The sequence below is a fragment of the Streptomyces sp. P5F9 genome (genome assembly GCF_057961495.1).
The window spans coordinates 1-55901 of the sequence record NZ_JBXVPZ010000014.1 but is presented as its reverse complement, the minus strand read 5'-3'; the positions used below and the strand labels follow the sequence as shown (position 1 = coordinate 55901).

Sequence of the window (55901 nt, the reverse complement as noted above, 5' to 3'; positions counted from 1 at the left end):
GGAGAGTAGTCGACGCTGTAACCCTTGCCCGGCCGGATCGGCAGGGGGACACCGAGCTGGGTGGTCATACGGGCGGTCCACACCCCGCCGGCCAGCAGCAGGTTGTCGCCCCGGTACTCACCCTTGTCGGTGAGCACGCCGGTCACGGCGTCGCCCTGGCGCAGGAAGCGTTGTACGGGGGTGTGTTCGTGGATCTCGACGCCGAGTTCGCCGCACCGCTTGAGCAGGCCCTGGGTGAGGGAGTCGGGCTCTACCTGGCGGTCGTCCGGGAAGAACAGGCCGTGCTTGATAGGGCTGTTCAGCACCGGTTCTCCTCAAGGCGGCGTCGGCCGACAAGACGGTGGCCGTGCTGTCGACCGCTCAGATCCCCACCGGGCACATGGTTGTCGACACCTCGATCCGCTTCTCCGAGCAGAGCGCCATCCGCAGCGCCGTCGACAGCACGGTGGCCCGCACCGTGTCCCTCGACGCCGACCGCCTGGCCCAGGCGCTCTTCGGAAGCGAGCAGTACGCCAACATGATCCTGGTCGGCGCGGCGTTCCAGCTCGGCCGGCTCCCCATCACCGCGAAGGCACTTGAGCACGCCATCACGCTCAACGGCGCCTCGGCGGCCACCAACATCCAGGCCTTCCGCCGGGGACGCCAGGCCGTGGCAAACCCAGAAACCCTCCAAGCCGTACTCGCGCCAGACGACGCACCGCCCACTGTCACACCGACCCCCTCCGGCGACGTGGCATGCCTGGTGGCCATGGTTCGGGCGGCGGACAGCTCACGGCTCCCCGAACTCGTCGCACGTCGCACCGCTGAACTCGTCGTCTACCAGGATCTGCCGTACGCGCGGGAGTACGTCACCTTCGTGGAGAAGGTGCGCACCGCCGAAGAGGCTACGGTCCCGGGGTCCACCGAGCTGGCCGAGGCGGTGGCGACGTACCTGTACAAGCTGATGGCCTACAAGGACGAATACGAGGTCGCCCGGCTCGTCCTCGACGAGACGTTCGACGCCTCCGTCCGGCACGAGTTCGGCACCGACGCGGCGTACCGGGTCAAACTGCACCCGCCGTTGCTGCGTGCGATGGGACTCAAGCGGAAAATCTCGTTCGGTGCGAAGGCCCGTCCGATGTTCCGCCTGCTGTACGCCGCACGCCACCTCCGCGGCTCTCGCCTGGATGTCTTCGGCTATCACCCGGTGCGCCGCATGGAGCGCGAACTCATCGTGCAGTACCGGCGGGAGATCGAAGAACTGCTGCCCCGGCTCAGCCCGCTCACCCTGACGCCCGCCGCCGAAATAGCCTCGCTCCCAGACTTGGTCAGGGGCTACGAGCAGATCAAGGTGCAGAACGTACACCGCTACCGGGAGGAACTCACGCGGCTGCGCGGCGAGTTCGGCGCGAGTCACCGACTCGGCACGCTCGACAAGACGGCGAGCGGGTCGCCGGAGCGGTGAACCAAGCCGACTTGGTCCAGGGCGGACAGGGCGTGCTCAAGGCTCACCAAGTCGTGGCGGCTGAGCGGACTGCGGTCCACGTGTCGTCCTCGTGGGCGTAGTCCATGGTCATCTGCAGGCGCCAGTTCGCGCGGGTGCCGTACATCGTTGCGTCGGTGATGAAGCGGCCGGAGACGCGGGCTGTGTTGCCCTCGACCTCGACAGCCACGCTCTTTTCCTCGACCCGGTGGTAGAGGAACTGGTCGGCACGCATCTGCGACAGCCACTCGTCCTTGGGCTGCATGTAACCGGTGACGTGGGTGAGGGTGCAGCCGTCGGCGAGCAGGTTGTCCAGGGCGCCGGTATCGCCGTCGAGCATTGCTTGCAGGTAGGCACGGAAGGCCGTGGCGACTTCGTCATGGGTGCTCGGGGGACCTTCATCGGGCGGGACGGGACGAAGACGGTCGCCGACAACCTGGCCGAAGGTCAGCCCGCAGATGTCCTGCTGGGGACCGCCGTGCATCGCCGGCCACAGGAATCCGGACGTCATGGGTAGTGTCCGCGGGTGAGTCGAGCGCCTCTGCCGGGGAGCTCGCTGTCATCGTGCCGGCGGTGCTGCGCTGTGACCAGAAGACCGGAGACCCGGCCGACCGGTGGTAACGGGGCGCATCGGACTATGTGAGCAGGTGGGCGCGGGAGGTCCTCAGCCCGTCGGCCGCCCGTGCCCACGCCTGGCCCCGGCCCGCCCAGCTGTCGCGACGACCGCCCCGCGCGGCCCGGGGCCGGCCGAAGGATTTCCAGGAGACGAACGGCCGAGGCGGATCCCGTGACCGGGGCACGATCCTTGCGGATGGACCGCCTGCTCCAGACCTGATGTCGCGACGTCGGCGTCGGCAGTGTGAAGGGTGTGGCTGCGGGGTGGGAAGTGGCGCTTATGGGGTTGGCGCCAGGGTGCGTGCCAGGTCCCACAGGTCAGGCAGTGCGGCGCTGATGCGTTGCTCGGCCCCGGCCGGTAGCTGCTGCAGAGCCTCCGCGATCGCCTTGCTCAGGCCCTCGTTGACTTCGTTGCCGGCCGTGATCATCTTCCCTGTAGGGTGCAGTTCCACGAACCGTCGGTCGTGTGCGCTGGGGCGGCGGTCGATGAAGCCGTCGCGGGTCAGCTGGGTGACGAGAGTGCTCACGTTGTTGGGCTGCATGCTCAGAGTGGTGGCGATCTCGCGGACGCTGATGCCCGGCCGGCTGTCGATGAGGCGCAGAACCTCCACTTGGGCGAGCGGGCGGGTCGGCTGGCCGGTCGGCGGCGTCTGGCGCTGACGGAGCGCCCGGTGCAGCGTCCACGCAAGGCGGATCAGGTCATCGGGTAGCCGTTCGGGCTCTCGCTCGGTCACGCACTCACTATACCTCTAAAGCTAGAGCTGTATCGCCGGTCGAGCTGCGCGGTCGACTTGACGGAAGGGCGAGAGGGAATAACTCTAGCATTAGAGGTATAGTCCTAGATTTACACACCCTCTCTCTCGCATCTTGGTGTTTCGCCTTCTATGCTGACCGTAAAGCAGGACACGAGTCCTTCTTTTCAGGACTGGAGCCGTCATGAGTCCCTCCAACGCTTCGACCGGCCGACCGGCCGAGCCGAAGATCGAACGCTCTCTCACCCTGCATCTGCGCGGCGACTGGGGCACCGCGAACCTGCACCGGGTCTGCGGATGGATCGCCCAGGAGCTCGCGGACCGCTGCGGGCCCCACACCCGGATCGCCACGTGGAACAGCCGGGGCTTCAGCGACGCGGTACGGGCCGTAGGCCGGGGAGAGGTGCAGGTCGCCCTCACCACACCGACGGCTTTCGCCGCCGCGGCGCTCGACGGCCGTGGCGTCTACGCGGACGAGTTCTTCCCGGAACTGCGCGCTCTCGGGGTGGTGCCGCAGCGGGACCGCCTGGTCGTGGCCGTGCACAAGGACCTCGCCGTCACTACTTTCGCCGAACTGCGTCAGAGCAAGCCCGCCCTGCGGCTCGCCACCTCGGTCCATGACGGCGTCAACCACGTGGGACTGGCCGCCCACGAGCTTCTGACACGTGCGGGCGTCGACGTAGTCGGCTGGGGCGGCGAACTGCTCGAGGACGAGCGGCCGTTCGAGTCGTTGGACCACGCGACGGAGGGACGGGCGAACGCCATCGTCCATGAGGCGATCATGCTGCCCGCGTGGCAGGAGATCGGCCGCCACTTCAACTTCCTCGAAGTCGAGGACGATGTCCTGGACAGCCTCCATGACGACTTCGGCTGGCCGGCGGCAGTCGTCGACGACGAGTACTTCCCCGACCGGACGGCCTTCAAGACCCTCGACTTCTCGGACTTCCTCGTGTGTACCCGCGCCGACCTGGCCGAGGACGTGGCCTACGCCATCGCGTGGGTACTGGGGGAGACGCGGCACCTCATCGAAGGGCAGTACCGGCACCTGGCTCCGGAACGCAGCCCCATCACCTACCCGCTCGACCCCGTCACCATGGGCAGGACCACGATCCCCCTGCACCCCGGCGCCGCCCGCTACTACGACGCCCTGCCCACCGCATGACACCCGCCCAGGCCCGCAGGCTCGCCGTGGAAGCCTCCCATGCCCTGGCCGCGGCTGGCCAGGGCGACATGGTCTGGGGGCACGCCGCCGTGCGCGACCCGGACGGCCGCGGCATCTGGATCAAAGCCCCGAGCTGGGGCCTCGAAGAAGTCCGCGACGACCGGCTGCAACTCGTCTCGTACGAAGCCGAGGTGCTCATCGGCGACGGCACTCCGCACAAGGAGTGCCACATCCACCTGGAGGTGCTGCGCGCTCACCCACAAGCGCACTGCAGCGTGCACACCCACGCGGAGTCGGCCATCGCGTTCGCCGCCCTTGATGTGCCCCTTCTGCCGCTCTCCCACGAGGGCGCCCTGTTCGGGGGTGAGGATGTGCCGAGGTTCAGGGAGACGGGAGGGCTCGTCAGCACTCCCGAGCTGGGGGAGAAGCTCGCCACGGCCCTTGGCGAGGCTCCCGCCGCCCTCATGCCCAAGCACGGGCTCGTGGCCGCCGGATCCACCGCAGCGGCGGCCGTGATGCACGCCGTACTGCTCGACAGTGCCTGCGCCATCCAGCTGCGGGCCCGGGCGGCTGGTCAGGCGGTCGGCCACTCCGACGCCGCGGAGGCCCGCGCCAAACGTGCCCAGTGCTGGCCCGACAGCCAGCTGGAGGCCGGCTACCGCTACCTCGTCCGGAAGGCGGCCACCACGCTCGCCTCGGGCGGCTCGTCTTCTCGCCCAGCCTGACGCCGGGCGCCGCAGCTTCCGCACTTCTCAGAAGGGTGTGACCCCGTCACACCGATTCCCCGATTCACAGCAGAAGGACTTGTGCCATGACCGACCAGCCCAACTCCGCCACCACGGTGACCGACTGGACAACCCTCTCCACCGGGGACGGACCGATGCGCGTCTTCGCCGCGCGGCCCGCACAGCCCGCGAACCGGGCCGTGGTCGTCCTGCAGGAGGCGTTCGGGGTCAATGACCACATCCAGGACATCGCCTGCCGCTACGCCGCTCGTGGCTTCCTCGCCCTGGCTCCGGACCTGTTCCACCGCAACGGTGTCGGCACCCTCGCCTACGAGCAGCACGCCGAGGCCATGCCTCTGATCGGTGCCATCGGACCGGACGCGATCGTCACCGACATCGAAGCCGTCCTGACGCACCTCGCCGAGAAGGAGAACGTGCCCGCCTCCCGTACGGCGATCCACGGGTTCTGCTTCGGAGGCCGCGCCGCCTTCACCGCCGCCACCGGCATCCGCGGCCTCGGCGCCACCGTCGTCTTCTACGGCCCGGGCATCGCAGCCGGCCAGCACGCGGTCCTGAACCGGGCCGCGAACATCGACGCCCCCATGATGCTCCACGTCGGCGCCGAGGACCCCACCATCCCCAGCGACCAGGTAGCGGCCATCGAGGGGGCCCTCACCGCCGCGGGCGTTCACTTCGAGAGCTACATCTACGAAGGTGCCGGGCACGCCTTCGCCTGCGACGCCCGGCCCCACATGTACGTCGAGGACAGCGCGAAGACCGCCTGGCAGCGCACCCATGCCTTCCTCGACGAGTACCTTCCCGCAGCCTCCTGACCACACTCCCACCGACGAAACAAGGACGTTTCATGGGTACCGTCACCGAAGTCATCACGGTCGTCTGTTCCGACCAGCCCTCCCGCACCGTCGAGCGGGACGAGCACCTTCTGCTCTCCCCGCCGCACCCCAATCCCTTCCCGGTGAAACTCTGGCGCGATCACGAGCCCTTGAGCGTGGTGCACTTCCCCCACGCGTACGAATCCGTGCCGTTCGCCCCACCGCGTGGCATCTACGAGAGCGACCAGGTCCGCGTCGAATGGCAGACCATGGACAACCGGCAGCCCTTCTACCACCGCAACTGCGACGTCGACGAGATCTCCTACCAGATCGCCGGCGAGCGCACCCTGATGACAGAACTCGGCACCGTCGAGCACCGGCCCGGGGAGTTCTCCCGGCTGCCCCGCGGTGTCGCCCACGACAACTACGGGCGGCGTGAGAGCCACCTGCTCTTCTACACACCCGCCCCCGTCAGCGAGGAACGCCCGCCGGTCAGGCGGTCCGAAGCAGTGTTCCCGCCCTTCCCCGGCTGGGAACCAGGCAACATCAACGAGGCGGTCACCCAGTGCATGGGCACGCCCGGCCATGACATCACCGTCGCCCCCGTCGACGAACAGCGACTGCTGGAACAGGTACACGCCGAGAAGGAACGCCTCAGCGTCCTCACCGGGACCGACGACGTCGGCATGACCTGGCTGTACCGCTCCGCTGGCTTCCGTCTGGGTTCCGTACGGCTGCGCCCCGAGAGCGAGCGTGTCTACCGGCGCACCCTGGACGCCGACGAGATCCAGTACCAGATCGGCGGCCGCCGCACTCTGGTCAGCCAGCGCGGCATCGTCGACCTGGGGCCGGGCGACTTCGTCCGTATCCCGCTCGGTATCGCGTACACGAGCGTGTGCGCCGAGGCGAGCGAGCACATCACGCTGTTCTCCGACCGCGAGCTCCCGCAGATCGCCGAAACGACCAGGACCGCCGAGCCATACACCCCCGAACGCCTGGCCGCGCTGCAGCACTGAAACGACGTAGGAGCCGCACCACATGAATGCCATGCTCGCCGCGCGCGCCCAGAAGGGCTCCGACGCGCTGCACCTGCACAAGATCGCCATCCCTGAGCCCGGGCCCCAGGACGTCCTGGTGAAAGTGGCCTCCGCCGGCCTCGCGCCCGGGATGATGACCCTGCTCGCCCAGGGCGCCTTCAAGCACCTGCCCAGCACACTCGGGCACGAGGCCGCCGGCACCGTCGCCGCCGTCGGCAGCGAGGTGGAGGGAGTCGGCATCGGCACCCGTGTGCGGGTGCACCCCAACCTCAACTGTCGTACCTGCGGATACTGCCGCTCCGACCGGGACATGATGTGCCCGCAGCAGGCGATGATCGGGCACGCCGCGTTCGGTGACGTTCCCATGCCGCTGTACGACCGCTACCACGACGGCGGCCTGGCCGAGTACATCCGGGTACCGCACTGGCTCGTCGACCCGCTGCCCGACAGCGTGTCCTTCGACGTCGGCGCCAAGGTCCACGACCTCGCCAACGCCGTACGTGCCCTCAAGTGCGCCGATCTGCCGCTGGGCGCCACTCTCGTGGTCACCGCCGCCACCGGCACGATGGGCACCGCCACCGTCAAGCTCGCCCGGCACTTCGGCGTCTCCCGTCTCGTCCTCGTCGGACGCAGCGCCGAGCGGCTGGATGCGGTCCGGCCGCTCGCCGGTGACGTACACACCGACATCGTGGCACTTGAGGAACTGCCGGCGAGCTGGGCGAAGGAAGGCGGCCTCACCCGCGCCCTGCGCGCGCTGGTCCCGCAGGGCGCGGACGCGGTCCTCGATTTCGTACCGGACGGACCGGCCACCTCCCAGGCGCTCGCCGCACTCGCGACCGGCGGAAGCCTCGTGCACATGGGCGCCAACCGCAGTCCGCTGCTGTTCCCCATGAGCGCCGTCATGGTCAACTGCTGGCGCATCGTCGGCACCCGCGCCTGCACCCGCACGGACGCCCGGGAAGCCCTCACCCTGCTGGAGCGGGGCGCGCTGGACGCGGAGGGGCTCATCACCCACCGCTACCCCCTGGCCGCAGCGGACGAAGCCGTCGCCGCGCTGCAGAGCCGGACGGAGCCGATCTGGATGGCGGTGGTCAACCCGTGAATCCGCGCCACCCCGTACTCGTCGTCGGCGGCGGCCCCGTCGGCCTCACCGTCGCCAACCTCCTCGCGGCCCGCGGCGTTCCCCTCATCGTGGTCGAGCGCAACGCCTCCACCAGTGACGAGGCAAAGGCCATCAGCCTGGACGACGAGTCCCTGCGGACCCTCCAGACGGCAGGTCTCGCGGACAGGGTCCTGGAAATCGTCGTGCCCGGTACCGGCACCCGCTACTACGACCGCAAGGGCCGGCCCCTCTTCCACGCCCGCGGCCCGCAGCCCTACCGTCTGGGCTACACGTTCAAGAACCAGTTCGCCCAGCCCGAACTGGAAAAGCTGCTCCTGGACGAGCTGAAGTCCCGCCCCGAGGCGGACATCCGCTTCTCCACCGAACTCATCAGCGCGGAAGAGAACCCCGACGCCGCCGGCGCCACCGCCACTGTCCGCACCCCGGGCCACACCGAAACGGAAACGCTCCAGGTCAGTTGGGTCCTGGCCTGCGACGGCGGACGTTCCACCGCACGCGAACTGCGTGATATCGGGATGACCGGCACCAGCCACCAGGAAGTCTGGCTGGTCGCCGACACCACCGGCGACCCTCACGACGAGCGCTACGGCATGCACCACGGCACTCCCGACCGGCCCACCGTCATCGTCCCCGGCCGCGGCGGCCGCTGCCGCTACGAGTTCCTCCTCCACCCGGGAGAGGGCGAGAAGGGCGTCCGGCCCGACTTCGAAACCCTGCGCCGTCTCGTCGCCCCGTACCGGCCCCTCGCCGAGGACCAGGTGGAGCGCTGCACCGCCTACACCTTCAACGCCGTCGTCGCCGACCGGTGGCGCGACGGACACGTCCTGCTCCTGGGCGACGCCGCGCACATGATGCCGCCCTTCGCCGGCCAGGGACTCAACTCCGGGGTCCGCGACGCCGCGAACCTCGCGTGGAAGATCGACGACGTGTGGCACGGCCGCGCCGGAGAGAGCCTGCTCGACACCTACGAAGCGGAGCGGCGCCACCACGCCACCGCGATGGTCCGCTACTCGGAACGACTCGGTGACGTCGTCATGACCACCGGCCGGTGCCGCGCGCTGGTACGAGACATCACCGCCCGTACCCTCCTGCGCATACCGCCGGGGCGGCGCTACCTCACCCAGATGCGGTTCCGGCCGCAGGCCCGGCACAAGGCCGGCCTGGTCGTCGGTGACCACGCGCTGACGGGCACCCAGCTCCCGCAGCCGCGGGTCCTGGTCCCCCCGAGCCTGCGTCCGCAGCTCCTGGACGAGGTCCTCGGACAGTCCTTCGCCCTGCTGGGTGTCGACGTCCCCGACGCCGCCTGGCAGCACTTCGACAGCGCGAGCTGGCCGGACGACACCCTGGGCATCAAACGGATCGACGTCCTCCTGGGCGACCGGCTCCCGTCGGCGGCCGGCGCACGTGATGCCGTCGCGGACGCGGACGGTCGCCTGGAGGAAGCCCTCGCCCCGGCCCGCAACCGGTTCGTCCTGGTCAAACCCGACCGCTACATCGCCGCCGTCATGGGACCCGACGACATTCCCGCCGTTGCCGAGGCATTGCGCAGGAACACCCAGTGACCTCGATCCCGACGACCACGGCCGCCGTATGGGTCTACGAACACGGCGGCCCTGAGCAACTCGTCCACGAACAGCGGCCCCTGCCCGCCCTGGGCCCCACCGACGTGCTGGTGGCCGTCGACACCGCCGCCGTCTCGGGCTGGGATCTGAAGTACCGCCGCGGACTGCAGTCCGGCACGAAACTCCCGGGCCGCAACCCCTTTCCCATGCCCCAACAACTGGGACGTGAAGCCGCAGGAACGGTCGTCGCCGCTGGGCCCGACACCCGGCTGCTGCACGTGGGCGACCGGGTAGCGGCCGTCGTCCACCCTGAGAACCCCTATGCCCCGGAAACCTACCGGGGCCTGGGGAACCTCTCCACGGGCATCGCCATCCCCGGCCATCAGGGCCTGGGTGCCTACGCCGAGTACGTAGTGCGCGACGAGCGACTCTTCCTGCCGGTGCCCGACCATGTCGACCTGGAACAGGCAGCCATCACCCTGTGGCCCTACGGCACCAGCCACCGCGTCCTGCGTGACCGGCTGCGGGTCACTGCGGGCGACACCCTGCTCGTGACCGGAGCTGCCGGCCCGATGGGCCTGGCCACCATCCAACTCGCCCAGCTCTTCGGCCTGCGTGTCATTGCCACCACCCGACATGCTGAGCGAGCCGACGCTCTGCGTACCGTCTGCGGTGCCGAGGTGATCGTCACCGACGACCTCGACGTCGCTCGGCACGCCGTACGGGACCTCACCCACGGCCAGGGCGTCGACCACGCGGTCGACTACTCCACCCACCGCGACCTCCTGCGCCTGGCCCTGGACGTGCTGCGACTGGGCGGCAGGCTCTGCCCGGCGGCCGGCGAGCAGGACCCGCCAGGCCCGATGCCGTTCACCGTCTTCGACCTCACCCGTCTGGAAGCCGACATCGTCGGCGTCCGCGGAGCACGGCACGAGGACGCTCTGCGCGTGATGGCCCTCCTGGCCGACGGCAGGCTGCACTCACGGATCGCGGCACGCCTCCCGCTGGCCGATGCTGCGAAGGCCCACGAACTGATGGAACGAGGCACCACCGTCGCCGGGCGCATCCTCCTCAAACCCGGGACCTGAAAGCGCGCGGGTGGCCGGGTCCTGCCCTGACCCGGCCACCCGCGTTTCCTCATCGCACGAGAGAAGAAGCTCTTGCCCACTCTCACCACCGTCGCAGTGGCCCGCACCGGCGAGGACACCTTCCACTGGGAACGCGCCGTCCTCGACGACCCCGGCCCCGGCGAAGTCCTCGTCCGCCTCGTCGCAGCCGGCCTGTGCCACACCGACCTGTCCGTCCTGGCCGGACGCCTGCCCACCCCTCTTCCCGCAGTTCTGGGCCACGAGGGAGCAGGAACCGTCGAAGCCGTAGGAGCCGACGTAGCCGGCATCGCCGCCGGAGACCATGTGGTGCTCTCCTTCAACTCCTGCGGCCACTGCGACGCCTGCCGCACCGGCCGTCCCACCACCTGCGAGACGTACTTCCCCCTCAACTTCCGTGCCGCACGTGGTGATGGCACCACACCGATTCACACCGAGGACGGCGCACCGCTCGGCGGCCTGTTCTTCGGACAGTCCTCGCTGGCCCGGCACGCCGTCGTCTCCGCGCAGAGCGTCGTCCGGGTCGACGTCGCGGACGAGGAAGAACTCAGCCTGCTGGCACCCGTCGGCTGCGGGATCCAGACCGGAGCCGGAGCGATCCTGAACCTGCTCAAGCCCCACTACGGTGACAGCGTGGCCGTCTTCGGCGCCGGGGCAGTGGGACTGTCCGCCGTCATGGCGGCCCGCCTCACTCCCGCCCGCACCATCGTGGCCGTGGACGTCGTCCCGTCGCGGCTGGCTCTGGCTACCGAACTCGGCGCCACCCACACCATCGACAGCAGCAAGGAAGATCTCCGGTCCCGTCTCGCCGACCTGGCCGGTCCCGGAGGCCTGACGTACATCGTGGAAACCACCGGCGTCCCCTCGCTGCTGGAGCTCGCCGCCACGGCCATCGCCGCCGACGGAACCGTCGCCGTCATCGGAGCCCCCTCCGCCGGCAGCCGGGCCTCCTTCGACATCAACGCCCTCATCGACGGCCGCACCATCCGCGGGGTCACCGAGGGCGGCAGCGACCGCACCACCTTCATCCCCGCTCTCATCGACCTGGCACGCCAAGGACGCCTGCCCTACGAGAAGTTCGTCCGCTTCTACGCCGAAGACCGGCTCCACCAAGCGGTGACCGAAGCCCGCTCCGGGCACACCATCAAACCGGTGATCTGCTTCGACAACCGGACGGGGGAGGAACGATGAGCCTGCCGCACACCCGCAACCTGATCGACGGCCAGTGGCACGACGGACACGCGACAGGCACCGCCTGCGCACCCGCCACCGGACAGGCCATCGGCACCTTCGCCGATGCCGGAGCCGTCAGCGCCCGCCACGCCATCGACGCGGCCCGCCGCGCCTTCAGCAACACCTCCTGGGCCCACGACCGGCAGCTGAGGGCCCGCGCCCTGTCGGAGCTGGCCGACCGGATGTCCGCCCGGCGCGACGAACTGGTCGATCTGCTCTCCTTTGAGAACGGCAAACGGCGAGCGGATGCGGCCATGGAGATCGACTCCGCCATCCCCAAGCTGCGCTACAACGCCGCCCTCGCCCTGACCGACACCGGCCGCGCCGCGGAAACCAGCCCGCACAGTTACTCGATGACGATCCACCAGCCCGTCGGCGTCGCCGCCGTCATCGTCCCGTGGAACTCTCCCGTCATCCTGGCGGTGCGCTCCTTCGCCCCGGCCCTGGCCGCTGGCTGCACCGTGGCGATGAAGATGCCCGCCCAGACCGCGCTGACCAACGGCCTGCTCTACGAGATCATCGCCGAGACCGGCGCATTGCCGGCCGGTGTCGTCAACGCCTTCACCGAGTCGGGGAACGAGGGCGCGCCCCTTCTCGTCTCCGATCCCGGTACCGACGTCGTCAGCTATACCGGCTCGACCGCCGTCGGCCGTGTCATCATGGCGCAGGCCGCCCGGCACCTGAAGGGCTGCTCGCTCGAACTGGGCGGCAAGTCCCCGATGGTCGTCTTCGACGACGCAGACCTGGACGCGGTCGTTCCCGTGCTCACCGCTGCCATCACCACCTTCTCCGGCCAGTTCTGCATGGCCGGCAGCCGCATCCTCGTCCAGCGGGCGGTGGCCGACGAGCTGCGCGGGCGGCTGATTACCGCTCTGGAGGCGGTCGCGGTCGGCCCGGATGCGGATCCGGGAGCAGGCCTGGGCCCGGTCATCGACCGGGCGCAGGCCCTGCGCATCGACTCCCTGATCGCCGAATCCGCCGACTACGGCCGGGTTCTCGTACGAGGCGGGTTGCTTGACCCCGAGGGTGACGACGCTTACGTGCGGCCGAGTCTGGTGGAGGTGGACGACCTCGCGGCCCCGCTCATCCAGCGGGAGGTGTTCGGGCCGGTCGCCACCTTCGAGGTGTTCGACGACGAGGACGATGCCGTCCACCGGGCGAACGCCACCGAGTACGGCCTCGCCGCCTCGGTCTGGAGCCGGGACGTCGACCGGCCGCTGCGGGTCGGGCGGCGCCTCGACGCCGGAACCGTCTGGATCAACGGCTGGGGCGTGATCCGCGACCAGTTCGAAGAAGGCGGATTCAAGCAGAGCGGCGTCGGCAGGCTCAACGGCCCCCGGGCTCTGGCGGAGTTCCAGGAGATCAAGCATCTGGTTCACACCCCCCGCGTCGGCTGACGAGGGCTACCGTGGTGGGGCACGGGGGCCCTCGCACAGCGGACGTCACCTTCGCGCCGCGGCCGGTGTCACCGGCCGCGGCGCGACTGTCCTGAGGCAGGCCTTTACGTCAGTCGGTCACCGGGGACCGAGGATCGGGGGCAGTGGCCAGGGGCACCCGTGTCCGCTCCGCTGCCCGCGTTCTCGGCAGGGAGGCCACGGCCACCGCTCCGAACACGGCCGGCACGGTGAACGCGTAGAACCCGGCCTTGGGAGAGGCGACCCAGGTGGTGACGGCTGCGAGATAGCTCGGGCCCACGATGGCGCCGAACCGTCCTACCGCGAGGCCGAAGCCCATACCGGTGCCGATCAGCTGGGGCGGATAGCTCGCCGCCATGCAGCCCACCACCAGGCTCTGGGTGCCCAGGGAGCCGACTCCCGCCAGTGCCGAGAGCAGCAGCAGGACAGGACGTGGCTGGGGGGTGCTCAGCGCGAGGAGCGCACACGCGGCCAGGAGGAATCCCCCCAGTGTCACCACGCGGAGATGACCACGGTCGGCGAACAGCGACAGGGCTGTGGTCCCCACGCTCGCGCCCACCGTGAAGGCGGTGGAGAACTCCAGTGCCGAGTTCAGGTCGTACCCCGCCTTCAGCATGACGGAGGGCAGCCAGTTGCTCGTGGAGTAGATCAGGGCGATGGACATGAAGGACGCCACCCACAGCAGCACCGTGACGCGGCGGCGGTCCTTGTCCAGCAGAGCCCGGGAACGGTAGGCCGGGTCCGTGCTCCGCGACGCGTTCGCCGCCGGAGGTTCCTGCTGCGGCAGGAACCGCAGCAGGAACGGGACGAGAAGCAGAGGCAGGACGCCGGGAGCGAACATCCACCGGAAGTCCGTCTCTGGCAGCAGCGCGCGACCGAGATAGGCGGAGACGGCCCCGCCGAGGCCGAGGGCTGCCATAGCGACGGCGATGTACAGCGTCCGGCGCCGCCGCGGAGCGCGGGCGGTGACGAAAGCCCCCACGAGGGGGGCCAGGGCGCCGACCCCGAGGCCAGTGAGGACGCGGGCGCCGATGAACACCGGCAGTCCCGGGGCGAGGGCCGACAGCAGCATCGACACCGAGATCAACGCCAGGGCGGTGACCAGCGGCAGCCGGAGGCCGAACCGGTCGCCTGCACGACCGGCCGCAGCCGATCCCAGAATCATGCCGATGCCGGTGACGCTTCCGAGCATGCCGAGTGTGCCTGCGGTGATCTCACTACCCCAGGCACCGTGCCGCAGGAGTGCGGGTCCGACCGTGCCGAGGGTGAAGAGGTCGTAGCCGTCGATGAAGAGGATGAGGAAGGCCAGCGCCAGCACGCCGAGTGGCTTGGCCGGGAGGGGAGAGCCACCTGGGGAGGAGGGGCCAGGGAAGGCGGAGAGCGAGGACACGTGCGGCTCCTAATGGAGAGGGGCGCCACCGAGGAAGCGTGCACCGGGCCGGGAGTGCTCCGGCGCAGCGTGATCACGACGCCCAGTTGACCTGATTTTCAGGTCTAGTGTCCTGTTAAGCAATACTCGTGCAACGTTCCATGTGCGTGCGGAGCTCGACGTCGTCGGCTCCGCACGGCGGACGAGCCTCAGCCTCGCGTCTCGCGGACGCACACGTTGCGGGTCTCGCCCAGGTCCTCGATGACGGTCCTGAGGGTCTGGCCCTCCTTGAGGTAGACCTTGGGGTCACGCCCGTCGCCGACACCTCCTGGCGTGCCGGACAGGATCACGTCGCCCGGCAGCAGCGTGATGATGTCGCTGATGTACGCGATGATGTCCGCGATCCCGAACAGCAGGTCCGACGTGCGGGAGATCTGCATCACCTCGCCGTCCACCTCGCAGCGGATCTCCAGGTCCGGCTCCTTGCCACCGAACTCGTCCGCGGTGACCAGTTCGGGCCCCAGGGGCGTGGTCGCCTCGAAGGTCTTGCCCGCCAGGAACTCCCGGGTGCGGCGCTGGTACTCGCGAACCGTCACGTCGTTGGCGACGGTGTAGCCGGCCACGTAATCGAGGGCCTCGGTCTTCGGGACATGGTGGGCGGCCCGGCCGATGACGAAGGCCAGTTCCGCCTCCCAGTCCACGGTGTCGCTCACCGTGGGCAGGGTGACCGGGTCGTCGGCGCCGATGAGGGAGCCGTCGTACTTCGCGAACAGCGTGGGGTGGCGCGGGGTGTCCCGTCCCATCTCCTTGATGTGCGTGGCGTAGTTCAGGCCGAGGCAGACGATCTTGTTCGGATGCGGCACCACGGGGGCGAAGACGGCCTCGGCGGCGCTGACGCGCTCGCTTCCGGCAGCGGCGCCCGCCCTGGCCCAGTCGGCGCCCGAGTTCAGCAGGTCCCCCACGTTCGCGTGGGGGAGCAGGACGTAGGAGTCCCCGTCGCGCCGAGCGGCTCGGGTTCCGTCGCTCGTCCGCAAAGTCGCCAGTCGCATATCTGGTGCACCTCTTCCTTCATTGACTGATTCCGAGGTCGATCGTACTCTAGTTGCGAAAAGCAGGACCTATGTCCTGTAAAATGAGACATGAAGGAAGTGGCGGCATGGCTATCACCGGACTCGGCCACACGGGGCTGTGGGTCTACGACCTGCCGAAGATGCGGGATTTCTATGAGCGCGTCATGGGGCTGAGCGTGACGGACGAGGACGAGGGTCTGCAGATCGTCTTCTTCAGCGCGCGGCCCGACGAGGAGCATCACGAGTTCGTACTCCAGTCCGGACGAACCTCTCCCGTCGGCGACAAGCAGCAGCACCAGATCTCCTGGCGTGTGGAGTCGATCGAGGACATCCGCACCTTCCACCGGCGCTTCGAGGAGGAAGGGGTCGAGGTTCAGCAGGAGGTGACGCACGGCAACGCCTTCGGGATCTACTTCTTCGACCCCGAGGGGAACCGCAACGAGGTCTACCTGCGCATCGAACGAGACGTGCGGCAGCCCTTCCGCAAGACCATGGACTTCAGCCTCTCGCCGGAGGAGATCTACGCGGAAGCCGAACGGCTGCTGAGCGACGGCGGCGCCGCGTACCAGCCGGTCCAGTAGATCAGAGCCGACCGCCTCACCTCCCGGCTAGGTTGCCTGCATGCCAGGATCTAGCTCTCGAAAAACAGGAATCGAGCAGGGCGTCGAGGGCGGAACGCGACCGCCGACCGGGCGCTGTACATCCTCCTCATGTTCGACGACGACCGGCTCGCCCTCTCCGCCGCCGACGTGGCGGCCCGTCTCGAAGTGGCCCGGTCGACCGCCTATCGGTACCTGCAGAGCCTGACCGGCAACGGCTTCCTGGAGGAGAGGGACGGCTCCGGATTCCGGCTCGGGCCCCGGGTCGTCGATCTCGCGCGCCTGGCGCGCAAGGGCATGGGGCTGTCGGACCTGGCGCGGCCCATCATGCGCAGGCTGGTGAAGCGCACCGGTATGCCCGCCCTGCTCACCCGCAGAACCGGTGGCACGGTCGTATGCCTGGAACGCGAGGACGCGGGCACCTCGCTGCGCCTTTCCTACGGGCGCGGGGAGATCCTGGCCATCAACGCGGAAGCTTCCGCGCTGGCCCTGCTCGCCTGGGCGCCGGCGGCAGAACTCGACGAACTCCTGGCCGGCCCGCTGCCCCGCTGCACCGACGCCACCCACGCCGATCCCGCGGCGCTGCGTGCCCGCCTCACCGAGATTCGGGAGCAGGGATACGCGGTGGGCCATGGCGAACTCGACCCCGACGTGCTCGGGATCGGGGCTCCGGTGAGGGGGGAGAACGGCAACATTGTCGGTGCACTCAGTGTGGCGGCCTTCTCCCACCGGGTGCCGCAAGGGGAAGTGCCGCACCACATCGAGAGCGTGTGCCAGGCGGCCGAAGACCTCTCGCTCCGAGCGGCGCGCATGGGGATCGGCTGAACGCGAAAAGCTGCACACGGTACCCGTACGATGTCCTGCATGACAGGACGTAAGTCAGAAAAGGCCACTCCGGCGGGCCAGTACCGGGAACGCAACTCGACCGCGGATCGTGCGCTCGACATCCTGGGACTGTTCTCGCAGGACAAGCTGTCCCTCTCCGGCCAGGAAGTGGCGACCGCTCTGGGGACGGCACGCTCGACCGCTTACCGCTACCTCCAGAGCCTGGTCGGCAGCGGTTTTTTGGAAGAGGACCCCCAGGGCGGGTTCCGGCTCGGCCTGCGTGTTCTGGAACTGGCGCGCCTGGCACGTCGGGGGTACGGGCTGTCGGAGATCGCCCTGCCCCTGATGCGGGAGCTGTGTAGTGAGGTCGGCGAGACGGTACTGCTGACCCGCCGTGCCGGAGGCGCTGCCATCTGCGTGGAGCGATGCGAGGCGGAGCATCCGGTGCGGATCTCCTACGAACGCGGCAGCGTGCTCCCGGCCAATGCCGGGGCCTCCGCCCTGGCGCTGCTGGCCTGGCTGCCCGAGCAGGAGTGCCGCGAGCTGCTGGAGTCTCAGAGGCTGCAGCGGTTCACCGCGCGCACGATGACGGACGTCGACGATCTCATGGCACGGCTCACTCAGATCCGGCAGGACGGGTTCACCGTCAGCCGGGGCGAACTCGACGCCGACATCCTCGGTATCGCCGCCCCGATACGCGGGTTGTCCGGGGGCGTGGTGGCCGCGCTGAGCGTCGCCGCACTGGAACACAGGGTCCCGGACCGACGGCTCGACGAGGTGGTCACAGCGGTCCGCCGTGCCGCTGAACTCATCAGCGGCCAGCTGGCGGTCGTCGGGGACTGAGATTCGGTAGGAGATTCAGCCACTCCACCGGGGGCCCGTCGGACTGCGGACGGGACCTCCCCGCGAGCAGATACCGGCATGGCCGCATGCCGACGCATCGTCACGGTGGCCGTGTCACTGGTCGGCTGTGCTCGCGCCGCGCGGCCGACCGGACCGACGGTGTGTCGATCCGAGTGGTCCGAGCGTGCGGGCCGGCTCCGCGTCACCCCGGCACGCACGGTCGCGTCCCGGCGGGAAGACGGCCAGATGTGGATCAGGCAGTCGCCGGGGCGGCTGCCCGAATCAGCTCAGCCGTGCGCTTGATCGCGCTCTCCGCGGCCTCGGCGTCGAATGCCCCGTATTCGATGGTGAGCGGGCCCTCGTATCCGCTGTCGGCGATGATCCGCAGGACTCGGTCGAGGTCGTACAGCTTCGAGTGACCGTCGGGGTGAAATCCGTACGTCTTGACGTGCACCACCTCGGCTCGCGGGAGGAGCGCCTGGATCGCCTCGTACGCGGGGTCGGCGTCCATGAGGTCATCCGGTTCGCGACCCGTCATGAAGGCCTCGGCCGCCGTGCTCATTACGGGCTCGAGGTTGCCCGTGTCGAGGACCAGGCCCAGCTCGGGACCCACCGCGTCGAGCAGCGGGGTCAACTTCGCCGGATCCGCGGTGTACGGATCGGCGTTTTCGAGCATCAGTCGCACGCCTGCCGCCTGCGCGGTGGCGATGAGCCCCCGCAGGGTCTCGACGATCACCTTGAAGGAGGCCAGTGTCACTGGGGGGACGAAAGGCGGCGGCATGAGGAGGACTCCCACCTGCTCGGCCTGAGCCTCCGCGGCCAGCGAGATGAGCCGATCCGCCCATTCGAGGTCTTCGGCCCGGTGGCGGTCGTCCGCGTCAGCGATACACCGGCTGATCCAGACGAGGCTCACCGACACGTTCTCGCGGGCCAGAACCGCAGGCAAGACCGCGCGCTCCTCTGTGGTGGCCGCCGTGAGCTGTTGCTCCATGAGCTCGACCGACGACAGACCCAATCCCTTCTTCGTACGGCGCGGGACCTGGTCCAGCGAGAGGGACTTCGGGCTGTGCACGACCTGGATCGAGGCCATCTCACCGCTCGGTGCGCGATAGTCGACCCACACCGGGCCGAGTTCCTCCCTGATCCCCAAGGCGGCCAGCCGGATCTGGTTCTTCATTACTGTCCTTTCGTCGGGTCGCGGCGCCGTAAGCCGTCGGCTGGTGCGCAACGGCCAACACGGTCGCTGTCCTGTCACCACCGACCTGGCCGGGCGCCGAAGGCATGCGGGACTGATGCCGCCCTGTGCCATGTGGCCGGCCCTGTGCACGGTTGGTTCGTCCGGGCCAACGGCGCCGAAGTATCGCGGGGCCGATCTTGCAGGTGCGCGTAGCTCCGGTGACGGCCATCGGGAAGCGTTGAGCACCCTGCTCGTGCTCCTTCCGCAAAGCAGGGTCAGAGCGGCGGGAGCCGGAATGCCCCTCCGGCCACCACGGACCTGCAACGGAGGGGGGTGCGGCTTGGGGCTGATGAACTCGACGAGCCGGCTTCGAATCACGCCGAGCGAGGTCATCGGGGTGTGCTCGCCGGCGAGCTGGTGGGAGGCCTCGTCCACGTCACAGTCGCGGGGCCGAACGGCTGCCGAATGTCCGTCGTCTGCCACTCGACGCGGATTTCGTCGTTCTCGTAGTCCAGTCAGGGAGGATGTCCGGCGAGCCCGCGGGCTCAGGCGACGCACACTCCCGGCACCGCTGCCGTGCGCATCACGACCGGGTGGGAGATCGAGCCGTCCGGGTAGAGCGTCAGCGTGCTCTGGAACTCCTGGGTCATGAACGCGTCTCTGAGAGAGGCCAGGGTCTCCCAGACGGCCACGTTCGTCAGGAGGTGGCTGTCGCCGGCGCCTCGGTACAACTGGGCGGAGACGAAGCCGGGCTGTGCCTTCATGATCAGGGAATCTTGGCGCCAGACGTCGATGACCTTGTCGGTCTGTCCATCTGGAGCCAGGAAGGTGTTGACGAGGGTGACGGGCTGTCCGTCGTCCGGGCCCTGGAGCTGCGCCAGGAACGGGGCCGAGGGGTCGAGGTCCTTGAGCTCGATCATGTGAACTCCTCCGGGAGCCGGTCAGGTGCTGTGGGAGCCGGTCATCAGTCCGGCCAGGTCGTCGGGCTTGATGAACGAGGGGGGCGGGGGCGGCCCCCAGTTGAACAGGCCCTTGGCGCCGTCGAAGACTTCCGGCTTCCACAGCTGGTCGTCGACGATGCAGTCCAGGTCCGAGTAGTACTCGGAGAAGTTGCCGGCCGGGTCCTTGAGGTACCAGAAGAAGTTGGAGCCGGCGTGATGGCGGCCCAGGCCCCACACGTGGCGTTCGGGGTGGTCCTCCAGCATGGCCGCGGCACCGCGGCCCACCTCGTCCACATCGTCGACCTGCCAGGAGGTGTGGTGCAGGAACGCCACCGGCGCGGCGAGCACGAGGACGTTGTGGTGGTCGGTGGAGCAGCGCAGGAAGGCGCCGACGTCACCCATCAGGTCGGAGACCTTGAAGCCGAGGCCGTCGCGGAAGAAGCCGGTGGTGGCCTCGAAGTCGGTGGTGCCCAGGACCGCGTGACCCAGCTTCCGGGGCCGGACCGGGCTCTCGCGCAGCAAGGCCGGGGCGCGGGTCCCGATGCGTTCGGTGCGGCCGGGACCGTTGTAGGGGGTGGGCGGGGTATCCGGCTGTGTGACGCGGGGTTCCACCCTGAGGACGGCGCGGACGCCGGTGATCTTCTCGTAGGCGGTGAGGGTGCCGGCCTCCTGCCGGGCGGAAACACCCAGCCGGTCCAGTCGGGCAGCGGTGACGGAGAGGTCGTCGGGGGAGTCGACGCCCACGGTGATCTCGACGAGTCGGCGCGTGGGTGCGTGGACGACCTGCAGCTGGCGTCCTCCGTCACGCGTTGTGAACCAGCCGTCCCCTTCGGGTGCGAGCCCGAAGTCGGTGTAGTAGGCGGCGGTCTGGGCGGTGTTGGGGACACCCATGACGATCGAGGACAGACGGTGCAGGGCCATGGTGAACTCCTGAACGCGGGAATCGCGTGGTCGTGGGTGAGCCGGCTCAGGCGCGGAAGGTCTGGCGGAGCTCGCCGATGTCCTGGACGTGGCTCACGAGAACGTCACCGTCGGCGAGCCAGCGCTGCGGAGTACGTCCCATCCCGACACCTGCGGGAGTGCCGGTGAAGATGACGTCACCGGGCAGCAGGGGAAGGACGGCCGACAGCCGGGCCACCAGCGCGGGCACGGAGAAGATGAGGTCCCTGGTCCGGCCCTTCTGTACCTCCTCGCCGTTGATCGAGCAGCCCAGTTCGAGGTCGTCGCTGTCGGCCAGAGCATCCGGCGTGACCAGGTACGGCCCCATCGGGGTGAATCCGGGGAAGGACTTGCCCAGGCCGAACTGAGGCGCCGGACCGGTGAGCTGGGTGATGCGCTCCGAGATGTCCTGGCCCACGGTGAGTCCCGCGATGTGCAACCAGGCGTCGTCCTCACCGACCCGATGGGCCGGTTCGCCGATGACGGCGACGAGCTCGACCTCCCAGTCCGTGTGGCCCCTTTCCGGGAGCCGGACTTCGGTGACGGGGCCCGTGATGCTGGAGACGTACTTGGTGAACACGGGCGGCAGGGTGTCGGGGACCGCGAAGCCTGACTCGTCGGCGTGCGCACGGTAGTTGAGCCCTACGGCGAGCACCTGACGCGGAGAGGGGGCGGGGGAGCCGAGGTCCGTGGCCGCGAAGGGCCGCCCCGCGGGCAGCTCGGCGCTCACGGCCCAGGTACGGAAGGCGGTCCAGCGCTCGTAGACCTCTTGGGGGTCGGGACCGAACCGGCCGTCACTGGCCTGCTCGACGTCGACGGCAGTGTCGTTGTCGGTGATGATGACGAGACGGCCGGACAGGTTGGCGGTACGCACGTGCTGCTCCTCTGAGGGGGTGGGGGGCGTGCGACTGGTCACACGAGGGGGGTGATCTTCTCGTCGATGCCGAGCAGGGCCTTGCCGTACACCTCGAACGCGACCGTCGGCGCGGCGACCGCGTGCCGGCCCGCTGTGTTGGCGTCACGCCAGATCCTCTGCAGGGGGTTGACGTCGGCGAAGGAGCCGGCGCCGTGCACGCTGACGAGGGTGTTGATCGCTTCCAGCACGTTCTGGATGGCCCAGCCGGTGTCCGCCCGCACCCGGGCACGCTGGGTGAAGTCGAGGTACGTGCCCTGCTGCGCCGCCTGGTCGATCTCGGAGGCGGCGCGCTGCGCGTGGAGCGTGGCGGTGTCGATCCGCAGGGCTGCTTCGGCGATCTGCAGCTGCACGGCGACCGACTCGGCCTGCGTCTCGTAGAAGGTGTACGAGATGGGCTTGCGGGAGGCCTTCTCCGTGACGTATTCGAGGGCCGCGCGGCCCAGACCCAGTTGGGGGCCGGCCAGAACGAGGGCCAGGATGGGCACGAAGGCGGAACGGGACAGGACCTCGTCCGTGTGCTCGGTCGGATAGCCACCCTCGATGGCGGCGGGCACGGACATGACCCGGTGCTCGGGCACGAAGATGTCCTCGGCGATCAGACAGTTGCTCGCGGTGCCCTTCATCCCCGCGACGAACCAGGTGTCCTCCAGGGCGAGGTCACCGCGGGGCACGAGTGCGAGTCCTTGGTCCACCACCGCGCCGTCCGCGTCCGTGAGCGGAACACCGAGCACGGCCCAGTCGGAGTGCGAGGAGCCTGAGTTGTAGTACCAGCGCCCCGAGACCTGCCATCCGCCGTCGACCTTGGTCGTCGTGGAGGTCGGGCTGAGTACCCCGGTGACCCGGGCGTCGGGGTTGGCGCCGAACACGTCGTCCTGGGCTTTGGAGGGGAAGAGGCTGGTGAGCCAGTTGCAGACGTTGACGAGGGTGACCACCCAGGAGGTGGAGCCGTCACCCTCGGCCAGGGCGGCCGACACGTCGAGCATGGTGCGCATGGACGTCTGGTAGCCGCCGTACCGGCGAGGAGTGGCGAGCTTGAACAGGCCGGCGTCGGCGACGGCGTCGATCACCGGGTCCGGCACCCGGCGGCCGGTCTCCGTGGCGGCCGCGTGCTCACGCAGCAGTGGCCGCAGGGCTGCGGCGCGGGCGACGAGGTCCTCGTGAGTCGTCATCGTGGTGCGCTCTTTCTGTCATCGGCGGGACAAGGGGTCCCTGGTCCGAGCGGGAGGAGCGATCAGCGTGCGCAGGCTGCGACGTGTTCGCGGATCGTGTGGCGCGGGCGGTCGGCGAAGGCGGAGTGGGTGCCGAAGGTGCGGTGCCCGTAGACGAGCGGCGCCGCCGGCGTCGTTTTCGCGTGGGTGACCAGGCCGAGGATCAGAACGTGGTCGCCGCCGTCCACGGTCTGAGCCACCTCGCACGCCAGCCATCCCGGGGCCGAGTGGAGCCGGGGGAGGCCGTGATCGAAGTGCCAGTCCACGCCGGCGAAGCGGTCGGCCCCACGGCGGGCGAAACCCAGGGCGAGATCGTCCTGGGTCCGGGCGAGGACGTTCACCCCGAAGCGTCCGGTGGCGGTGAGGTGGGACAGGACTCTGGATCCGCGGTCAAGAGCCACGGTCACCATGGGTGGGCGCAGCGACAGCGAAGCGAAGGCGCTGACCGTCGTGCCGTGGGGGAGACCCTCCGCAGTGGCGGTGACGATGGTGACCGGGGCGCAGACACCGGCCATGAGATCGCGGAATGCCTGCTCACCGAAGGAGGGGATCATGAAGATCTCCATTCGTCATAATGATTACGGTGATGCTGCATCCGGGTTACGCGGGGCGTCAAGAGGTGCGACTGTATTCGCCATAATGATTTTCCCGGAACCGGTCGAAGAGCGGAGTGGCTGTGGCGGCACGCAAGGAAGGCGCCCGGCGTCGTGGTGCGGACGCGAGCAGGGGGGTCGATCCACCGGCACTGCGACGCGCCGAGTGGGGGCAGGCGGGGGGTGCGTCCCGTGCCGAGGCCGCTGCGGACGCCGTGGCCGAACTGGCCGCGCGCGTCGCTCCTGGTACGCGTCTGGGAACGAAGGAAGAGCTCCGGGCCCGTTGCGGGGTGTCCGTCGGGACGTTCAACGAGACGCTGCGCCTGCTCCAGACCCGGGGAGTGGTGACCGCGCAGCGCGGCCCGGGCGGCGGCCTGTTCGCCGCCGAGCAGACCCCGATGACGCGGCTCGCCCACTCCGTACTGGCCCTCGATGGCTCCCAGGGTGATGTCGCGCAGGCGCTGCGCATCCGCAACGCTCTCGAACCGCTTCTCTGGCAGGACGCGTTGTGGCATGCCTCCCCGGCCGACGTCAAGGACCTCCGTGCATGTCTGGAGGGCATGGCCGCGGCCGCGACTGCGGGCGACGCGGACGAGTTCGTGCTCGCCAACTGGCGGTTGCATGCCAGGGTCGCCGACATCACTCCCAACTCCCTCCTGTGTTCGCTCTATGTGGCCCTTCTGGAGCTGGTCGAACGTCATGCCCGAGCGGTCCGGCCGCAGGTCGACGTTCCTCTGGCACAGCACATCCGCGACCGCTGGAGGCTGCATGGCGCGATGGTCGACGCCCTCGACGAGCGGGACGAGGCGACCCTCCTGCGGCTCGTCGCCGAGCACGACACGACCACGGTCGTCGGTGAGGAGTGAGGGGGCGGTGCCGACGGCCAGAAGAAACATCTGACTGCACATGTCTTGCATGGGAGGACCATTGTCCTGTTTTCTCGGTCAGTCCGCCAGACTCGGGCGGACCTTTCGTCTCTGGAGGTCTCATGCCGCGCACCGAACCGAGCCTGGAGCAGATCGAGGAAACCATCACTGATCTCCTCCGTACCGAGGAGATCGCCACGCTGGCCGTGTTGGACGGGCACGGAGCTCCGTCCGCGTCCACGATGCACATCGCCGCTGACGGACTACGTGTCTACGTGCACACCTTCGCCCGGACCCGAAAGCGCTCGGAGATGGTCGCGGACGAGCGGGTCAGCTACGTAGCGAACCACCTTCCGCCGGGAGGCTACGACGAACGCTTCGAGACCCGTTCCCTCCAGGTCAAGGGCAGGGCGGCCCTGGTGGTCGCGCCGGACGAGATCGCCCTGGCGGCCCGGCTCAGCCGTGAGCAGTTCCCGTGGGCCGCCGAATCGGGGATGTTCGATCAGGTCAAGGGGCCGGAAGAGGGGCAGCAGGCGTTCTTCCGTATCGACCCTGTTCAGGCCGTGTGGGCGGATCACCGGGTGGGGCTGATGTGGCGGACCCTCCTCGACTTCACTGCCGACGGCAGCGGATTGTCCTCTATGCGGCCGTATGCGGATCTCTTCGCCTTCCGAGACTGACGTCAAGCATGCTGGCGCCGTCGACGAACGAAACGGCCGCCCGCGCGGCGACGCGCGGGCGGTTGTCCGGCGACACCCGGGAATCTACTGCCGTAGGGGCCCTTGCTTGTCTCGGCCGGATGCATGTCCATACCTCGGCGCGCTGTCATCCCCTCCGCTCCAGTTCCACAATGACGGTCACTATTCCGTATCGCGCGACAATCTCATTCCAGGATGGACGCTGTGGGAGAGCGGGCACGGGAGACAAACGCCGGGAGTTCCGCGGTTTCCCGGGCCTTATCGCCGCCCGACTGCGCCGGGCTGCCGACGGCAACGGGCGGCGCTTTCGACCCGCCCGGGGTCCCGGGGCCCGGAGACCTGGGGCCCCGGGCGGGTGGGGCAACGCCAGCATGGACATCAGGATGCAGCCGGGAGCAGACCTCTCAGCGGGCCTCGCGCGCGGCGCGAGCAGCGCTGCTCAACTCGTTCCGAACATTAACGGCATCACGGTCCGTCAGCTTGTATCCGAGGAGGACCAGGATGGCGGCGACGCCCACCAGGGCGGGCAGAAGGTTGACGACGAAGCTGATACCGCCGAGCGCCTCGGAGGTCTGTGCGGAGTTCGGCCGGTAGCCGAGGAGTCCGAGCAGGCCGACCCCGGCGGCGCTGACGGCACTCGCGAGTTTCGTTCCGAAGCTCCAGACGGCGTAGATCGTGCCGTCGGAGCGGATACCGGTCTGTTGCTCACCGTGGTCGATCACGTCGGCGATCATCGAGATCAGCAGTGCCATGCTGAAGCCGGCCAGCCCGTGGAGCGCGGTGAAGAGAACGACCAGGGACGTGCTGTGCGGGTCGACGAGATACAGCGCGACGAGCGCGAGCACCTGAACGACGAGCGAGACGATGAGCATGTTGCGCTTGCCGAGATGCCGTGCGAACCGGGTGAAAGCGAAGGTACCGATCATCGCTGCGAACCAGGGCAGGCTCATCAGGAGCGGGAGGAGCGCCGAGTCACCGACGTTGTACTCGTAGAAGTAGATCACCACCCCCATACGTCCGAAGTAGGAGATGACGATAAGGAGGGTGGCCACGAGGAACACCATGAGGGGGCGGTTGGTCAGGACGGCGCGCATCGTGACGCGAATCGGTGGCTGCTTGGGCCGGACCGGTGTGATGGTTTCCCGCGAAGTCGCGAACACGGCGTAGAGCAGCGGCAGCGAGACCGCGGCGAAGATCGCGAGGGTGATCGTGTACCCGCCGGCGGTCGCGGAGTCCCCGTCCTGTGACCGGCTGAAGAAGGTGATGAGCGGGACCGTGATCAGTCCGAGCAGGATGCCGATGGCATTCGAACCGATGTAGCGGAAGGAACTCAGGGAGGTTCGGTCGGCCGGGGTCTCCGCCATGGCGGCGCCGAGTGCTCCGTACGGCACGTTGACCGCGGAGTACAGGATGCCGAGGATCATGTAGGTGAGGGTGGCCCATGCGACGGCGGCCGCGGAGTCACCGGAGAACGGGGCGGTGAAGACGAGGACCGAGAACGCCGCCAGCGGGAACATGCCGTACAGCATCCAGGGGCGGAAGCGGCCGTTTCGGCTGTGTGTCCGCTCGGCCAGCGCGCCTATCACCGGGTCGATGACGGCGTCGAGGACGCGTGCGCCGACCATGAGGATGCCGACGGCGCCGGCCGCGATGCCCACGGTGTCGGTGTAGAAGATGGCGAGGTAGGCGATGGTGGTGTTCCAGATCATGCCGCCGGCGAAGTCCCCGAGTCCGTAGACCGCTCGGTGGAGCAGGGGAAGGCGGGGACGGCTGTCCGCGCTGATCAGCGACGGCTGTGCCTCGACGGCGGCGGGTTCTGTGGTGGGCATGGCTCTCCCAGAGGTGGGCACGACGGTGTGCGACACGGATGCCCGCAAGCGCGGGCGATCCCGTCCGGACCTGCGCGGTCGATCGGTGGCGCACAGCGCACACACCGCATCGGTCCGGGAGAACGAGGGGTATCTCGTGATGGGGGGGGGTGCCGTACGACGTGCGATCGCCGGTCCCGTGGGGTGTCGGCGTACGGCTTCAGTCCGGAGGGATCACCGAGTCACAGCGAGGACGCGGTGAGCGAGGCGGCCTGTTCCGCCCCCCGGCAGGCCAGCAGCATCGACGTCAGGGTGGGGTTGCAGGCCACCGGCGTCGGGATGACGTTGTTGCCTCCCAGGTAGAGGTTGTCGTAACCCCAGACACGGGAGTGGCTGTCGCACACGGAGGTGCCGTCGTCCGCCGGGCCCATACGGGTGCTGCCGAGGTAGTGCAACGACGTGCCGCCCGGCTGGACCATGATGGTCGGGCGGTCGGCGCCGAGTGCGCCGGCGGCGCGGGCGACCTGACGTTTGGCCTGCTCGATGAGTTCCAGGTCGTGCGGGGTGTACGCGTAGTCGTACCGGATGGCCGGCATTCCGTGGGGGTCGCGCTCGGTCTCCGAGAACCAGATCCGGTCCTCGGGGCGTGCCTCCTTGGCGAACATGAAGGAGAACAGCACCAGCCCCGTGCCACGGTCCGAGCCCTCGGAGCGGATGACGGACTGCCGGAACTGACCGTGCAGTTCCCCGTGTTGGGGGAGCGGGATCCACCCCACGCCACTGGACGTGCCGTCCGCGTGGAGGATGGTCAGGTCGGATGTGGCGTCCAGGCCGGCGGGCGTGAGCGTGGTGCCCACGAGCACGTGCTCGCTGAAGTAGCGGCCCAGCGCCCGGGGGCGGATGCCGGAAGCGAACAGCAACTGCGGGGTGTGCAGAGCGTCGCCGGCCACGACCACCACCTTCGCCGAGACGCGCTCGGTGTTTCCGGTGGGCCGGTGTTCCAGGACCGCGCCGGTGATGCGACGGCCTTCCACAGTCAGCTGACGGCAGAGGGTGTCCGCGGCTATCGCGAACGTCTCACGGGGCCGGGTGGCCAGGTCACCGAGGACCGTGTCGGAACCGGACCAGTGAAGGGTGCCGTCGGGGTCCCTCCGGCAGGCGAGCGGTATGTTCCGCACCGGGCCGTCGGGGTCCAGTTCGTCGTTGAACTCCTTCCCGAGCCGGTCGAGGCACTCCTGCCACTCGGGGCTGTCGGTCAGCGGCTCCTCGCTCACGGCGAGCAGCTGCTTGGCCTTGTCCAGCGCCGCGTCCCACTCGTCCCGCGGGATGAAGCCGACCCGCTCGCGTCCCCGGGGGTAGGGCGACGCCGTACCCCAGTGACTGCCCATTCCGCCGACGTTGCGGGAGGCCGCCAGGGCCGGGAGCAGTCCGTTGCCGGCGCGGGACGCCGCCGGGCCGACGAAGAAGGTGCCGGCCGCCGCCGCGAGCCCGGTCGCCTCAGCGTCGAAGTGTGCCCTCATGGAGGTGCGCTCTTCCTCGGGCGTACGTCCTTCGGACAGCCGCACGGCGCGGGCGCGTTCCGTGGGGTCCTGGATGTTGAGGACATGCGTGCCGGGAATCTCCGTGAGACGCGGGCCGGCCTCGATCATGAGGACCCGGGCGCCGGGTACACGCTCGGAGACGATCCTCGCGTAGGCCGAGCCGATCGGACCGCTGCCGATGACCAGGAGATCGACCTCTTTCGGCAGCCCGCCTTCTGGTGAGCTGTCCACGAACCGCGCTGTCATCACGCCTCCACCTGCTCGGTCCGCGCAGAGGGGGTTGTGGCCCGGATGCGTGCGACGGTCTGCCGGATCGTGTCATCGGCGACCGAGGAGTCCGCGCCGCCGTACTCGATGGTGAGCGGTCCCGCGAAACCGCTGTCCGCGATGATCTGCAGTACCCGGTCGAGGTCGTAGACCTTCGAGCGCTTGTCGTCGTGGAATCCGTACGTCTTCACGTGGACCACCTGAGCGCGTGGCAGGAGTGCTTCGATCGCCTGGTAGGTCTGTTCGGCGTCCTGGACGTCGCCGAGTTCACGTCCCTCGGTGACACTGCCGACCACCTCGGACATGACGGGCTCCAGGTTGCCTGTGTCGAGCACGAATCCGAGGTCCGGGCCCACACCGTCGAGAAGGGCTTCCACATTCTCGGGGACCGACGTCATCTCGTCGTCGTTCTCGATGAGCAGGGAGACCCCCGCCGCCTGGGCGACGCCGACGAGGTGACGGAGCGTGTCCACGAGGGCGGCGTTGGAGGCGAGGGGCACCTGGGGAACGATGGGCGGCGGCAGCAGGATCACTCGTGCCGACTGTGCGCCGGCTTCGGCGGACTGCCTGATGATGCGTTCGACCTCGGCCAGGTCCTCCGCGCGCCGGCCGGCGTCGGCGTCACCGACGTAACGGCTGATGGCGGCGAGGCTGTACGTGAGCTCTCCCCGGTCGACCGCGCTGCGCAGCGCGGCGCGTTCCTCGGCGGGGGCTCCGCTGAGATGCTCATCCATGATCTCGACAGCAGTGACGCCGAACGCGCTCCGCAGGCGCTGCGGGAGGTCACCGAGCGGAAGGGTTCTGGGGCTGTCGACGACCTGCTGCCGCACGAACTCCCCGTCGGGCGAGCGGAAGCCGAGCGACAGCGGACCGAGTTCGTGCCGAATCCCGAAAGTGGCGATACGTATGTCGTTTTCCATCGGACTCTCTTTCTCTGCCGGCCCCGTCAGGGGGGTGATCTTGCGGTTGGCTCCCGCGATCAAAGGGCGGGGAAATGGTCTGTCGAGGGGCGAGAGCGGGTGAGGGGCGGCGCGGAGGTCAGCCGTCGCGCCACGAGGGGGGTTCTTCGCCTCTCGCGGTGGCACTGATGGGTGAGGGTCGCGTAGCCGCTGGTCGGCCGGTACTGGCTGCAGTCGTCCCGGAGGCTGATGCGTGATCCCTGGCAGCGGGGAGAGATGCCGGGATTAACCATGATGATTATGGTGATATTGTATTTAGCCTACGGAGATGTCAAGAGGTAGGACAGACCTCGGAATCACCTACCTGCGACAGTCCGGGGATGGCTGATCGGCCCGGCGCCCGAAGCGGTGAAGGGCGGCCGCAGAACTCAGTCGACCAGCAGCGGGGCGAGCGTACGGTGGGCGATGTCCAGACCGTGGACGACCTTCTCGGGCGTGCCGCCCCAGACAGGGTCCTCGTGCTCGACGGAGAGGGTGCCCGTGAACCCGTGCTCGTACAGCCGGTCGATCACGGAGCGCCAGTCGACCTGTCCGAGGCCCGGTACCCGGTAGCGCCACCAGCCCATGTCCCAAGGGTTGGTGGAGCGGTCTCGCGCCGGGCCGAAGTGTCCCCACCGCTGCCGGTCGCCCGGCCGCAGCTCCACGTCCTTGGCCTGGGCGTGGACTATCCGGTCGATGTACGGTGCGATGGTCTTCACCGGATCGACGCCGATCCAGGTGAGGTGCGACGGGTCCCAGTTGAGGTAGAGCCCCAGATCGAACATCCACTCCCACAGCTCGGGGGAGTAGGCGAGGTTGCCCGGGTAGCCGTCCGGATGCCAGCCCTCCATCACGCAGTTCTCGATGATGAGTTTGACGTCGCGCTCGCCCGCGTAGTCGACGAGTTCCGGGAAAACCCGTTCGGCTTCGGTCAGGTTGTCGGCGACCGTCTTCGTCCAGTCCCGCCCGATGAAGGTCCCGACGTACGGCACGTCCAGTTTCTGGGCGGCGTCGACGGCGTGCTTGAGATGGCTGCGGTGGGAGGCCCGCTGCACCGGGTCCGGGTGGAGATGGTTCTCGTAGTAGGCGAACGCCGACAACTCCAGTCCGTGCATGTCGAGCAGGGCACGGGTGCGCTCGGCGTCGGCGTCGGTGAAATGAGCCACCGGCAGATGCGCGGCCTCGAAATCGCGGCCGCCGGTGTCCGGCCAGACGGCGACCTCCAGGGCCCGGTATCCGCGGCCCGCCGCGTACCGGGCGATCTTCTCCAGGTCCCAGGAGGGCAGGCAGGCAGTGAGCATGCCAAGTTTGATTCCCCCGGAGGCGGGTGTCGCGCCGACGCTCGGATTCCCGTTCATGGTCAGTTCACCTTCGTCCAGTTTCCGGTGGCGGAAGCGGTCAGGAACGCGTCGACCAGGCGCGTCGAACGCAGCCCGTCGGTGAAGAGCGGCAACCCCTCCGGGGTGACGCCGGTGTTGATGGCGGCGTACACATCAGCGGTGAAGGCCGCGAAGCAGTCCACGTACCCCTGAGGGTGGCCCGGCGGCACGACGGTGAGTCGCTGCTGGTCGGGGGAGGTGTCGCCGGCTCCGCGATGCAGCAGACGCGATTCGGACCGGCCGCCGAGCCAGGCCACCTCGGGGTTCTCCTGGTCGAACACCGCGCTGCCGGCCGAGCCGTCGAGCTCGAACCAGAGCCGGTTCTTGCGACCTGCGGAGACCTGCGAGATCACGGTGGCGGCGAGCACCCCGTTCTCCGAGCGGAACAGCACCGCGGCGGCGTCCTCGGTGACAACGGATGCGCGCCCGACGGCTGACCCGGTGTCCGGCGCGGTGAAGGACTTCGCTCCCGCGACGGGCCTGTCGGGCACCACAACGCTGCCGCACGCGGTCAGTTCGGTGAACCGCTCGCCGGACACGAACTCGACGAGATCGCACCAGTGCGACCCGATGTCCGCGAAGGCCCGCGAGGCGCCGCCCTCCCTTGGATCGACGCGCCAGCCGGAGGCATCCGGATCCAGCATCCAGTCCTGCAGGTAGCTGCCGTGCAGGAGATGCCATGCACCGAACTCCCCGGAGATACGACGGGCGCGCAGCTCTCGGATCAAGGGGTGATACCGGTATACGAACGGCACGGCGGCGATGGTACGGGCCCGGTCCGCGGTGGCGCTGAGCCGCTCCGCTTCATCCACGGAGACGGCCAGTGGCTTCTCACACACCACGTGCTTGCCCGCATCCAGGGCCCGCTCGGCGTAGTCGGCGTGGGTGTGATTGGGGGTGCAGATGTGAACGACGTCGATGTCCGGGTCGGACAGCAGCTGATCCGCGTCCTGGTAGCCGCGGACCTGTTCTCCCCGTGCTGACCAGGCCGAACCCACTTCGGCGGACCGTCGTGCGGACGAGGCCAGTACGCCGGCCACTTGGCCGCCGACGGTGCGGATGGAGCGGCGGTGCACATCGGCGATCATTCCGGCGCCTATGACTGCGGCACGGATCGGAGATGAGCTGCGTGCGGGGAGGTCCGGCGCGGGTGCGGGGCGCGGGAGCAGGGGCATGGAGGTTGCCCTTCTTATGACGTGTACGGGGGCTGACGCCACGGTGGACTGCGAGGAACGGTTGAAACGGCAGCACAGTCATTCATGTGACCGGGTTGTTAACCGCTCCCGCATCGGACGTTAAGCGACAGCTTTAAGCCAGCACAAGCATTTGTTTTTGCGTCTTGAGACTCATAATTAGAGGGGGATTGGGTTAGGCTGTGCGGCCATGAGTGCTCTGCCTGGCGCCGACATCGACCCCTCTTCCGCAGCCTCCGTCCGGCAACAGTCGGGGGGCATCATCCATCCGCGTCTGTCCGTTCCGGTGCTGCGGTTCCGGGACGGCGGGGGACTGCTCTACTCCACCCTCGCCCGGCTGATCGCCTCCGGCGCCGCCGTGCACCGCGGTGAACTGGTGGAGCAGGCCGGCCTCGCCCGCTCCACCGTCACTCGTCATCTGGAGGCGCTGATCGAGGCTGGGGTGATCATCGAGGACGGGGTCATGGGCCGGCCCGGACGCGGCAGGCCGCCGCAGCGACTGTCCGTCAATCCGCGCGCCGGGCTGGTGGGTGTCGCCGACGTGGGCGCGCTGGAGGCCCGGCTGGCGATCACGGATCTGGCGCAGAACAGGCTCGCCTCGCTCGACATCCCGGTCGACCTGGCGCAGGGCCCGGAGGTGGTGCTGAAACAACTGGAGGCCGCGCTGAAGGAGCTGCACGCTTCAGTCGGCGGAATCCTGGCCACGGGGGACAGAAGTGGTGTTCCGGACGGTGAATCCGGTGACCTCTGCGCCGTCACCATCGGTCTTCCGGGCCCGGTGGACCACGCCGCCGGCATACCGGTCCGTCCGCCGATCATGCCCGGTTGGGACGGTTACCCGGTCGGCCAGGTCCTCTCTGAGCGGTTCGGCTGCCCGGTCCTGGTCGACAACGATGCGAACCTGATGGCTCTGGGAGAGGCCCGCACCCTACCGGGGGACCAATTGCCTCTGCTGTTCGTCACGGTGTCCACGGGAATCGGAGGGGGGCTCGTCTCCGCCGAGGGAGAGCTGCACCGTGGTGCGGACGGAGCCGCCGGCGATATCGGGCACCTGCCGGTGCGGGGCGCCGACGACGTGGTGTGCCGTTGCGGCAATACGGGCTGTGTCGAAGCGGTGGCGTCCGCGGCGGCGATGATCGGCCGGCTGGAGCGAGAACGGGCGGCACGGCCGGGCTCCCTGACCGAGTCCGCGGAAGACGCTCTGACAGGAGAGCAGGAGCTGGCCCGCCTGATCCGGCACGGTGATCCGGCAGCCCTGAGAATCGTCCGCGACGCGGCAGAGCACATAGGAGAGGTCGTCGCCCTGCTGGTGCACGTGTGCAATCCCGCCCGGGTCGTCCTCGGCGGAACCCTGGCGAGCGTGGGCGACGAACTGGTAGCAAGGGTGCGGGGCGTCGTCTACCATCGGGCGCTGCCACTGGCCACGAGGAACCTCCGGCTTGAGACGAGCCGCCTCGGCGAGCAAGCGGGCCGGGTCGGAGGGGCCGTGCTGGGAGTGGAGCAGGTGCTGTCCCCCGACGGCATCGCCGACCTGATGCAGCGTCAGCGCTGACACGGTGTCTTCGTACCGCAACGGTGCCTGTTCTGGTTGCTGGGCAGTTGTCAGGGGCTGGGTCCGCGTCGTTTGCAGTGGCTGATGCGGGCTTGGTGCTGGAGCAGTCGTCGCCAGTGTGAGCAGTGCAGGATGTCGTCGATCAGCAGATGAGCGTCGTGCTCTCCTTTCACCTGGTCTCCGATTTCACCTGGTCTCCGACGCGGAACGGGCCTGCGACTACGTCATCGTCCTGGCCGGCTCACGGGTGCAAGTGGCCGGCGACATCGACCAACTGCAGTCCACACATCACCGGCTCACCGGGATCCGGCGCGACCCGACCACCCTCCCGGCAGAGCTGCGCGTCATCTCTGATTGGGTGCGCACCCACCCTGCGTCTACCGTAACCGTCATCCTGCCCCCGCAGGGTCGCGGCCCTGCGTTCGGGAGCGCACCGGAGCTCGACGCTGCCTGGCTGCCGGGAACCAAACCCCCTGATCGATCGCATGCGGCGTCTTTCGTGCCCGCAGCGTGATCGCATGCCGTGACGGATCGGCAGCGGTCCACGGAGGGGGCGGACCGGGGACCTGGGGAGCGCAGGGAGGTCGACGCATGTGCATACCCCGGCACGCTTGCCATCCCTCCCCTTAAGTTCCACAATAACGGGCACTGTTCCGTATAGCGCGACACTCGCATTCAGGAGGGACGCTGTGGCCGAGCGCACCGTTGTGCCGGACGGTCTCCACGAGACGCGACACATTCCGCCGCCGGACCCGGCGCGGGAACCACTCAAGGCCAATGTCTTCGCATGCATGGCCAAGGCCGCTTCGCAGCTGACGCCGCTGTTCCCCTACGACCACGCCGGCTCGATCGTTCCCTGCGGGGCCGTGCTGATCGGCGGCGCCGAAAATACGTACGGGCACTTCTTTCACTGGAACGCGGTGAACGAGGTGGCCATCACGTACGGCTCCAACGAGGCCATGCTCGCCACCGGTCAGATCATGGTGACCCAGCATCTGCACGGCGTGAACTCCTTCCTCCGGGACGAGGAGAACCCCGAAGCCTTCGCCGTCATGGTCATCACCCAGCACCAGTCGGAGGAGGGCGACCAGACGGAGGCGCTGATAGCGCGCTGCGCACAGTGCAAGGCAGAGCTGGTCCGCCACGAGTACGACGCCACGCCGTTCCCGCTCCCCGGATACGACGCGGCCCGCCACGGTGAAGCCGACGCTCCCGTCCGCCAGTTCGCCACCACGCTCGGCTCCATCGAGTTCGTCGACCGACGCAACTCCGAGCAGGGACGCACCTGTCAGTCCTGCGGACACGTCAATGAGCCGTTTCCGGAGGAGATCTGGGGGTGGGCGCGGACGGTGGCCCAGACCGAAGCCGTGACCAGGGCTCACCGCGCGCTGCGAGAAGCCGCCCCCGCAGGGTCCGACCATGGCCCCAGGTCATGAAGGCGCCGTCGCGCTGTCACCAACTCCTGTACGTCGTGGGCGCGGTGAGGAACTGACATGGCGACTCGACGCTTCGACAGTCCTGGTGATGCGGATCTGGCAGGGCTGTACCGGGACCTTGCGACGAAGGACCTTCAGCCACTGTGGGAGCTGAGCGGATTGCTCACTCCGACGCCGAGGACCAAGGCGGTTCCGTATCGCTGGAGCGGCAAGGAACTGCGTGAACTGGGCCAGAGGGCAGGTGACCTGGTCCCGGTGGGCCGGGGTGGCGACCGACGCGTGCTCTCGTTGAGCAACCCCGGGCTCAACGGTTCCCCGTACGCGACCGCCACGCTGTGGGGTGCGGTCCAATACCTCGGACCCGGGGAAACCGCGCCAGCCCATCGCCATACTCCCGCCGCCCTGCGCTTCGTCCTGGACGGGGCGGGCGTTTGGACCCTGGTGAACGGGGATCCCCTGAGCATGGAGGCAGGGGATCTCATCCTCACCCCCAGCTGGACCTGGCACGAGCACCACAACCCCGGCAGTACGCCGATGACCTGGTTCGATGCGTTGGACCTGCCGCTGGTGGAGGCGCTGGAGTCCGTGTTCTTCGAGCCGGGCCACGAGTCCGCAGCGGCCACAGAAGTCCGTACCCGATCCCTTTCCGAACGTCGCTACGGTGGTGGTCCGGGCCTCCTGCCCAGCGACGGAGCGCCGGCGCCGGTCGCCCACTCCCCACTGCTGCGCTATCCCTGGAACGCCACCGATCGGGCCCTGGACTTGCAGCTCGCCGACGCCCAAGGCAACGCCGCGCGCACCGGACACGCGTGCCTCCGTTTCGCGGATCCGACGAATGGCCGCGACGTGATGCCCACCATGCGTTGCCAGATGCACCGCTACCTGCCCGGCCACACGGCTCCCGCCATGCGGCGCACAGGATCATCGCTCGCCGCCGTCTTCCGCGGCTCGGGGGCCGTCCTCCTGAACGGGGTCCGGTACGACGTCGCCCCCGGCGACCTGGTTGCTGTCCCGTCCTGGACCTCGGTGGCCGTCATCGCCGAAGAGTCTGTTGATCTGTTCACGGTCAGCGACGCCCCCGTGCTGGAGGCGCTGGCCCTGTACCGGGAGGAGGCGGTTTCCGACCGCGTCACATCCGAGCCCGCCCCCACCCGCGGATACTGACCCTGGAGCACCTTCATGCGCATCGCCCGCTTCGACGACGACCGCATCGGTCTCGTACGGGACGGTCGTGTCCTGGACGTCACCGCCCAGCTCACCGCCCTTCTCCCGCCCGGGCCGAGCAGCCTCGCCCGTCGTCTCGTCGCAGACTTCGCCGCCGTCCGACCCGTACTCGAAAAACGGATCGATGAAGACATGCCTACGGCAGGACTGTCCGTGGACGACGTACGGCTGTGCACGCCGATGCCTGATCCCTCGAAGATCGTGGCCGCACCGGTGAACTACCGGGACCATCAAGCCGAGATGAGCGAGGCTTTCCACATCAGTGCACTCGGCTTCTTCCTCAAGTCCCCGTCCTCGCTGCTCGCCTCTGGTGGAACCGTCCGCCTCCCGTACTCCGATCGACGCTTCGACCACGAAGCCGAGTTCGCACTGATCGTCGGTCGTCGCGCCAGCCACGTCACCCCGGAGCAGGCCCTCGACCATGTCTTCGGCTACACCGCGCTGATGGACATCACCATGCGCGGTGGCGAGGACCGCTCCACTCGAAAGTCCTTCGACACCTTTACGCCGATGGGCCCCTGGATCGTCACCCCGAACGAACTCGGCTCGCCCGACGAAGTCGGCCTGGAGCTCACGGTCAACGGTGTGCTGCGGCAGAAGGCCAACACCCGGGATCTCATCTGGTCGGCGGCTCGATTCCTCGCCTACGTCTCTACGGTCACTGTGCTGGAACCCGGCGACGTCGTCACCACCGGCACGCCCGCCGGCGTCGCTCCGATTCAGGATGGCGACACGGTGGAACTGATCGTGGACCGCGTCGGCAGACTGACTGTCGGGGTCACCGGCGAGGGGGCGGTACCGTGCCCGACCGGGGGCGCGGGGCAGGGCCCGGTGCCCCCGCCTGCTCCCGTCGGGCGACACTGACCTGCACGACTGACGCGGCTCGGCCGCTCAGCTTGCCTGTCTGTCCGTATCGGTCGCGGTCGGCTCGGCGAGGCGCGGGATGTCAGCCGATGCGCTCGCTCAGTTCCTTCGCGATGCGTGTCACCGTCGGTGCGACGCTCTCGGTCCATCCCGTGCCGGCACGGGAACTGGGCGCCGTCACCGCGATGGCGACGCGGGTGTGGCCGTGCTCGTCCCGTACGGCCGCGGCCACCGAGCGGACTTCGAGCTGGCTCTCGCCGTCGTTCGTCGCGTAACCGCGCTCTCGGACCGCCGCCAGTGCGGGCAACAGGTCGTCGAGTGTGCCGATCGTGTGCTCGGTGAGCTTCGCGAGCTCGCCCCTCGGGTGGAGAGCGGCGAGTTCCGTATCCGGCAGTTCGGCGAGCATCACCTTGCCGATTGCGGTCGCGTGGGCCGGGACGGACCAGCCGACGCGGCTGCTGGCGCGGACGGCCTGGGTGCTCTCGACGGCGTCCAGGTACACCACGTCGGTGCCGCGCAGGCAAGCGAGGTGAGCGGTCTCACCTGTCTCGTCCCGCAGCCGGGTCAGGGCATCGCGGGAGACCGCCTGGATGTCGATGTTGACGACGACGGACAAGCCGATATCGACCAGTGCGGGGCCCGGCCGGTAGCCCCGTGACCCCTCGTCCTGCTGCACGAACTGGTGGTGGCTGAGGGTTGCCAATAGGCGATGCACCGTCGAGCGTGACAGCCCCATCCGCTGTGCCACCTGGTTGACGCGAATCGTTTCGTGATCTTCGAACATACGCAGCAGATGCAGCACGTTGTCGACCGCGCCGATGAGCCCCGAGGGGCTCTTCGCCTGGCCTGACCTGTCGGGTGTGTCGTCTTCTCCAGCCACGTGGAGCACGTTATCCCACCGTTTTCCAGCCTTGCTTCGTCTCCCAATTAGGGCCACACTGCGGAACAATGTTCCGTAGCGTGCGTCATTCTTGATGTTCTGGAGGGTCGCCAATGCTCCAGCGCCTGGAGTCGCCCACCGCGTCGTCGCCGCAGTTCCGGCGTCACGTGGCGACGATGCCTGCTGGTGGAGGTTCGGCATGAGCGTCGAAGCCGATTGGGTGCGTGTGCGAGTCGATCCACGCGGTATCTGCGATTTCATCGGGCAGGGTGTGCGTCAAGTCGCCTCAGACGACGTGCAGTTCCAGATCCGTGTGGGACGAGACGGTCTGGACGGGACCGCTGCGCTGTTCACCGGCGGGACCGACGTCGATGTTGTCGCGCCGACCGTGGCGCTGTGCCTTCTGCGCCGGTTCGGCGACCTCCAGGGGCTGCGTCGTGCGGACCTGGGCGACGAACGCGCCTGCGTGATCGCCCGAATGCTGACCCGGGGGTGCAGCTCCGCGGAAGTCGAGGCAGCGGTGCAGACGCCGCTGCCGCTGCATCCCGGAGCCGCCCGCGTTCACGCCGACGTCGTCACCGACGCACTTCTTGGGAGCCGCTGATGTCCGAATCCGTCCCGACACCTGGGCCGCCCGCTGTCCACGAGACCGAACTCCTCGTGGTCGGCGCCGGTCCCGCCGGGCTCTTCGGCTGCTACTACGCGGGGATGCGAGAGCTTGAGGTGACCCTCTTGGACAGCCTGCCCCACCTCGGCGGCCAGGTGGCCGCGCTCTACCCGGACAAGGAGATCTTCGACGTCGCCGGGTTCCCGGCCGTCACCGGACGAGAGCTGGTCGAGCGGCTCACTCGGCAGGCCGAAAGCGCCTCCCCGTCCATCGTGCTCGGGGAAGGCGCCGTAGATCTGTGCCAAGACGGCGCGGACGCTGTCACCGTCATCACCGACGCCGGACGCGTCATCCGTGCGGGCGCCGTGCTGATCACCGCCGGCATCGGCCGCTTCACCCCGAGACCACTGCCCGCCCTGGACGGATTCACAGGGGACGGGGTCCACCACCTCGTCGCACCTCCCCATGAATACGCCGAGCGCGAGGTAGTGATCGTCGGAGGCGGTGACAGCGCCGTCGACTGGGCCAACACTCTTGCCCCGCATGCACGTCAGGTGACGCTCGTACACCGCCGCAACAGGTTCCGAGCTCACGAGCACTCGGTGAGCCGGCTGATGGACTCCCCGGTACGGGTACTCACCAACAGCGAGATCACCGACGTACACGGCGGTGCGTCGCTCAAAGCGGTGACCGTGCGCGACTGCGGCACCCAGACGCTGGAGACGCTCGACGCCGACGTCCTGATCCCAGCCCTGGGGCACATCGCCTCGCTCGGCCCGCTCACCACGTGGGGGCTCACGCTCGACAAACAGCAGATCCAGGTGGACACCACGATGTGCACCGGCATGGACCGCGTCTACGCCGCCGGTGACATCACCACCTACCCCGGCAAGGTCCGGCTGATGGCTGTCGGCTTCGGCGAGGCGGCCGCCGCGGTCAACAACATCGCCGTACGCCTGCGGCCCGACGAGGACCTCTTCCCCGGCCACTCGAGCGAACGCCCACCGACCCCGACCCCCTGAAGGAGGACGCTTCATGGGTTACGTGATCAGCGACAAGTGCATCAACGAACTCGACGGCTCCTGTGTCGACGTGTGTCCCGTGGACTGCATCTACGAAGGACTCACCAAGCGCTATATCAACCCCGCCGAGTGCATCGACTGCGGAGCCTGTCTGCCCGAATGCCCGGTCGACGCCATAGCCACCCCCAAGAAGGCCGACCCCACCTGGGCGCAGGACAACGCCGAGTTCTTCTCTGCGGTGCTGCCCGGCAAGGACGCCCCGCTGGACAGCCCCGGCGGGGCCTTTGGAACCGGCCCCATCGGGGTGGACACCCCGCGCGTCGCCAACTGGACCAAGGAGTGACCGTGCGACACGTCCCACTGCTCATCATCGGCGGCGGCATAGGGGGCATGGCCGCCGGCCTGGCCCTCGCGCAGGCCGGCTTCGAGGCCCATATCGTCGAGCAGGCACCGGAGTTCGCCGAGATCGGCGCCGGTATCCAGCTCGCTCCGAACGCCCTGCGGGTCCTTGATTCCCTCGGTGTCCTAGACGCTGTCAGCGACGTGGCGGTACGCCCGCGCAACCTGGTGTTCCTGCACGCCGACACCGGCAAGCACCTGACGACGATCGACTTCGGCGCCGCCTTCCTCAAGCGCTACCGGCAGCCGTACAGCGTGCTGCACCGCGGCGACCTCCTCGACGTCCTGCTCGCCGCCTGCCGTGAACACCCCAAGGTCACCTTGGAGAGCGACCGCCAGGTCATCGACATCGAGGACCACACCACGAGCGCCGTCGTCCACTTCGCCAACGGCGAGAGCTACCGCACCGACGCCCTGATCGGCGCCGACGGCCTGAAGTCCCGTACCCGGCCGCTCCTTTCCGACGACCGTCCCATCACGGACGCGTACGTCGCCTACCGTGGCGCGCTCCCCATGGCCGAGGTCAGCCTGCCGGTCGAACCGGACGACGAGATCATCTGGATCGGCCCGGACAAGCACCTGGTGCAGTACCCGATCCGGCGCGGAGAGCTCTACAACCAGGTCGCCGTCTTCCGCAGCCCCAGCTACACGCCGGAGATCGAACACACCGACCAGTGGGGCGGACCCGACGAACTCGACCAGGCCTTCGCCGGAGCGTGCGAGCAGGTCCGCGCCTGCGTGACGATGTTCAACCGGTCCAGGCGCTGGCCGATGTACGACCGGGAGCCCCTGGACAACTGGACCCGTGGGCGCATCACCCTGCTCGGCGACGCCGCGCACCCCATGTTCCAGTACCTGGCCCAGGGCGCCTGCCAGGCCATCGAGGACGCCGACTGCCTGGCCCGCCAACTCACCAAGCACAACGGCGACATCGACGAGGCCTTCGCCGCCTACCAGGCGGAACGGATCCCCCGGACCGCGCTGGTGCAGCGCGTTGCCCGCGGCTGGGGCCAGGTCTGGCACACCGGGAACGACACCACCATCTCCGCCCTGCGTGACCGCCTCTTCACCCGCCGCAGCGCCGACGACTACACCGACCTGGACTGGCTGTACCAGCCGATCGCCCTGTGACCCGAGCTCTGAGGACCGTGATGAAAGAAGAGATCGACGAGACCGTCCGAGCCAGCCGTGCCCTGGCCGCGGCCGGCCTGACCGACATGGTGTGGGGGCACGCGGCGCTCCGCGACCCCGAGACCGACGGCGTATGGATGAAGGCATCCGGCTGGGGCTTCGAAGAGATCAGCCCCGAGCGCGTCCTGCTCGTCAGCCGCGACGGAGATGTCCTGCACGGCGAGGGCAAGCGGCACATCGAGTACCCGATCCACACCGAGATCATGGCGCGGCGCACCGACGTCCGCTGCGTCGTGCACACGCACGCGCCCGCCCTGAGCGCGTTCGCCTCCCTGGACGTGCCGCTGCTGCCGCTCTCCCACGACGGCGTCGTGTTCAGCGACCCCCAGGTGCCCCGCTTCACCGGCACCGGCGCGCTCATCGCGACCGCCGAGCTCGGCGGCGCCCTCGCCGAGACCCTCGGCGACGCGTCCGCGTGCCTCCTGCCCAAGCACGGGGCCGTGACCGCCGGGTCGGACGCCGCGACCGCCGTGATGTACGCCGTCCTGCTGGAGCGTGCGTGCCGTACGCAGCTCATGGCCATGGCCGCAGGCGAAGTCAAGGTCTGGTCCGACGCCGAGGAAGCGGCCGTCAAGCGCGAACAGATCTGGAATTCCGCCCAACGCGACGCCGGCTGGAACTACCTGACCCGAGTCGCACAGAGGACCTTCCAATGACGCAGACACCCGCGAGCGCGGACAGCGACGCTGAACTCTCCACCGCAGAAAAGCAGTTGTACGAGGACTTCAACCGGTTCGGGCTCATCCCGCTGTGGACCGAGCGCGAAGACCTCATGCCGACGGCGCCCGCACCCCAGGCCGTTCCGTACGTGTGGCACTGGGACGATCTGTACCCGCTGGCCGCCCGCGCCGGGGACCTGATCCCCGTCGGCCGCGGCGGTGAGCGACGCGCCATCTCCGTGTCCAACCCGGGGCTGCCCGGCCTGCCGTACGCGACCCCCACCCTGTGGGCGGCCATCCAGTACCTCGGCCCGAACGAGGTCGCACCGGCCCACCGGCACAGCCAGAACGCCTTCCGGTTCGTCCTCGAAGGCGAAGGCGTGTGGACGGTCGTCGACGGCGACCCCGTGGCCATGCGGCGAGGAGACCTCCTGCTGACCCCTGGGTGGCAGTTCCACGGCCACCACAACCCGCATCCGAAGCCGATGGCCTGGCTGGACGGCCTCGACATCCCGTTCGTCTCCGCCACCGACACCGGCTTCTTCGAATTCGGCGAGGACGGGGTGACGGACCGGTCCACCCCGCACCGCTCCCGCTCCGAGCGAGTCTGGGGCCACCCGGGCCTGCGCCCCGTCGCGGCGACGGCAGAGGACACCCCCAACTCGCCGCTGGCCGCATACCGATGGGAACACACCGACGCCGCCCTGACCGCTCAGCTCGAAGTAGCCGCCGACGGACACACAGGGGTCGTGACGGAGCCCGGCCACGCCGCCGTGCGCTTCAGCAACCCCACCACGGGAGGCGACGCGCTCACGACCATACGTACGGAAATGCATCGTGTTGCCGCTGGCGAACGCACCGCCGCGGTGCGCGAAACCGGTTCCAGCGTGTGGCAGGTCTTCGACGGCGCCGGCGCCATCACCCTCGACGGCAAGCGCACCGACCTGGTACGCGGCGACGTCATCGCGGTGCCGTCCTGGTGCGAGGTCGCCATCGAGGCCCGTACCGACCTCGACCTTTTCCGATTCAGCGACGCCCCCATCTTCGAACGCCTCAACCTCGCCCGCAGGGAGTACTCATGAAGCTCGCCACCATCCGCACCGCCACGGGCACGGCTGCCGTCCGTGTCGACGAGACGGAGGCGGTGGAGACCGGTCACCTCGATGTCGGTGCCCTGCTGGCCGAGGACGGCTGGCGGGAGCTCGCCGCCGGGGCCGACGGCGCACGGCACGCGGTGGACGGACTCGACTACGCGCCGGTCGTCCCACGCCCGCAGAAGATCTTCTGCGTGGGCCTCAACTACCGCTCGCACATTGTGGAGATGGGCCGCGACCTGCCGCAATACCCCACGCTCTTCGCGAAGTTCCCCGCCGTTCTGATTGGCGCGTACGACGACATCGTGCTGCCCGCGGCCTCACAGGCCATCGACTGGGAAGGCGAGATGGCCGTCGTCATCGGAGCCCGGGCCCGCAACGTCACCGCGGAGGAGGCCACCGACCGCATCGCCGGATACGCCGTGCTCAACGACGTCACGGCCCGCGACTGGCAGTACCGCACCAAGGAATGGCTGCAGGGCAAGAACTTCGAGGCCACGACCCCGTTCGGACCGGTCCTGGTGACCTCGGACGAGGCGGGCGTCGGCCCGCGTCAGCTCACCACCGAGGTCGACGGCGTGACCAAGCAGCACGCGGACACCGGCGACCTGGTCTTCGATGCGGCGGCGCTGGTGTCGTACCTGTCGACGATCATCACCCTGGAACCCGGCGACGTCATCGCCACCGGTACCCCCGGCGGCGTCGGTCATGCCCGGACCCCCAGGGAGTACCTCGGCGACGGCAGCGTCCTCACCACCCGGATCGAGGGACTCGGCGAGTGCCGCAACCACTGTGTCCGGGAGAAGCCGCATGACGCGTGAGCCCGCACCCGTCCCGCTCCAGCTCGACTGGCTGGCGCAGGGCAACGACCTCCTCCTCGGCGAGCTGGGCAAGGCTGACGAGTCGTGGGTGACCGGCCCCTCCACGCTGCCCGGATGGACGACGGCCCACCTGCTCACTCACCTGGCCCGCAACGCCGATGCCCTGGGCAATCTGGTCACCTGGGCCGCCACCGGCGTCGAGACTCCGATGTACCCGCACGGTGTCACCGGGCGCTTGCACGACATCGAGGAAGGCGCTCAGCGAAACCCGCAGGTGATCGTCAAGGACGTCCACGACAGTGCGATCCGGCTCCAGCAGTCTCTGGACGAGACGCCGGACATCGCCTGGGGGCGCACCGTGCGCACCGCCCAGGGGCGCCTCGTACCAGCCGCGCTCATTCCCTGGCTCCGCATCCGGGAGGTGTGGATCCACCTGGTCGACCTGGGTACCGGAGTCACGTTCGCCGCGCTGCCCGACGACCTGGCCGCGGCACTGCTGCCCGACGTGGTCACCACACTGGCCAAGCACGACACCTGTCCGGCTCTGGTCCTACGCCCCCGGCCGGGTGGGCTCCCGTTGACGACCAGGCCGGCCGACTCTGCGACTGCCGCGGCCGAAGTCGAAGGCCCGACGGCCGAGTTGCTGGGCTGGCTCACCGGCCGCACCTCCGGCGCCGGCCTCACCTGCTCGACGCCGGGTCTGCCCGCGCTGCCCGCGTGGCTGTAGTCCCGACGATCCATCCCATCCACCGGAGCACACCATGAAGATCACCCATTTCGGACACGCCTGCGTGCTGGCCGAGATCGAGCGGGACGGCCGTACCGCCCGACTGCTCTTCGACCCGGGCACGTACGCGACCGGATTCGAGGACGTACGCGATCTCGATGCCGTGCTGATCACCCATGAGCACCCCGACCACCTCGACATCGAGCGCCTCGCACCGCTGCTCGCCGCGAACTCCGGTGCCCGGCTGATCGTGGATGAGGGCAGCGGCGCCCGTCTGGCGGCGGCCGACCTGCCGCACGAGATCGTCGGCGAGGGCGATACCGTCACCCTCGCCGAGGTGCCGATCCAGGTGGTGGCCGGAGACCACGCGGTCATCCACCCCCAGCTGCCCTGCGTCCACAACAACGGCTATCTCGTCGACGAGCGGCTGTTCCACCCCGGTGACGCCTTCGCTCTCCCACCTCAGCGGGTGGACGTGTTGCTCCTGCCGGCCGGCGGTCCATGGATGAAGGCGAGCGAGGCGATCGACTACCTGCGCGCTGTCGCTCCTCGCACGGCGATCCCCATCCACCAGGCGGGACTCGCCACCGTCCACCAGCAACTGCACCAGCAGCTCTTTAGGAACCTGGGGCCAAAGGAGTGCAGCGTCCAGGTCCTTGACCACGGCACGGCGACAGCCGTCTGATCGCTGGGCTCATAAATGACGCGGTCCCGCCCGACATCGCAGGAGTCGGGCGGGACCACGTCGTGCTGTGATCGGCTCAGGCCGCCTCATGCTCTACCGAGCCGGTGGCTCAGGTGACTTCGCCGGACGGTTCGGGGGTCCGCCGGCCGCACAGCAGGAGGGGAGGCGTGAGCGGGACCGCGCGACAGGGACGGCTGGATCCGTGAACCGACCGGGATCCGCCACTGACCTCTCATCCAGAAGGCTACCGGGCAGGTCCTCGAATCGATCTCCTGGGCCCGCCATCCCTTGTTGTGCGGAAAAGGATCGAACTCGCCCTGTGGGGTGCCCTCTCCCTTGTACGACTGGGACGTTGGAGACCGAGAGGACACGGCTGGGCCGCCGTGCGGTGCGTGTGGATCGCCGGTCCTCTCGGGGAGGCGATCCACACGCGGTGGTTCGCACCGACTTCGACGGCTCTCAGAGGGCGTTTACGTAGATCTGGTCGGGTACACGGCTTTCATGCATGCCCTATTTCAGTATGGGATGCCGCGTTAGCGACTATCGCCCCCTCAGGGGTCGCGCACCCGACTGCCCGTCTCATTCGACCTTGCGTCCCGAAGTCCGTCTGGCTTAGGAAGATCGCAGAAACGCCTGAGAAGCGGCGCAGCGACGCATTCCGGCGCGACCCATGATCACGCTGTGCCGTGAGCGAGCGGAAGCCGTACCCCAGCGACCTGTCCGACGCCCGATGGGCCCTGATCGAGCCGACGTTGACGGCCTGGAGGAAAGCCCGGCTCGACCGCAGACCCACCGGCCAGCCGGCCAAGGTCGACCTCCGCGACGCATTCAATGCGATTCTCTACGTGAACCGCACCGGAATCCCCTGGAAATACCTCCCACACGACTTCCCGAGCCACGGCGCCGTCTACTTCTACTACGCCGCCTGGCGTGATGAGGGAATCTTCGCCCAGCTCAATTACGACCTGACCGGGCTGGCCCGCGTGAAGGGAGGGGCGCAAGCCCGAACCCACAGGCTCCGTCATCGACACCCAGAGCGTGAAGACCTCCACCAACGTGCCCCTGACCAGTCAGGGAACGGACGCCGCCAAGAAGATCGTAGGCCGGAAGCGCGGCATCCTCACCGACACGATCGGACTGATCCTCGCAGTCACCGTCACCGCCGCGAGCCTCTCCGAGAACGCCCTGGGAATACGCCTCCTCGACCAGGCGAAGAAGACGTACCCGACCATCTCCAAAAGCTGGGTCGACACCGGCTTCAAGAACGCCGTCGTCGAGAACGGCGCGGGCCTCGGAATCGACGTCGAAGTCGTCAACAGAAACCCCGGAGTTCGCGGCTTTCACGTCGTTAAAAGGCGCTGGGTAGTGGAGCGAAGTATCGGTTGGATCATGCTTCACCGCCGCCTCGCCCGCGACTACGAGACCCTCACCGCCAGCTCCGAGGCCATGATCCACGTCGCATCGATCGACAATCTCGCCAAACGCATAACGGACGAGACCACACCAACCTGGCGAGGAACCTACTAGGAGGTAAAGGGCAATTCGCCTAGATCAAATGCCCTCTCAGGCGGGCACCGCACTCGACCAGCCGAAGGCGGCGAGATCGATCTCGGGGTGCACGGTCTTGCACGAGCCACAGGTACGAGCGGCCTCATCGGCCGAGAAACGGGCGCAGGCGGCCGCGTAGAAGGTGGAGGGCGTCACGTCGTTTTCGTGCTCCCACTCGTAGCGGCGCAACTCGGTCCGGCACTCCGGGCAGTACCAGACCGCGCCCTGACGCCCCGCCTTGAGCGCCATGAAGCGGATCGCGGTACCGGCCTCCACGGGGACGATCTGGTGCGGGGTGCCGGCGGGAACGTAGACGTGATCGCCGATTGCCATCCGGAACCTGTTCACCGAACTTTCGCGCAGGAGCACGTCGCTGCTGCCGGACAACTGGCTCAGAACTGTGTCCTTCTCACAGATCAGGTGGAACGGCTGCGGCAACTCGTTGTACGACAGGTACAGCTGAGGGTCGGTGTCCGCGGGAAGCACGGCCGCGTCGGCGTAGTTACCCAGCTCGGGGGCGACTTTGAGCGCGTGGAGCATCCGTCGGCGGTTCGTCATCGGGAGACCTCCTGAAGTGCCGGCTGTCCGGCTTCCTGCAGCGCGCGGTACGCGGCATTGGCCGCGGTGGTCTGGGCAACCGTCCGGTGCCATCCCCAAGGGGCCGTGGCGAACGGCCTGTTGACGTGGCCACAATCCTTGCAGGTGCGTCCGGCGTCGGAGTTGCGGATGTCCGCGAACCTGGCCGATCCGACCGTCGTCGGGAACTGGGAGACCCGGTCGTCCTCGGCGCCGCCGTGCAGGGTGGCGTCATATCCGGGCAGGCCGACCGGAGTGGCGTTGTACTCGTGCCGCACGATCTCCGCCTTGCACTCCTGGCAGCGGGCGATCATCGCCTCGGACTGCTCTCCCTCCTCGGCCTGGTGCTGGGTGATGACCATGAGGCCGTAGGCGCCCTCCTCCTTCTCGTCGCGGAGGTAGGAGTTGACGCCGTGCAGGTTCTGCGTCGCCATGATCTGTCCGGTGGCCATCACCGACCGGTGTGCTCCGTAGACGACGACGACTTCGTTGACGGTGTTCCAGTGGAAGAAGTGGCCGTAGTCGGCGTCCGGGCCGCCGGTGAGAACCGCGCCGCAGGGCACGATCGCACCGGCATGGTCATAGGGGAACAGCGGCATCAGCTGTCCTGCGGACCTGGCCATATGCTCGAAAACGTTGGTCCTGAGTGGTGCGCGGTCGGGATCGGGCGGCGAGATCTGCTGGGTCTCTTCCAGCAGGACCGCCCCTGCGGCGGGCTCACTCACGGCTGCCCCTCTCTAAGTGTTTCATCATGCGGAACAACGGTCGCTATTTTGGTACCAAAATCTGGCGCATGGCAAGCGTCGCGTAGTAGCCGATCCGTTCGCAGGTACGGATGAGTGGCGTGCAGAAGTGGGTTGAAAGTCCAGCTCAAGCGCGGTGTGGAGACACCGACGGTCGCCCCGGAAAACTCCGGGGCGACCGTCGTGGAGGCTGGGGCTGTCCTGATCGCCTCGCTGGGTCGAGCGGAAACGGCGGTGGCGCGCGCTGCCCGCTGTAGGGGCTGGGGTGAGCCGAGAACACGTCGATGTACAAGGTGAGGACAGCCTCGGTCCGCTCGCGTCGGTCGTCGGTCGCCGGTGGCCGTGGCCGGGTTGATCGGCCTCGCCCAGCGGTTCTTCGAACATCGCGGCGTGCAGTTCGGCGGTGGTGGCCACGTACATGTACAGCGAGCCGGTCCCGTGCCGAACCCGTGGGCCGGCCGGCGCGTGGTGATCCGCTGCGGGCCCTCAGGCTCCATGAGGCGGGCCGCGTCGGCGACGATGCCCTCGCGTGTGAGGGCCGGCTTGGCAGGCCGCTCCGCTCTCGGCGGCTACGGGGCTGCGGCGTCGCGCTCACACCCGGCAGCCTCGTCACCCTGTGCATCTGGGATCGCGGACACGAGTCCGGTGGGCGGCGTCAGTTGATGCGCTCGCCCAGTTCGTGGGCGACGCGGATCGTGGCGGACGCTGCCCTGGAGATCCAGCTGTCGTCGACCCGGGACTGGGGGGCCGTGGTGGCTATGGCGGCCCGTGCGCGTCCGTGCTTGTCGCGGACGACTGCCGCGACCGCGCTGACGTCGGCTTCACTCTCGGCGTTGTTGACCGCGTAACCGAGGCGTCGGACGTCCGTGAGCTGCTTCTTGAGCTCCTCGCGCGTCTGCGGAGCGCGGGACGTGGGTGCCTGCAGGGTTTCTTCGGGATAGCGGGCCAGGAGGGCTTCGTCGTCGAGTTCGGCGAGCAGTGCTTTGCCGGCGGCTGTCGCGTGTGCGGGCAGCGTCCAGCCGGTCCGGCTGCCGGTGCGTACGACCTGATTGCTCTCGACGCTGTCGATGTACAGCACCTCGGCTCCGCGAAGGGTCGCCAGGTGAACGGTTTCGTTGGTCTCGTCGCGCAGGTGCGCCAGGGCTGCGTGCGCGAGCGAGCGGATGTCCATGTTCGCGACGACCGACAGGCCGATGTCGACCAGCGCGGGACCAGGCTTGTATGCGCGTGAGAAGTCATCCTGTACCACGAAGCCGTGGTGGCTGAGCGTGGTGAGCATGCGGTGGACCGTCGACCGTGCCAAGCCCATTTCGCGGGCCACCTGGTTCACCCGGATCATCTCGTGGTCCTGGAACATGCGCAGCATGCGCAGCACGTTGTCGACGGCCCCGATCAGGCCCGACGGTCGGCGGGCGGAGCTGGGCTCATCGTTGTTGGTCCCCGTTTCTCGATCCACGCTGAGCACATTAGCGCAGGGATTTCCAGCCTTCAGGCTCTTGCGGTTACGTTCCTTTGAACGGGACAGTGTTCTGTATCGTGAAACATAATGGCGATGAAGGAGTCTTGCCCATGCCTCTGTACTTGAGCCTTCACCAGGCCCCGGGCTTGTCGGTCGAGGAGATCGCGGGGAACGCGCCAGAGGTCGCCCAGCAGGTGCACGCGACCTTTCGGCAGCTGTACGTGAACACCGGCTCCGGGTTCATCGTCTCGGTCTACGAGGCCGACAGTGCCAAGGCCCTGGAGGAGGAGTTCGAGCGGATCGGCTTCCCCTTCGATGCCATCCACGAGATCGACTTCACGCAGAACGCCGTGGAGCTGGCCGCGATGGTGCGACAGGGCGGCCATGTCTGAGGCACCCGCACTTCGACGCCCGATCACCCTGCACCTCCGCGGTGACTGGGGGCAGGCCAACCTCCACCGGATCTGCGGCTGGCTGGCCCAGGAAATGGGGGACCGCGCCCCCGAGGGCTCCCGCTTCGCCATCTGGAACGGCAGGGGAGGCATCGATCAGATCGAGGCGCTGCGCGCCGGCGAGGTCGACATCGCCCTGGTCACACCGACGGCCGCGGTGCGGATGCTGGACCGCGCGGGGAAGACGGAGGGACTGGCCTCATTGGGCGTGATCGGCCAGCGCGACCGGCTCGTCGTTGCGGTCGACGCGTCCCTGCCCGTCACCACCGTGGCTGATTTCGCCTCCATCGCCGACCAGCTGACCGTGGCGACCTCGCCGGACGACGGGGTCAACCTCATCGGCCTCGCCGCACACAAGGCGCTCCGTATCGCGGGCGTCGACCACGAGAAGCTGACGTTCTTCTACGACGAGCGCCCGTTCCCGCTGCTGGACCGCTTCATCGAGGGCAAGGCGAACGTCCTCATCCACGAAGCGGTGATGACCCCGCGATGGCAGCAGCTCGACAGCGTGCGGCCGGTCAGGTATCTGCCCTGGGGAGAGGACGTGCTGCGGGCCTTCGCAGCCGAGGGGTGGCAGGACGCCGTGGTGGAGGCGGGCTACTTCCCCGGTCTTACCGAGGATCTGCGCACGCTCGACTTCTCGGACTTCGCGATCCTGTGCAGGCAGGACCTGGACGACGATGTCGCCGCCCTCGCCACCTGGTGCTTGGTGATGACGCGCCGGGCCCTGGAGGCGCAGTACACACACCTGCCGGCCGATCATTCGCCGGTGACGTACCCGCTCGTCCCCGCCGACATGGCGCGCTCGCCGCTGCCGCTGCACCCGGCTGCGGCGCGTATGTACGAGGCGCTGGGGGACAGCGAACTGGCCGACGGTGCCCCGCTCTGGAAGTGAGACCGCAGCACTGTCGGAAGCATGGTGCGTAACGGCGTCCCACCTGTCACGCCCCGACATCCCTGAGCTGAGCTTCACAGTCGGGGATCTTGGAGTTTCCCGGTAGGGCAGCGTGATCAGCGGGCATGCTCGGGGCTGTTTCGAAGACCGATGCAGTTGTCGATGTGTCCGTTGTCGCTCTGTCCCCGTTCCGGTGAGCAAGTCCCGTCTCTGACCGCGCAGATCGCGCGGGCGAGCCGGCCTGGGACGGCCGCTCCCCGCGCCAGACCGCCGAGTGGAAGCGGTTCGAGGCGCTGGCCACCGAACTCTTCACCGGGGCACCGCCCGACCTGATGTGCCTGTACGACACCCACTCCGCGCCCCCCCGACGTCATCGAGGCGGCCCGGCACACCCACCCGACGGAACTGGACCGCCACAGTATCCGCCTCAGCCCGCTCTACACGGAGCCCGGCGTCTACGTGACGCGGGACCTCGCCCGCTGTCCGAGCCGCCGGAGGACGCGGTCGGGGTGGGCCTCGCCGGGGATCTGGCCACCGGCCACCGGTTCGCGGCGGACCAGGCGCGGGCCTGCTGCATGGCCCCGGACGAGGCCGCCCGCCTCGGCCAGGCGGCCTTCGGGGCGACGGGCTACGCGACGGCTCAGGGCTGCGACCCCGCGTACCTGCGGCGGAGCGGATCATCTGCGAGCTGCGCACGCCGGTCGGACGCATCACCGACCCGCTCCTGGGCCTCAGGCCGCCGGGGCCCGAGGCGTGCCCCGAGGACGGCCTCTGGCACACCCGCCAGGTCTGCGAGTTCGTGGACATGAGGTCCGGCGACCATGGAGGGGAGGGGCGGACCATCCGGATGGAAACGGCCCTTGCATCGGTCGGTTGACGAACCGGCGCGCGGATTCGAGTAGTTCCCCCGAGACCCGAATGGGGCGGCGGACGCATGGTTGACACGAGGCTGGCTGGGCCGATGGCAGGCCCGGCCTCGCACCGGACGAGCCGAAGGACCGAGGGAAACGACAGCCATGCCGAACGCCTGTCCGCGCGGCCTGTCCGTGGCCGGCTGGACCACGATTCTGGGCCCGGGGAGGTCCTCGGTCCGTAAGGCCCGGAGCATCGTCCGGAAATGGCTGGCCGGGTAGGGTCTCCTGGACCAGGCGGACACCGTCGAACTGCTGGTCAGCGAACTCGCCACCAACGCGGTCGTCCACGCGCGCACCCGCTACCGGCTCACCCTGTCCCTGGACGTCGGCGTTCTGCGCTGCGCGGTGCAGGACGAGAGGAGGGAACTCCCTCGATGGACGAACCGGGAGGCCGAAAGCCACGGGACCTGCGACGCTGAGGCCGACGATGAGAGCGGGCGCGGTCTGCTTCTGGTCGACGCCCTGTCCCACCGGTGGGGCAGCCGCCTCCTCGAAGGAAGGCAGCGGCAAGGAGGTCTGGTTCGAGTTGGATGTCGTCGCACCGGACACCATGGACGGCGCGGGAGAATCCGATGCGGCTCACACGGATGCCGGACCGGCGGTCGACCTGACGGAGCCGACCGCGGAACGGCGCACGCCCGCTCCGCTCAGCCCTTGACGGCGGAGCTGGCCACGCCTTGGACGAACCAGCGCTGGAAGAAGGCGAAGACCACCAGTACGGGCAGGACGAGGAGGACACCGAAGGCGAGGATCTGGCCCCAGTCCGGGGGCTGTTGGCCCTGGAAGACGCTGATCTCCAGGGGGAGGGGGCGCACCGAGGGGTCGGAGACCATCAGGACCGGCCACAGGAAGGAGCCCCACTGGATGAGGAAGGTGAGGATGGCGACCGAGGCGAAGACGGGCTTCGACATCGGGACGATAATCGCGAAGAAGGTGCGCCAGGGGCCCGCGCCGTCCAGCCGGGCGGCCTCCTCGACGCTCGCCGGGATCTTCCGGAAGAACGTGTGGAACTGATAGATGGCGAAGGCGTTGGCGATGAAGGGCACAGCCTGGATGTAGAGCGTGTTGCGCTGGCCGTTGAACATGTAGAAGAGCGGGACGGCCACCGATTCGAACGGAATGAGCATCAGCAGCAGGACGAGGGTGAAGATCGCTTCCCGGCCACGCCACTTCAGGCGGGTCAGGCCGTACGCGGCCATCGAGTTGACGAACAGCCCGCCCGTCACCACCACGAAGGCCACCAGTACCGACACGCCCATGAACTGCCAGAAATAGCCGGTGCTGTCGGAGCTGAGGCTGTCGAGGACGGCGGAGTAGTTGTCGAAGGTGAGATGGGTGGGCAGGAAGCCGGACAGTCCGTTCAGGACCTCGTCGGACGGCTTGAGGCTGCCCAGGAAGAGATAGAGGACGGGCAGGACGAAGACGAACGCCAGGACGCTCAGGACGGTGTAGTCGAGGACGCGGCGGACGGGGGTGCGGGTCATGGCCATGGATGTCAGTCCTCGTTCTCGGGCCGGACGACGCGGCGCTGGACGATCGTCAGGACGAGGACGATCAGGAAGAAGACGACGGTGATCGCGGACGCCTGACCGATGTTGTTCTGGTCAAAGGCGGTGGTGACGGCCTGGTACATCACTGTGCGGGTGGCGTCCTCGTCCAGACCGCCGCCGCGGATGAGGATGTACACCTGGTCGAAGATCCGGAAGGACATCACCGAGGTCAGCAGCGCGACGAAGACGAGAGTGCCGCGGATGCCGGGCAGGGTGACATGGCGAAACTGCTGCCAGCGGCTCGCGCGGTCCAACTCGGAGGCCTCGTACAGCTCACCGGGGATCTGCTGAAGGCCCGCCAGCAGGATGACCATCTGGAAGCCGACGCCCTGCCAGACGGACAGCACGATGATCGAGGCCATCGCGGTGGCCCCGTCGCCGAGCCAGTCGAAGGCGCCCCAGTCGCCGAAACTCACCGCGTTCAGCAGGGAGTTGAGCATGCCCTGCTCGCTGCGGGCCAGGATCAGCCGCCATATCACCGCGACCAGGGCCATCGGGAAGACCACCGGCATGAAGAACAGGGACCGGAACAGGCCGATGGCCTTGAGCTTGCGGTTGAGGAGGATCGCCAGGCCGAGGGCGATACCTGTCTGCAGCGGTACGACGACCGCGGCGAAGGTCAGGTTGTTCAGCAGCGCCCGCAGGAACGGGCCGGACTGGTCGGGGTCGGTGAACAGGCGCCGGTAGTGCTCCAGGCCGAAGAACGACGGCTCCAGCGGGGAGCCGAGCCGCACGTTGTAGAAGGAGAGCACGACGGCGTAGCCGAAGGGGATGCCGACGAAGGCGATCAGCCCGCCGACGGCCGGCGCGGCCATGAGCAGTCCGTGCAGCCGGTCCTGGTTCCTGCGCCCCGCTCGCGGGGGTTTCACGGACGGTGCGGAGGAGGCCTGCTTCCGGCGTCCCGGTGCCGCGGAGTGCGCGGGTTCCACGGTTTTCACGGATGTGGTCCTTTTCCCGGCGGGGCGGGCACGCCGTACGGCGTGCCCGCCCCGCCGTCGGGGGTCCTAGGGGATCTCGTAGCCGGCGTTGTCGGAGAAGTCCTGGTCGATGGCGCGGGCCGCCTTCTCCAGTGCCTCCTTCGGGTCCGCACCCCCGTAGATCGAGTTCAGGGCCTGGTAGAACTTGGCGGTGACCGTGGGGTATCCGGCGGTCACCGGGCGGGTGACGGCGACGCAGGACTTGTCGATGTCGCTGTCACCGCACGGCTTGGCGAGCTGGTCGGCGAAGAGCTGGAGCGGACCGCCCTGCTGGTACAGCTCGCTCTTGGCGAGCGCGGATTCGGTGCCGGGGACCGCGCCGTTGGCCTTCGTTATCGCGCCGACGCTGGTGTCGTTCAGGAGGTAGTCCAGGAAAGCGCCCGCGCCCTTGGCGTTCTTGGTGTTCGCGCCGATGCCCCAGGCCCACGATCCCTGGCCGGTCTTGGGGCCGTTGCCGAAGTCAGGCAGCGGCAGGACGACCAGGTCCTCGCCGAGTGCCTTGCTGTAGGCGGGGTACGTCCAGTTGCCGACCCAGCTCAGCGCCACCTTGCCCTGGGCGAAGGCGTTCCCGTCGGTGTTGGGGTCGACGTACGGCTTCCAGGACTGGAATGTCTTCATCGCCGCGACCACGTCCGGGCTGTCGAGGGCGCCCTCGGCCTTGCCGTCCTTCAGCAGGCCACCGCCGGCCGACCAGACGATCGGAGAGTAGCCGTAGGTGCCCCACTCGGTGGCCAGACCGTACTGCTCGGAGAGATCGAGGACCTTGCCGTCGGCGTCCTTGGCCTTCAGCGCCTTCAGCGCCGCGTCGAACTCCGCGGCCGTCCAGGCGTCGTCCACGCTCGTCGGATACTTCACGCCGGCCGCGTCCAGCAGTTTCTTGTTGCCCCATACGCCGAGGCCGGAGTCGAACTGGCCCAGTCCGTAGTGCTTGCCGTCGATCTCGCCCTGCGCCTTGATGGCGTCGGTGGCGTTGGACATCGTCTTCGCGGACACATACGAGTCGATCGGCGCGAGCTTCTTGTTGTAGACGAAGTTCGCCATCGTCGGGCCGTCGAACTCCATCACGTCCGGCAGCTCGGAGGCGCCCGTGGCGGTGATCGTCTTGGTGTAGTCGTTCTCGGGGATCAGCTTCAGCTCGACCTTGATGTCGCTCTGCGAGGAGTTGAAGGACTTCACCGTGCTCTGCAGTGCGGCGGTCTCGGCGGCCTGGCCCTGGTGGGCCCAGACGCTGATAGTGCCCCTGCCACTGCCCTCCTCGGCGGAGGAGTCGCTGCCACCGCCCGAGCTGCAGGCGGCCAGCGCGACCAGGGGCAGGGCGAGGGCCAGGCTGGAACAGGCCGTGCGGCGGAACCTACTGCTTGCGGCGTTCATGGACGGTGCCTCCGAGCTGGATGAGGGTTCGGATATTCGACGTTCCGGGGAGTGCGGGTG

The 55901-nt window shown here is 68.6% G+C and carries 54 protein-coding genes and 3 pseudogenes (1 of these 57 running past the window's edge); 34 read left to right on the top strand and 23 right to left on the bottom strand.

Translation table 11 applies throughout. The features are described from left to right. Positions 1-305, bottom strand: the 5' end (the start) of a protein-coding gene (locus tag AC31A1_RS04815; protein WP_489651995.1) for an NAD(P)/FAD-dependent oxidoreductase. 349 nt of this gene lie to the left of the window's left edge; 305 of the gene's 654 nt are visible here — the first part of the coding sequence; its start codon is at positions 303-305; its stop codon lies beyond the left edge, outside the window. 41 nt (positions 306-346) lie between these two features. Here AC31A1_RS04815 and AC31A1_RS04810 point away from each other — a divergent pair, with 41 nt between their 5' ends. Further along, positions 347-1444, top strand: coding sequence for a DUF6537 domain-containing protein (locus AC31A1_RS04810; RefSeq protein WP_489651994.1), 1098 nt, complete (start codon positions 347-349; stop codon positions 1442-1444). Positions 1445-1487: 43 nt separating this feature from the next. Here AC31A1_RS04810 and AC31A1_RS04805 read toward each other — a convergent pair whose 3' ends face one another. Next, the gene (locus AC31A1_RS04805; protein ID WP_489651993.1) at positions 1488-1973 is read right to left on the bottom strand and encodes a nuclear transport factor 2 family protein; all 486 of its coding nucleotides are present in this window, start codon (positions 1971-1973) and stop codon (positions 1488-1490) included. A gap of 382 nt (positions 1974-2355) precedes the next feature. Beyond that, positions 2356-2811 (bottom strand): MarR family winged helix-turn-helix transcriptional regulator, encoded by a 456-nt coding sequence (locus AC31A1_RS04800; protein WP_405846520.1) that lies wholly within the window; start codon positions 2809-2811, stop codon positions 2356-2358. Between the two features lie 202 nt (positions 2812-3013). On the opposite strand from AC31A1_RS04800, the gene AC31A1_RS04795 reads away from it, so the two are divergent. From AC31A1_RS04795 to AC31A1_RS04755, 9 genes are all read left to right on the top strand, one after another. Next, complete coding sequence (locus AC31A1_RS04795; protein ID WP_489651992.1) at positions 3014-3991, top strand: TAXI family TRAP transporter solute-binding subunit; 978 nt, start codon at positions 3014-3016, stop codon at positions 3989-3991. Beyond that, on the top strand, positions 3988-4716 hold the full coding sequence (locus AC31A1_RS04790; RefSeq protein ID WP_489651991.1) for a class II aldolase/adducin family protein: 729 nt from the start codon (positions 3988-3990) through the stop codon (positions 4714-4716). Before AC31A1_RS04795 ends, AC31A1_RS04790 begins: the two co-directional genes overlap by 4 nt. A gap of 86 nt (positions 4717-4802) precedes the next feature. Continuing rightward, entirely contained in the window at positions 4803-5549 is a 747-nt protein-coding gene (locus tag AC31A1_RS04785) for a dienelactone hydrolase family protein (RefSeq protein ID WP_489651990.1), read from the top strand. Positions 5550-5581: 32 nt separating this feature from the next. Next, positions 5582-6565: a cupin domain-containing protein gene (locus AC31A1_RS04780; RefSeq protein ID WP_489651989.1), complete on the top strand. Its 984-nt coding sequence runs from the start codon at positions 5582-5584 to the stop codon at positions 6563-6565. Positions 6566-6587: 22 nt separating this feature from the next. Further along, positions 6588-7688, top strand: a complete 1101-nt coding sequence (locus AC31A1_RS04775) for an alcohol dehydrogenase catalytic domain-containing protein (RefSeq protein ID WP_489651988.1) — start codon at positions 6588-6590, stop codon at positions 7686-7688. Continuing rightward, entirely contained in the window at positions 7685-9271 is a 1587-nt protein-coding gene (locus AC31A1_RS04770; protein WP_489651987.1) for a bifunctional 3-(3-hydroxy-phenyl)propionate/3-hydroxycinnamic acid hydroxylase, read from the top strand. Before AC31A1_RS04775 ends, AC31A1_RS04770 begins: the two co-directional genes overlap by 4 nt. Continuing rightward, the gene (locus AC31A1_RS04765) at positions 9268-10359 is read left to right on the top strand and encodes a quinone oxidoreductase family protein (RefSeq protein ID WP_489651986.1); all 1092 of its coding nucleotides are present in this window, start codon (positions 9268-9270) and stop codon (positions 10357-10359) included. Before AC31A1_RS04770 ends, AC31A1_RS04765 begins: the two co-directional genes overlap by 4 nt. Positions 10360-10431: 72 nt before the next feature. Continuing rightward, entirely contained in the window at positions 10432-11568 is a 1137-nt protein-coding gene (locus AC31A1_RS04760) for an NAD(P)-dependent alcohol dehydrogenase (protein WP_489651985.1), read from the top strand. After that, complete coding sequence (locus AC31A1_RS04755; protein WP_489651984.1) at positions 11565-13007, top strand: aldehyde dehydrogenase family protein; 1443 nt, start codon at positions 11565-11567, stop codon at positions 13005-13007. Before AC31A1_RS04760 ends, AC31A1_RS04755 begins: the two co-directional genes overlap by 4 nt. A 109-nt stretch (positions 13008-13116) precedes the next feature. On the opposite strand, the gene AC31A1_RS04750 is transcribed toward AC31A1_RS04755, so the two are convergent. After that, positions 13117-14415 (bottom strand): MFS transporter, encoded by a 1299-nt coding sequence (locus AC31A1_RS04750; RefSeq protein WP_489651983.1) that lies wholly within the window; start codon positions 14413-14415, stop codon positions 13117-13119. A gap of 188 nt (positions 14416-14603) precedes the next feature. Continuing rightward, a complete protein-coding gene (locus AC31A1_RS04745) occupies positions 14604-15443 on the bottom strand; it encodes a fumarylacetoacetate hydrolase family protein (protein WP_489651982.1) in 840 nt (279 codons plus the stop codon). 107 nt (positions 15444-15550) lie between these two features. Here AC31A1_RS04745 and AC31A1_RS04740 point away from each other — a divergent pair, with 107 nt between their 5' ends. The 4 genes and pseudogenes from AC31A1_RS04740 to AC31A1_RS04725 all read left to right on the top strand — a co-directional run bounded on the left by AC31A1_RS04740 (position 15551) and on the right by AC31A1_RS04725 (position 17731). Beyond that, positions 15551-16045, top strand: coding sequence for a VOC family protein (locus tag AC31A1_RS04740; RefSeq protein WP_405846540.1), 495 nt, complete (start codon positions 15551-15553; stop codon positions 16043-16045). Positions 16046-16156: 111 nt separating this feature from the next. Beyond that, positions 16157-16285, top strand: a pseudogene (locus tag AC31A1_RS04735) (helix-turn-helix domain-containing protein); the annotation flags it as partial. Between the two features lie 75 nt (positions 16286-16360). Further along, positions 16361-16888 carry an IclR family transcriptional regulator gene (locus tag AC31A1_RS04730; protein ID WP_489651997.1) on the top strand — a complete coding sequence of 176 codons (528 nt, stop codon included), beginning with the start codon at positions 16361-16363 and terminating at the stop codon, positions 16886-16888. Positions 16889-16927: 39 nt separating this feature from the next. Then, positions 16928-17731 carry an IclR family transcriptional regulator gene (locus AC31A1_RS04725; RefSeq protein WP_489651981.1) on the top strand — a complete coding sequence of 268 codons (804 nt, stop codon included), beginning with the start codon at positions 16928-16930 and terminating at the stop codon, positions 17729-17731. 253 nt (positions 17732-17984) lie between these two features. Here AC31A1_RS04725 and AC31A1_RS04720 read toward each other — a convergent pair whose 3' ends face one another. From AC31A1_RS04720 to AC31A1_RS04695, 6 genes are all read right to left on the bottom strand, one after another. Continuing rightward, complete coding sequence (locus AC31A1_RS04720) at positions 17985-18908, bottom strand: sugar phosphate isomerase/epimerase family protein (RefSeq protein ID WP_489651980.1); 924 nt, start codon at positions 18906-18908, stop codon at positions 17985-17987. A 545-nt stretch (positions 18909-19453) separates the two neighbouring features. Beyond that, positions 19454-19828, bottom strand: a complete 375-nt coding sequence (locus AC31A1_RS04715; protein WP_405846545.1) for an antibiotic biosynthesis monooxygenase family protein — start codon at positions 19826-19828, stop codon at positions 19454-19456. A 21-nt stretch (positions 19829-19849) separates the two neighbouring features. Further along, positions 19850-20770 (bottom strand): VOC family protein, encoded by a 921-nt coding sequence (locus AC31A1_RS04710; protein ID WP_489651979.1) that lies wholly within the window; start codon positions 20768-20770, stop codon positions 19850-19852. Positions 20771-20816: 46 nt separating this feature from the next. Continuing rightward, entirely contained in the window at positions 20817-21662 is an 846-nt protein-coding gene (locus AC31A1_RS04705; RefSeq protein WP_489651978.1) for a fumarylacetoacetate hydrolase family protein, read from the bottom strand. Between the two features lie 38 nt (positions 21663-21700). Further along, positions 21701-22873, bottom strand: coding sequence for an acyl-CoA dehydrogenase family protein (locus tag AC31A1_RS04700; RefSeq protein WP_489651977.1), 1173 nt, complete (start codon positions 22871-22873; stop codon positions 21701-21703). A gap of 62 nt (positions 22874-22935) precedes the next feature. After that, entirely contained in the window at positions 22936-23466 is a 531-nt protein-coding gene (locus tag AC31A1_RS04695) for a flavin reductase family protein (protein ID WP_489651976.1), read from the bottom strand. Between the two features lie 122 nt (positions 23467-23588). Between AC31A1_RS04695 and AC31A1_RS04690 the strand changes: the two genes are divergently transcribed. Together AC31A1_RS04690 and AC31A1_RS04685 are read left to right on the top strand one after the other, a co-directional pair. Beyond that, positions 23589-24371, top strand: a complete 783-nt coding sequence (locus AC31A1_RS04690) for a FadR/GntR family transcriptional regulator (RefSeq protein ID WP_489651975.1) — start codon at positions 23589-23591, stop codon at positions 24369-24371. Positions 24372-24493: 122 nt separating this feature from the next. Then, positions 24494-25051: a pyridoxamine 5'-phosphate oxidase family protein gene (locus AC31A1_RS04685; protein ID WP_489651974.1), complete on the top strand. Its 558-nt coding sequence runs from the start codon at positions 24494-24496 to the stop codon at positions 25049-25051. Positions 25052-25473: 422 nt separating this feature from the next. Here AC31A1_RS04685 and AC31A1_RS04680 read toward each other — a convergent pair whose 3' ends face one another. From AC31A1_RS04680 to AC31A1_RS04660, 5 genes are all read right to left on the bottom strand, one after another. Continuing rightward, a complete protein-coding gene (locus AC31A1_RS04680) occupies positions 25474-26898 on the bottom strand; it encodes an MFS transporter (protein ID WP_489651973.1) in 1425 nt (474 codons plus the stop codon). A gap of 221 nt (positions 26899-27119) precedes the next feature. After that, on the bottom strand, positions 27120-28664 hold the full coding sequence (locus tag AC31A1_RS04675) for a GMC oxidoreductase (RefSeq protein WP_489651972.1): 1545 nt from the start codon (positions 28662-28664) through the stop codon (positions 27120-27122). Further along, positions 28664-29605 carry a sugar phosphate isomerase/epimerase family protein gene (locus tag AC31A1_RS04670; RefSeq protein WP_489651971.1) on the bottom strand — a complete coding sequence of 314 codons (942 nt, stop codon included), beginning with the start codon at positions 29603-29605 and terminating at the stop codon, positions 28664-28666. The genes AC31A1_RS04675 and AC31A1_RS04670 overlap by 1 nt, the downstream gene beginning before the upstream one ends. A 407-nt stretch (positions 29606-30012) precedes the next feature. Next, positions 30013-30981 (bottom strand): sugar phosphate isomerase/epimerase family protein, encoded by a 969-nt coding sequence (locus AC31A1_RS04665; protein WP_489651970.1) that lies wholly within the window; start codon positions 30979-30981, stop codon positions 30013-30015. Between the two features lie 2 nt (positions 30982-30983). Beyond that, a complete protein-coding gene (locus tag AC31A1_RS04660; RefSeq protein ID WP_489651969.1) occupies positions 30984-32177 on the bottom strand; it encodes a Gfo/Idh/MocA family protein in 1194 nt (397 codons plus the stop codon). Between the two features lie 208 nt (positions 32178-32385). Here AC31A1_RS04660 and AC31A1_RS04655 point away from each other — a divergent pair, with 208 nt between their 5' ends. From AC31A1_RS04655 to AC31A1_RS04640, 4 genes are all read left to right on the top strand, one after another. Then, positions 32386-33747, top strand: a complete 1362-nt coding sequence (locus tag AC31A1_RS04655; protein ID WP_489651968.1) for an ROK family transcriptional regulator — start codon at positions 32386-32388, stop codon at positions 33745-33747. Positions 33748-34538: 791 nt separating this feature from the next. Next, complete coding sequence (locus AC31A1_RS04650) at positions 34539-35183, top strand: hypothetical protein (protein WP_489651967.1); 645 nt, start codon at positions 34539-34541, stop codon at positions 35181-35183. 57 nt (positions 35184-35240) lie between these two features. Further along, positions 35241-36347: a cupin domain-containing protein gene (locus AC31A1_RS04645; protein WP_489651966.1), complete on the top strand. Its 1107-nt coding sequence runs from the start codon at positions 35241-35243 to the stop codon at positions 36345-36347. A 15-nt stretch (positions 36348-36362) separates the two neighbouring features. Then, positions 36363-37271 carry a fumarylacetoacetate hydrolase family protein gene (locus AC31A1_RS04640; protein ID WP_489651965.1) on the top strand — a complete coding sequence of 303 codons (909 nt, stop codon included), beginning with the start codon at positions 36363-36365 and terminating at the stop codon, positions 37269-37271. A gap of 82 nt (positions 37272-37353) precedes the next feature. Here AC31A1_RS04640 and AC31A1_RS04635 read toward each other — a convergent pair whose 3' ends face one another. Next, the gene (locus tag AC31A1_RS04635; protein ID WP_489651964.1) at positions 37354-38151 is read right to left on the bottom strand and encodes an IclR family transcriptional regulator; all 798 of its coding nucleotides are present in this window, start codon (positions 38149-38151) and stop codon (positions 37354-37356) included. A gap of 199 nt (positions 38152-38350) precedes the next feature. Here AC31A1_RS04635 and AC31A1_RS04630 point away from each other — a divergent pair, with 199 nt between their 5' ends. The 10 genes and pseudogenes from AC31A1_RS04630 (at position 38351) to AC31A1_RS04585 (ending at position 46883) form a co-directional block, all read left to right on the top strand. After that, positions 38351-38755, top strand: a complete 405-nt coding sequence (locus AC31A1_RS04630) for a hypothetical protein (protein WP_489651963.1) — start codon at positions 38351-38353, stop codon at positions 38753-38755. Then, on the top strand, positions 38755-39780 hold the full coding sequence (locus AC31A1_RS04625) for an NAD(P)/FAD-dependent oxidoreductase (protein ID WP_489651962.1): 1026 nt from the start codon (positions 38755-38757) through the stop codon (positions 39778-39780). Before AC31A1_RS04630 ends, AC31A1_RS04625 begins: the two co-directional genes overlap by 1 nt. 13 nt (positions 39781-39793) lie before the next feature. Then, positions 39794-40123 carry a ferredoxin family protein gene (locus AC31A1_RS04620; RefSeq protein WP_405846569.1) on the top strand — a complete coding sequence of 110 codons (330 nt, stop codon included), beginning with the start codon at positions 39794-39796 and terminating at the stop codon, positions 40121-40123. 2 nt (positions 40124-40125) lie between these two features. Further along, positions 40126-41310: an FAD-dependent monooxygenase gene (locus AC31A1_RS04615; RefSeq protein WP_489651961.1), complete on the top strand. Its 1185-nt coding sequence runs from the start codon at positions 40126-40128 to the stop codon at positions 41308-41310. A 20-nt stretch (positions 41311-41330) separates the two neighbouring features. Next, positions 41331-42026 (top strand): class II aldolase/adducin family protein, encoded by a 696-nt coding sequence (locus AC31A1_RS04610; protein ID WP_489651960.1) that lies wholly within the window; start codon positions 41331-41333, stop codon positions 42024-42026. Beyond that, a complete protein-coding gene (locus AC31A1_RS04605; RefSeq protein ID WP_489651959.1) occupies positions 42023-43111 on the top strand; it encodes a cupin domain-containing protein in 1089 nt (362 codons plus the stop codon). The genes AC31A1_RS04610 and AC31A1_RS04605 overlap by 4 nt, the downstream gene beginning before the upstream one ends. After that, positions 43108-43944: a fumarylacetoacetate hydrolase family protein gene (locus tag AC31A1_RS04600; RefSeq protein WP_405846576.1), complete on the top strand. Its 837-nt coding sequence runs from the start codon at positions 43108-43110 to the stop codon at positions 43942-43944. The genes AC31A1_RS04605 and AC31A1_RS04600 overlap by 4 nt, the downstream gene beginning before the upstream one ends. Continuing rightward, positions 43934-44671, top strand: coding sequence for a maleylpyruvate isomerase family mycothiol-dependent enzyme (locus AC31A1_RS04595; protein ID WP_489651958.1), 738 nt, complete (start codon positions 43934-43936; stop codon positions 44669-44671). Before AC31A1_RS04600 ends, AC31A1_RS04595 begins: the two co-directional genes overlap by 11 nt. A 34-nt stretch (positions 44672-44705) precedes the next feature. Next, positions 44706-45356, top strand: coding sequence for an MBL fold metallo-hydrolase (locus tag AC31A1_RS04590; protein WP_405846580.1), 651 nt, complete (start codon positions 44706-44708; stop codon positions 45354-45356). Positions 45357-46042: 686 nt separating this feature from the next. After that, positions 46043-46883: pseudogene (locus AC31A1_RS04585) on the top strand (IS5 family transposase). A 36-nt stretch (positions 46884-46919) separates the two neighbouring features. On the opposite strand, the gene AC31A1_RS04580 reads toward AC31A1_RS04585, so the two are convergent. The 3 genes from AC31A1_RS04580 to AC31A1_RS04570 form a co-directional block, all read right to left on the bottom strand. Then, positions 46920-47462, bottom strand: coding sequence for a cupin domain-containing protein (locus AC31A1_RS04580; protein ID WP_405846594.1), 543 nt, complete (start codon positions 47460-47462; stop codon positions 46920-46922). Then, positions 47459-48205, bottom strand: coding sequence for a hypothetical protein (locus AC31A1_RS04575; protein WP_489651957.1), 747 nt, complete (start codon positions 48203-48205; stop codon positions 47459-47461). The genes AC31A1_RS04580 and AC31A1_RS04575 overlap by 4 nt, the downstream gene beginning before the upstream one ends. Before the next feature lie 673 nt (positions 48206-48878). After that, positions 48879-49679 (bottom strand): IclR family transcriptional regulator, encoded by an 801-nt coding sequence (locus AC31A1_RS04570; RefSeq protein ID WP_489651956.1) that lies wholly within the window; start codon positions 49677-49679, stop codon positions 48879-48881. A gap of 113 nt (positions 49680-49792) precedes the next feature. Between AC31A1_RS04570 and AC31A1_RS04565 the strand changes: the two genes are divergently transcribed. The 4 genes and pseudogenes from AC31A1_RS04565 (at position 49793) to AC31A1_RS04550 (ending at position 52601) form a co-directional block, all read left to right on the top strand. Then, entirely contained in the window at positions 49793-50074 is a 282-nt protein-coding gene (locus tag AC31A1_RS04565; protein ID WP_405846600.1) for a nickel-binding protein, read from the top strand. Continuing rightward, on the top strand, positions 50067-51029 hold the full coding sequence (locus tag AC31A1_RS04560; RefSeq protein ID WP_489651955.1) for a TAXI family TRAP transporter solute-binding subunit: 963 nt from the start codon (positions 50067-50069) through the stop codon (positions 51027-51029). The genes AC31A1_RS04565 and AC31A1_RS04560 overlap by 8 nt, the downstream gene beginning before the upstream one ends. 1139 nt (positions 51030-52168) lie before the next feature. After that, positions 52169-52357: pseudogene (locus AC31A1_RS04555) on the top strand (ATP-binding protein); the annotation flags it as partial. A 13-nt stretch (positions 52358-52370) separates the two neighbouring features. Then, entirely contained in the window at positions 52371-52601 is a 231-nt protein-coding gene (locus AC31A1_RS04550; RefSeq protein WP_489651954.1) for a hypothetical protein, read from the top strand. Here the strand turns inward: AC31A1_RS04550 and AC31A1_RS04545 are convergent. The 3 genes from AC31A1_RS04545 to AC31A1_RS04535 all read right to left on the bottom strand — a co-directional run bounded on the left by AC31A1_RS04545 (position 52591) and on the right by AC31A1_RS04535 (position 55841). Further along, positions 52591-53433 carry a carbohydrate ABC transporter permease gene (locus AC31A1_RS04545; protein WP_489651953.1) on the bottom strand — a complete coding sequence of 281 codons (843 nt, stop codon included), beginning with the start codon at positions 53431-53433 and terminating at the stop codon, positions 52591-52593. The genes AC31A1_RS04550 and AC31A1_RS04545 overlap by 11 nt on opposite strands. Before the next feature lie 5 nt (positions 53434-53438). Next, complete coding sequence (locus tag AC31A1_RS04540; RefSeq protein WP_489651952.1) at positions 53439-54431, bottom strand: carbohydrate ABC transporter permease; 993 nt, start codon at positions 54429-54431, stop codon at positions 53439-53441. A gap of 66 nt (positions 54432-54497) precedes the next feature. After that, positions 54498-55841, bottom strand: coding sequence for an ABC transporter substrate-binding protein (locus AC31A1_RS04535; RefSeq protein WP_489651951.1), 1344 nt, complete (start codon positions 55839-55841; stop codon positions 54498-54500). Between the last annotated feature and the right edge of the window lie 60 nt (positions 55842-55901).

Excerpts from the sequence above, each read along its gene's own strand:
- AC31A1_RS04805 (WP_489651993.1), bottom strand. The coding sequence starts at position 1,973 with ATGACGTCCGGATTCCTGTGGCCGGCGATGCACGGCGGTCCCCAGCAG.
- AC31A1_RS04795 (WP_489651992.1), top strand. The coding sequence starts at position 3,014 with ATGAGTCCCTCCAACGCTTCGACCGGCCGACCGGCCGAGCCGAAGATC.
- AC31A1_RS04790 (WP_489651991.1), top strand. The coding sequence starts at position 3,988 with ATGACACCCGCCCAGGCCCGCAGGCTCGCCGTGGAAGCCTCCCATGCC.
- AC31A1_RS04785 (WP_489651990.1), top strand. The coding sequence starts at position 4,803 with ATGACCGACCAGCCCAACTCCGCCACCACGGTGACCGACTGGACAACC.
- AC31A1_RS04780 (WP_489651989.1), top strand. The coding sequence starts at position 5,582 with ATGGGTACCGTCACCGAAGTCATCACGGTCGTCTGTTCCGACCAGCCC.
- AC31A1_RS04775 (WP_489651988.1), top strand. The coding sequence starts at position 6,588 with ATGAATGCCATGCTCGCCGCGCGCGCCCAGAAGGGCTCCGACGCGCTG.
- AC31A1_RS04755 (WP_489651984.1), top strand. The coding sequence starts at position 11,565 with ATGAGCCTGCCGCACACCCGCAACCTGATCGACGGCCAGTGGCACGAC.
- AC31A1_RS04745 (WP_489651982.1), bottom strand. The coding sequence starts at position 15,443 with ATGCGACTGGCGACTTTGCGGACGAGCGACGGAACCCGAGCCGCTCGG.
- AC31A1_RS04740 (WP_405846540.1), top strand. The coding sequence starts at position 15,551 with ATGGCTATCACCGGACTCGGCCACACGGGGCTGTGGGTCTACGACCTG.
- AC31A1_RS04730 (WP_489651997.1), top strand. The coding sequence starts at position 16,361 with ATGGGGCTGTCGGACCTGGCGCGGCCCATCATGCGCAGGCTGGTGAAG.
- AC31A1_RS04725 (WP_489651981.1), top strand. The coding sequence starts at position 16,928 with ATGACAGGACGTAAGTCAGAAAAGGCCACTCCGGCGGGCCAGTACCGG.
- AC31A1_RS04720 (WP_489651980.1), bottom strand. The coding sequence starts at position 18,908 with ATGAAGAACCAGATCCGGCTGGCCGCCTTGGGGATCAGGGAGGAACTC.
- AC31A1_RS04715 (WP_405846545.1), bottom strand. The coding sequence starts at position 19,828 with ATGATCGAGCTCAAGGACCTCGACCCCTCGGCCCCGTTCCTGGCGCAG.
- AC31A1_RS04710 (WP_489651979.1), bottom strand. The coding sequence starts at position 20,770 with ATGGCCCTGCACCGTCTGTCCTCGATCGTCATGGGTGTCCCCAACACC.
- AC31A1_RS04700 (WP_489651977.1), bottom strand. The coding sequence starts at position 22,873 with ATGACGACTCACGAGGACCTCGTCGCCCGCGCCGCAGCCCTGCGGCCA.
- AC31A1_RS04695 (WP_489651976.1), bottom strand. The coding sequence starts at position 23,466 with ATGATCCCCTCCTTCGGTGAGCAGGCATTCCGCGATCTCATGGCCGGT.
- AC31A1_RS04685 (WP_489651974.1), top strand. The coding sequence starts at position 24,494 with ATGCCGCGCACCGAACCGAGCCTGGAGCAGATCGAGGAAACCATCACT.
- AC31A1_RS04680 (WP_489651973.1), bottom strand. The coding sequence starts at position 26,898 with ATGCCCACCACAGAACCCGCCGCCGTCGAGGCACAGCCGTCGCTGATC.
- AC31A1_RS04675 (WP_489651972.1), bottom strand. The coding sequence starts at position 28,664 with ATGACAGCGCGGTTCGTGGACAGCTCACCAGAAGGCGGGCTGCCGAAA.
- AC31A1_RS04670 (WP_489651971.1), bottom strand. The coding sequence starts at position 29,605 with ATGGAAAACGACATACGTATCGCCACTTTCGGGATTCGGCACGAACTC.
- AC31A1_RS04665 (WP_489651970.1), bottom strand. The coding sequence starts at position 30,981 with ATGAACGGGAATCCGAGCGTCGGCGCGACACCCGCCTCCGGGGGAATC.
- AC31A1_RS04660 (WP_489651969.1), bottom strand. The coding sequence starts at position 32,177 with ATGCCCCTGCTCCCGCGCCCCGCACCCGCGCCGGACCTCCCCGCACGC.
- AC31A1_RS04655 (WP_489651968.1), top strand. The coding sequence starts at position 32,386 with ATGAGTGCTCTGCCTGGCGCCGACATCGACCCCTCTTCCGCAGCCTCC.
- AC31A1_RS04650 (WP_489651967.1), top strand. The coding sequence starts at position 34,539 with ATGGCCAAGGCCGCTTCGCAGCTGACGCCGCTGTTCCCCTACGACCAC.
- AC31A1_RS04645 (WP_489651966.1), top strand. The coding sequence starts at position 35,241 with ATGGCGACTCGACGCTTCGACAGTCCTGGTGATGCGGATCTGGCAGGG.
- AC31A1_RS04640 (WP_489651965.1), top strand. The coding sequence starts at position 36,363 with ATGCGCATCGCCCGCTTCGACGACGACCGCATCGGTCTCGTACGGGAC.
- AC31A1_RS04630 (WP_489651963.1), top strand. The coding sequence starts at position 38,351 with ATGAGCGTCGAAGCCGATTGGGTGCGTGTGCGAGTCGATCCACGCGGT.
- AC31A1_RS04625 (WP_489651962.1), top strand. The coding sequence starts at position 38,755 with ATGTCCGAATCCGTCCCGACACCTGGGCCGCCCGCTGTCCACGAGACC.
- AC31A1_RS04620 (WP_405846569.1), top strand. The coding sequence starts at position 39,794 with ATGGGTTACGTGATCAGCGACAAGTGCATCAACGAACTCGACGGCTCC.
- AC31A1_RS04610 (WP_489651960.1), top strand. The coding sequence starts at position 41,331 with ATGAAAGAAGAGATCGACGAGACCGTCCGAGCCAGCCGTGCCCTGGCC.
- AC31A1_RS04605 (WP_489651959.1), top strand. The coding sequence starts at position 42,023 with ATGACGCAGACACCCGCGAGCGCGGACAGCGACGCTGAACTCTCCACC.
- AC31A1_RS04600 (WP_405846576.1), top strand. The coding sequence starts at position 43,108 with ATGAAGCTCGCCACCATCCGCACCGCCACGGGCACGGCTGCCGTCCGT.
- AC31A1_RS04595 (WP_489651958.1), top strand. The coding sequence starts at position 43,934 with ATGACGCGTGAGCCCGCACCCGTCCCGCTCCAGCTCGACTGGCTGGCG.
- AC31A1_RS04590 (WP_405846580.1), top strand. The coding sequence starts at position 44,706 with ATGAAGATCACCCATTTCGGACACGCCTGCGTGCTGGCCGAGATCGAG.
- AC31A1_RS04580 (WP_405846594.1), bottom strand. The coding sequence starts at position 47,462 with ATGACGAACCGCCGACGGATGCTCCACGCGCTCAAAGTCGCCCCCGAG.
- AC31A1_RS04565 (WP_405846600.1), top strand. The coding sequence starts at position 49,793 with ATGCCTCTGTACTTGAGCCTTCACCAGGCCCCGGGCTTGTCGGTCGAG.
- AC31A1_RS04560 (WP_489651955.1), top strand. The coding sequence starts at position 50,067 with ATGTCTGAGGCACCCGCACTTCGACGCCCGATCACCCTGCACCTCCGC.
- AC31A1_RS04550 (WP_489651954.1), top strand. The coding sequence starts at position 52,371 with ATGAGAGCGGGCGCGGTCTGCTTCTGGTCGACGCCCTGTCCCACCGGT.
- AC31A1_RS04545 (WP_489651953.1), bottom strand. The coding sequence starts at position 53,433 with ATGGCCATGACCCGCACCCCCGTCCGCCGCGTCCTCGACTACACCGTC.
- AC31A1_RS04535 (WP_489651951.1), bottom strand. The coding sequence starts at position 55,841 with ATGAACGCCGCAAGCAGTAGGTTCCGCCGCACGGCCTGTTCCAGCCTG.